Annotated in this window: 51 protein-coding genes (1 of these 51 only partly in view); 34 read left to right on the plus strand and 17 right to left on the minus strand. The window is 44.2% G+C overall.

All coding sequences use genetic code 11. The features are described from left to right. From CLV59_RS23555 to CLV59_RS23565, 3 genes are all read left to right on the plus strand, one after another. Nucleotides 1–2,902, plus strand: a 2,902-nt coding sequence (locus CLV59_RS23555) for an Ig-like domain-containing protein (RefSeq protein WP_146616289.1), incomplete at its 5' end; no start/stop codon positions are given. Nucleotides 2,903–2,993: 91 nt separating this feature from the next. Next, nucleotides 2,994–4,001, plus strand: a complete 1,008-nt coding sequence (locus CLV59_RS23560) for a PorP/SprF family type IX secretion system membrane protein (RefSeq protein WP_111594557.1) — start codon at nt 2,994–2,996, stop codon at nt 3,999–4,001. Nucleotides 4,002–4,058: 57 nt separating this feature from the next. After that, on the plus strand, nt 4,059–6,113 hold the full coding sequence (locus tag CLV59_RS23565; RefSeq protein WP_170137903.1) for an OmpA family protein: 2,055 nt from the start codon (nt 4,059–4,061) through the stop codon (nt 6,111–6,113). A 167-nt stretch (nt 6,114–6,280) separates the two neighbouring features. Here the strand turns inward: CLV59_RS23565 and CLV59_RS23570 are convergent, their stop codons facing one another. Then, on the minus strand, nt 6,281–6,793 hold the full coding sequence (locus CLV59_RS23570) for a hypothetical protein (protein ID WP_146616290.1): 513 nt from the start codon (nt 6,791–6,793) through the stop codon (nt 6,281–6,283). Between the two features lie 531 nt (nt 6,794–7,324). Here CLV59_RS23570 and CLV59_RS23575 point away from each other — a divergent pair. Continuing rightward, a complete protein-coding gene (locus CLV59_RS23575) occupies nt 7,325–8,248 on the plus strand; it encodes a PfkB family carbohydrate kinase (RefSeq protein WP_111594560.1) in 924 nt (307 codons plus the stop codon). A gap of 90 nt (nt 8,249–8,338) precedes the next feature. On the opposite strand, the gene CLV59_RS23580 is transcribed toward CLV59_RS23575, so the two are convergent. After that, nucleotides 8,339–9,130 (minus strand): S1/P1 nuclease, encoded by a 792-nt coding sequence (locus CLV59_RS23580; RefSeq protein ID WP_111594561.1) that lies wholly within the window; start codon nt 9,128–9,130, stop codon nt 8,339–8,341. 101 nt (nt 9,131–9,231) lie between these two features. On the opposite strand from CLV59_RS23580, the gene uvrB reads away from it, so the two are divergent. The 4 genes from uvrB (at nt 9,232) to CLV59_RS23600 (ending at nt 15,284) form a co-directional block, all read left to right on the plus strand. After that, nucleotides 9,232–11,286, plus strand: a complete 2,055-nt coding sequence (gene uvrB, locus CLV59_RS23585; protein ID WP_111594562.1) for an excinuclease ABC subunit UvrB — start codon at nt 9,232–9,234, stop codon at nt 11,284–11,286. A 438-nt stretch (nt 11,287–11,724) separates the two neighbouring features. Further along, a complete protein-coding gene (locus CLV59_RS23590; protein ID WP_111594563.1) occupies nt 11,725–13,113 on the plus strand; it encodes an ammonium transporter in 1,389 nt (462 codons plus the stop codon). 308 nt (nt 13,114–13,421) lie between these two features. Then, complete coding sequence (locus CLV59_RS23595; protein ID WP_111594564.1) at nt 13,422–14,501, plus strand: porin; 1,080 nt, start codon at nt 13,422–13,424, stop codon at nt 14,499–14,501. Between the two features lie 123 nt (nt 14,502–14,624). Next, a complete protein-coding gene (locus tag CLV59_RS23600) occupies nt 14,625–15,284 on the plus strand; it encodes a DUF2461 domain-containing protein (protein ID WP_111594565.1) in 660 nt (219 codons plus the stop codon). 74 nt (nt 15,285–15,358) lie between these two features. On the opposite strand, the gene CLV59_RS23605 is transcribed toward CLV59_RS23600, so the two are convergent. Then, nucleotides 15,359–15,610 (minus strand): hypothetical protein, encoded by a 252-nt coding sequence (locus CLV59_RS23605; RefSeq protein WP_111594566.1) that lies wholly within the window; start codon nt 15,608–15,610, stop codon nt 15,359–15,361. Nucleotides 15,611–15,921: 311 nt separating this feature from the next. After that, nucleotides 15,922–16,911 carry an aspartate-semialdehyde dehydrogenase gene (locus CLV59_RS23610; protein ID WP_111594567.1) on the minus strand — a complete coding sequence of 330 codons (990 nt, stop codon included), beginning with the start codon at nt 16,909–16,911 and terminating at the stop codon, nt 15,922–15,924. Between the two features lie 152 nt (nt 16,912–17,063). Here CLV59_RS23610 and CLV59_RS23615 point away from each other — a divergent pair, with 152 nt between their 5' ends. The 3 genes from CLV59_RS23615 (at nt 17,064) to CLV59_RS23625 (ending at nt 21,345) form a co-directional block, all read left to right on the plus strand. Then, nucleotides 17,064–18,785 (plus strand): lamin tail domain-containing protein, encoded by a 1,722-nt coding sequence (locus CLV59_RS23615; protein WP_111594568.1) that lies wholly within the window; start codon nt 17,064–17,066, stop codon nt 18,783–18,785. A gap of 95 nt (nt 18,786–18,880) precedes the next feature. Continuing rightward, nucleotides 18,881–19,549: a DUF5606 family protein gene (locus CLV59_RS23620; RefSeq protein WP_111594569.1), complete on the plus strand. Its 669-nt coding sequence runs from the start codon at nt 18,881–18,883 to the stop codon at nt 19,547–19,549. Nucleotides 19,550–19,620: 71 nt separating this feature from the next. Further along, nucleotides 19,621–21,345, plus strand: coding sequence for a M3 family oligoendopeptidase (locus CLV59_RS23625; protein WP_111594570.1), 1,725 nt, complete (start codon nt 19,621–19,623; stop codon nt 21,343–21,345). A gap of 119 nt (nt 21,346–21,464) precedes the next feature. On the opposite strand, the gene CLV59_RS23630 is transcribed toward CLV59_RS23625, so the two are convergent. Further along, on the minus strand, nt 21,465–21,899 hold the full coding sequence (locus CLV59_RS23630) for a Fur family transcriptional regulator (RefSeq protein ID WP_111594571.1): 435 nt from the start codon (nt 21,897–21,899) through the stop codon (nt 21,465–21,467). A 12-nt stretch (nt 21,900–21,911) separates the two neighbouring features. Continuing rightward, nucleotides 21,912–22,538, minus strand: coding sequence for an SCO family protein (locus CLV59_RS23635; protein ID WP_111594572.1), 627 nt, complete (start codon nt 22,536–22,538; stop codon nt 21,912–21,914). Between the two features lie 171 nt (nt 22,539–22,709). Between CLV59_RS23635 and CLV59_RS23640 the strand changes: the two genes are divergently transcribed. From CLV59_RS23640 to CLV59_RS23650, 3 genes are all read left to right on the plus strand, one after another. Then, nucleotides 22,710–23,123 (plus strand): MerC domain-containing protein, encoded by a 414-nt coding sequence (locus CLV59_RS23640; RefSeq protein WP_111594573.1) that lies wholly within the window; start codon nt 22,710–22,712, stop codon nt 23,121–23,123. Between the two features lie 12 nt (nt 23,124–23,135). Continuing rightward, nucleotides 23,136–24,317, plus strand: a complete 1,182-nt coding sequence (locus CLV59_RS23645) for a GTP-binding protein (RefSeq protein WP_111594574.1) — start codon at nt 23,136–23,138, stop codon at nt 24,315–24,317. A 133-nt stretch (nt 24,318–24,450) separates the two neighbouring features. Then, on the plus strand, nt 24,451–26,904 hold the full coding sequence (locus CLV59_RS23650; protein WP_111594575.1) for a TonB-dependent receptor: 2,454 nt from the start codon (nt 24,451–24,453) through the stop codon (nt 26,902–26,904). Here CLV59_RS23650 and CLV59_RS23655 read toward each other — a convergent pair whose 3' ends face one another. From CLV59_RS23655 to CLV59_RS23665, 3 genes are read right to left on the minus strand one after another with little or no spacing between them, the layout of a single operon-like run. Then, entirely contained in the window at nt 26,905–27,567 is a 663-nt protein-coding gene (locus CLV59_RS23655) for a hypothetical protein (RefSeq protein WP_111594576.1), read from the minus strand. A gap of 36 nt (nt 27,568–27,603) precedes the next feature. After that, nucleotides 27,604–28,170 carry a phosphoribosylglycinamide formyltransferase gene (gene purN, locus CLV59_RS23660; protein ID WP_111594577.1) on the minus strand — a complete coding sequence of 189 codons (567 nt, stop codon included), beginning with the start codon at nt 28,168–28,170 and terminating at the stop codon, nt 27,604–27,606. 40 nt (nt 28,171–28,210) lie between these two features. After that, nucleotides 28,211–28,957 carry a copper resistance protein NlpE N-terminal domain-containing protein gene (locus CLV59_RS23665; protein ID WP_170137904.1) on the minus strand — a complete coding sequence of 249 codons (747 nt, stop codon included), beginning with the start codon at nt 28,955–28,957 and terminating at the stop codon, nt 28,211–28,213. Between the two features lie 496 nt (nt 28,958–29,453). On the opposite strand from CLV59_RS23665, the gene CLV59_RS23670 reads away from it, so the two are divergent. The 15 genes from CLV59_RS23670 to CLV59_RS23740 all read left to right on the plus strand — a co-directional run bounded on the left by CLV59_RS23670 (nt 29,454) and on the right by CLV59_RS23740 (nt 45,477). Further along, nucleotides 29,454–30,668 (plus strand): c-type cytochrome, encoded by a 1,215-nt coding sequence (locus CLV59_RS23670; RefSeq protein WP_262511913.1) that lies wholly within the window; start codon nt 29,454–29,456, stop codon nt 30,666–30,668. A gap of 72 nt (nt 30,669–30,740) precedes the next feature. Beyond that, nucleotides 30,741–33,794, plus strand: coding sequence for a TAT-variant-translocated molybdopterin oxidoreductase (locus tag CLV59_RS23675; protein WP_111594579.1), 3,054 nt, complete (start codon nt 30,741–30,743; stop codon nt 33,792–33,794). Between the two features lie 111 nt (nt 33,795–33,905). Beyond that, nucleotides 33,906–35,342: an NrfD/PsrC family molybdoenzyme membrane anchor subunit gene (nrfD, locus tag CLV59_RS23680; protein WP_111594580.1), complete on the plus strand. Its 1,437-nt coding sequence runs from the start codon at nt 33,906–33,908 to the stop codon at nt 35,340–35,342. Between the two features lie 45 nt (nt 35,343–35,387). Continuing rightward, nucleotides 35,388–35,981, plus strand: coding sequence for a DUF3341 domain-containing protein (locus tag CLV59_RS23685; protein ID WP_111594581.1), 594 nt, complete (start codon nt 35,388–35,390; stop codon nt 35,979–35,981). A gap of 74 nt (nt 35,982–36,055) precedes the next feature. Then, the gene (locus tag CLV59_RS23690) at nt 36,056–36,664 is read left to right on the plus strand and encodes a c-type cytochrome (RefSeq protein WP_111594582.1); all 609 of its coding nucleotides are present in this window, start codon (nt 36,056–36,058) and stop codon (nt 36,662–36,664) included. 47 nt (nt 36,665–36,711) lie between these two features. Further along, entirely contained in the window at nt 36,712–37,917 is a 1,206-nt protein-coding gene (locus tag CLV59_RS23695) for a quinol:cytochrome C oxidoreductase (protein WP_111594583.1), read from the plus strand. 63 nt (nt 37,918–37,980) lie between these two features. Then, the gene (locus tag CLV59_RS23700) at nt 37,981–39,021 is read left to right on the plus strand and encodes a cytochrome c oxidase subunit II (RefSeq protein ID WP_111594584.1); all 1,041 of its coding nucleotides are present in this window, start codon (nt 37,981–37,983) and stop codon (nt 39,019–39,021) included. Nucleotides 39,022–39,136: 115 nt separating this feature from the next. Further along, nucleotides 39,137–40,951, plus strand: a complete 1,815-nt coding sequence (locus tag CLV59_RS23705) for a cytochrome c oxidase subunit I (RefSeq protein ID WP_111594585.1) — start codon at nt 39,137–39,139, stop codon at nt 40,949–40,951. Nucleotides 40,952–41,085: 134 nt separating this feature from the next. Next, entirely contained in the window at nt 41,086–41,961 is an 876-nt protein-coding gene (gene cyoE, locus CLV59_RS23710) for a heme o synthase (protein WP_245950942.1), read from the plus strand. A gap of 19 nt (nt 41,962–41,980) precedes the next feature. Continuing rightward, nucleotides 41,981–42,544, plus strand: coding sequence for a cytochrome c oxidase subunit 3 (locus CLV59_RS23715; RefSeq protein ID WP_111594587.1), 564 nt, complete (start codon nt 41,981–41,983; stop codon nt 42,542–42,544). A gap of 27 nt (nt 42,545–42,571) precedes the next feature. Then, a complete protein-coding gene (locus tag CLV59_RS23720) occupies nt 42,572–43,246 on the plus strand; it encodes a cytochrome c oxidase subunit 3 (protein ID WP_111594588.1) in 675 nt (224 codons plus the stop codon). A 71-nt stretch (nt 43,247–43,317) separates the two neighbouring features. Next, nucleotides 43,318–43,725: a cytochrome C oxidase subunit IV family protein gene (locus tag CLV59_RS23725; RefSeq protein ID WP_111594589.1), complete on the plus strand. Its 408-nt coding sequence runs from the start codon at nt 43,318–43,320 to the stop codon at nt 43,723–43,725. A 54-nt stretch (nt 43,726–43,779) separates the two neighbouring features. Continuing rightward, nucleotides 43,780–44,472: an SCO family protein gene (locus CLV59_RS23730; RefSeq protein ID WP_111594590.1), complete on the plus strand. Its 693-nt coding sequence runs from the start codon at nt 43,780–43,782 to the stop codon at nt 44,470–44,472. Between the two features lie 161 nt (nt 44,473–44,633). Further along, nucleotides 44,634–45,122 carry a DUF420 domain-containing protein gene (locus CLV59_RS23735; RefSeq protein ID WP_245950943.1) on the plus strand — a complete coding sequence of 163 codons (489 nt, stop codon included), beginning with the start codon at nt 44,634–44,636 and terminating at the stop codon, nt 45,120–45,122. A 139-nt stretch (nt 45,123–45,261) separates the two neighbouring features. Next, a complete protein-coding gene (locus CLV59_RS23740; protein WP_111594592.1) occupies nt 45,262–45,477 on the plus strand; it encodes a hypothetical protein in 216 nt (71 codons plus the stop codon). A gap of 63 nt (nt 45,478–45,540) precedes the next feature. Here CLV59_RS23740 and CLV59_RS23745 read toward each other — a convergent pair whose 3' ends face one another. Together CLV59_RS23745 and CLV59_RS23750 are read right to left on the minus strand one after the other, a co-directional pair. Continuing rightward, nucleotides 45,541–46,155 carry a MarR family winged helix-turn-helix transcriptional regulator gene (locus CLV59_RS23745; protein ID WP_111594593.1) on the minus strand — a complete coding sequence of 205 codons (615 nt, stop codon included), beginning with the start codon at nt 46,153–46,155 and terminating at the stop codon, nt 45,541–45,543. Nucleotides 46,156–46,275: 120 nt separating this feature from the next. Then, complete coding sequence (locus CLV59_RS23750) at nt 46,276–46,809, minus strand: protoglobin domain-containing protein (RefSeq protein WP_111594594.1); 534 nt, start codon at nt 46,807–46,809, stop codon at nt 46,276–46,278. A 166-nt stretch (nt 46,810–46,975) separates the two neighbouring features. On the opposite strand from CLV59_RS23750, the gene CLV59_RS23755 reads away from it, so the two are divergent. After that, the gene (locus tag CLV59_RS23755) at nt 46,976–48,259 is read left to right on the plus strand and encodes a chloride channel protein (RefSeq protein ID WP_111594595.1); all 1,284 of its coding nucleotides are present in this window, start codon (nt 46,976–46,978) and stop codon (nt 48,257–48,259) included. 5 nt (nt 48,260–48,264) lie between these two features. Here the strand turns inward: CLV59_RS23755 and CLV59_RS23760 are convergent, their stop codons facing one another. The 5 genes from CLV59_RS23760 to CLV59_RS29365 form a co-directional block, all read right to left on the minus strand. Further along, nucleotides 48,265–48,591: a DMT family transporter gene (locus CLV59_RS23760; protein WP_111594596.1), complete on the minus strand. Its 327-nt coding sequence runs from the start codon at nt 48,589–48,591 to the stop codon at nt 48,265–48,267. A gap of 177 nt (nt 48,592–48,768) precedes the next feature. After that, nucleotides 48,769–49,431, minus strand: a complete 663-nt coding sequence (locus CLV59_RS23765) for a DNA alkylation repair protein (RefSeq protein ID WP_111594597.1) — start codon at nt 49,429–49,431, stop codon at nt 48,769–48,771. A gap of 4 nt (nt 49,432–49,435) precedes the next feature. Continuing rightward, entirely contained in the window at nt 49,436–50,338 is a 903-nt protein-coding gene (meaB, locus tag CLV59_RS23770; protein ID WP_111594598.1) for a methylmalonyl Co-A mutase-associated GTPase MeaB, read from the minus strand. A gap of 45 nt (nt 50,339–50,383) precedes the next feature. Beyond that, nucleotides 50,384–51,433: a glycosyltransferase family 4 protein gene (locus CLV59_RS23775; RefSeq protein WP_111594599.1), complete on the minus strand. Its 1,050-nt coding sequence runs from the start codon at nt 51,431–51,433 to the stop codon at nt 50,384–50,386. A gap of 21 nt (nt 51,434–51,454) precedes the next feature. After that, nucleotides 51,455–51,589, minus strand: coding sequence for a hypothetical protein (locus CLV59_RS29365; RefSeq protein WP_262511914.1), 135 nt, complete (start codon nt 51,587–51,589; stop codon nt 51,455–51,457). Nucleotides 51,590–51,841: 252 nt separating this feature from the next. Here CLV59_RS29365 and CLV59_RS23780 point away from each other — a divergent pair, with 252 nt between their 5' ends. From CLV59_RS23780 to CLV59_RS23795, 4 genes are all read left to right on the plus strand, one after another. After that, nucleotides 51,842–52,477 (plus strand): LON peptidase substrate-binding domain-containing protein, encoded by a 636-nt coding sequence (locus tag CLV59_RS23780; RefSeq protein ID WP_111594600.1) that lies wholly within the window; start codon nt 51,842–51,844, stop codon nt 52,475–52,477. A 173-nt stretch (nt 52,478–52,650) separates the two neighbouring features. Further along, a complete protein-coding gene (locus tag CLV59_RS23785; protein WP_111594601.1) occupies nt 52,651–53,949 on the plus strand; it encodes a hypothetical protein in 1,299 nt (432 codons plus the stop codon). A 111-nt stretch (nt 53,950–54,060) separates the two neighbouring features. Then, nucleotides 54,061–54,810 (plus strand): LPS export ABC transporter periplasmic protein LptC, encoded by a 750-nt coding sequence (gene lptC / locus CLV59_RS23790; RefSeq protein ID WP_111594602.1) that lies wholly within the window; start codon nt 54,061–54,063, stop codon nt 54,808–54,810. Nucleotides 54,811–55,049: 239 nt separating this feature from the next. Further along, a complete protein-coding gene (locus CLV59_RS23795; protein WP_111594603.1) occupies nt 55,050–55,388 on the plus strand; it encodes a tRNA-binding protein in 339 nt (112 codons plus the stop codon). A 622-nt stretch (nt 55,389–56,010) separates the two neighbouring features. On the opposite strand, the gene CLV59_RS23800 is transcribed toward CLV59_RS23795, so the two are convergent. Next, on the minus strand, nt 56,011–57,671 hold the 3' portion of the coding sequence (locus CLV59_RS23800) for a S9 family peptidase (protein ID WP_111594604.1). The gene runs 469 nt beyond the window's last position; only the last 1,661 of its 2,130 coding nucleotides appear in the window; the start codon falls outside the window, past its right edge; it ends in the stop codon at nt 56,011–56,013.

The following is a 57,671-nucleotide window of genomic DNA, read 5'->3' on the forward strand; positions in this document are numbered from 1 at the left end:
AGCCGCCGATATCAATATCGATAGCGTACAGAATGTATGTCTGGGAGACACGGTTCGTCTGGTACCAACAAGTACCACCATCACTAACCCAGTGTTCCTCTGGTACGCAGACCAGCAGAAAACAACGCCAATCACTAATGGCGTGAACCCTGCAACCGGTGTGCTGACCCTTACAAACCTGAGCACAGGAACTTATACTTACTATGTAAGCGTAAGCAGCAATGGTAACTGCGCGAACCTTGCAGGAGATCTGAAACAGGTAACCGTAAATGTTGGCAGAAAAGCAACAGCAGCCGACATACAGGTAACTGGTAACACGACTACTTGTGCGAATACTACAGTAACACTCACTGCTAGCAGCACTACTGTTACTAATCCAGTGTTCAGATGGTATCGTGATGCTGCCCTGACTCAGTTCATCAGAAGCACCAGCACATTCGTTACAGATACGCTGACAACCACCACTACCTACTACGTAACAGTACAAGGTGTGAATGCATGTGAAAATGCACCGGGTGCAGCCCAGTCTGTAACAGTAACAGTGACTAGCGCACTCCCTGCTCCAACAGTATCAGGTGCTGCCATCTGTGCCGGTCAGACGGCCTTAGTGCAGGTGACTAATCCAGATGCAACGGTGACTTATACATGGTATAATAACCAGACAAGAAGCGTGCTCCTTGCAACAGCTGATTCCTTCAGAACAGGTCCGCTCACAGCAGATACTACCCTGTATGTACAAGCAAGCAAAGCGGGTTGCATATCACAACTGGTACCGGCAGTGATTACGGTGAATAGTGTGGCAAGTCCAGTTGTAGACGCTAATCAGCCAGTATGCGCAGGTAGCTCAGGAACGCTTGTAATCAAAGCTCCAGTAAATGGCGTGGTTTACAGATGGTATAATGTACCAACTGGTGGTACTGCGCTGAATACAGATGCAGGCACTAGCTTCATCACCGGACCACTGAATACATCTACTATCTTCTATGTAGAGGCAACAGGTACTTCCGGATGTACAGGCGCTTCAGGCCGTGTACCAGTAACAGCAGTGATCACTCCTGCTCCGGGTGCACCAACCCTGGTAACGAATAACCAGACGATCTGTGCAGGCGGCAGCGTGACCTTCACCATCGCTAATCCAGATCCATCCGTGACTTACCACTGGTTTACTGCAGCGGTGAATGGTACAGAGCTGACTCCAACCACACCGACTACATTGACAGTCAATAATGTGATAGCAACCACTACTTACTATGTAAGTGCAGTGAATGCGGCAGGTTGTAGCAACGCAGGTGGCAGAACAACTGCTACAGTGAATGTAAACCCTGCACCAACTGCACCAGTAGTGACTATACCAAATCAAGTGGTATGTCTGAACAACAGCGCTACATTCCAGGTAAGCAATCCGGATCCTGCACTGACCTACGTATGGTATGGTGCAACCAATAACGATAGCCTGACAACAGGTACATCGTTCACCACTCCGGTGCTGACAGCTAACATGAACTACTATGTGGTGGCTAAGAACAACACCGGTTGCTCTAGTCAGTCAAATACAGCAGTCACTGTTACTGTAACCAATAGTATCGCTACTCCGACAGTCGGCGCAAACCAAACGCTCTGTCTGGGTCAGACACTAACACTCAATGTGATAAATCCGGTAGCAGGTATTGTTTATCACTGGTACACAACAGCAACAGGCGGTACGCCAGTAGCAACCGGTGCAACAGTAACCTTCAATGGCGTCATCGCAAACACTGCTTACTATGTAGATGCAAGTGCTACTGCTGGTAACTGTACAAGTTCCACTAGAGCAATGATATCTGTAACAGTAAATAGTATTCCGGCAGCGCCTGCGGCAGCAAATCCAGGAGTGACCACATGTCTGAATACCACTGCAACGCTGGCAGTACTGAATGCTGATCCTACATTGACTTATAACTGGTACACCGTACAATCAGGCGGTACCCCAGTAGCAACAGGCGCAAGCGTGAACGTCGGACCAATCACTACTAATACGAACTACTATGTGGAAGATGTGAATGCAAGCGGTTGTCCAAGTGCTCAACGTACACTGGTAACAGTTACAGCCAGCACAGCGCCAGCAGCGCCACAAGTATCCGGAAATGGTCAGAGTCAATGTCCAGGATCGTCTTACATCCTGACCGCAACATCCACAACGCCAGGTGCATCCTTCGCATGGTACACTACGGCAACAGGTGGTACGCCGATCAGTCAGACATCCATATTCACAACTCCGGCCATCAGCCAGAATACTACCTACTATGTAGAAGCATCTATCAACGGCGGATGTGTAAGCGCAACCAGAACAGCAGTTCCAATTACAGTACTGGCGCCTCTGCCTGCACCAGTAGTAACTGTAACCAATAAAACTGCTACCAGCATTACGTTTACATGGACCGCTATACCAGGTGCAACAGGTTATGTAGTATCTGTGGGCGACTCTACCCACTTCGTAGCTCCAAGCACAGGTGCAACTGGTACCTCTCACACAGTTACCAACCTGCAACCAAATCAGAATGTAACCATCTATGTAAGAGCAATCGGAGTAGGTACCTGTCAGAACAGTCCGATCACGGCCGTGACAGACAAGACCACGAATCCAAATGGTAACAACTGTTATGTACCGAACCTCTTCAGTCCAAACGGTGATGGTATCAATGATATCGAGTATGTATACGGTACCGCTATCGCACAGCTCGAATTCAGAATCTACAATCATTGGGGACAACTGGTATTCGAATCCAAAGACCAACGTCAAGGATGGGATGGTACCATGAACGGAGTGAAACAACCAGTAGGTGTGTATGTGTACATACTGAAAGCTACCATGCAGGATGGCACAGTAGTTACGAAGAAAGGTAACGTAACGCTGATGAGATAACAGCAATTCGGATAACCCGGAATATATAACAATCGCCGGGATACTGACAAACACAGTATCCCGGCCATCTTGAACAATAAAAAATGTTCCTATGAAGAGGATTTTTATAGTTGCAATACTTTTATGGAGCAGTTTGTTGCCCCGTTTATCTGTTGCACAGGTAGACCCGCATTTCTCTCAATACTATGCTTACCCATTGTGGTTAAACCCTGCGCTGACAGGTATCCTTGACGGCGATTATCGCATCAATGCAGATTATCGTAATCAATGGGCGAACTATGGGAAACCGTTTTCTACAGCGGGCGTATCCATCGATGCTGCAACGGACAAAAATATTGGGATAGGCGCCAATGTGCTGAATATGTCTGCCGGCGATGCCGGATATAATTATCTCAATGCAATGGCCAGCGTATCCTATAGCGGCGTGAAATTCGGTAAAACGAAAACCAGTCAGCTGGTATTCGGTATCCAGGCCGGATTGCTGAACAGAAGAGTAGATCCCGCTAAGTTCCAGACAGGTAGCCAGTTTAATCCAACAATCGGATTCGATCCAAGCATCGCAAATGGTGAGAACGTTACCAAAACATCTGCTTCCGCTTTTGATGCCAACGCAGGTGTGGTTTTCTTCGATGGTAACCCTAATCACAAATTCAATCCTTTCGTTGGTTTTTCTGCCGCTCACCTGACTCAACCTAAAGATCCATTCTCCGCAGACGGTATGGAAAAAACATTACCTGTCAGATGGTTATTCCATGGCGGTACCAAAATTACCCTGAACGAACAAATCAGTCTAACCCCTACAGGGTTGTATATGCACCAGGGAAATGCAGAAGAAACAGTACTCGGTATATATGCCCAAATGGCGGTAAATCCAGAATTCGACTTTCTCATTGGAGGAAACTACCGGTTCGCAGATGCAGCTATACCCTTTGTAGGTTTTCACTTTAAAAACTTTGTGCTGGGCCTCAGCTATGATGCAAGTACCTCTAGTATGAGAAGACTCGTAAATGGTAGCCAGAGCTTTGAGGTGTCACTTTCTTTCATCAGCAGAAAGAGAAGACTGCTGAACCAGGATTACTTTATCTGTCCAAGATTATAATCTGTTGAAAGGATGAGAGAGCGGAAAAAATATACAGAACAAAGAAATGGAACCCTCATGAAAAAATTTACACTCTGCTGTTTGCTTGTATTGACAGGTCTGTTCTATTCTGCGCAGGCACAATATGTTTATGACTACAAACATACTGCCGATGTATACTATAATGCAAAAGACTACTACTCTGCTGCACAGTATTACAACAAAGCGCTCGGAACATTCAAGATTAAGTCAGAACAAGTATTACCCTATGCTGTTGCCGGCGCCGCTCCCCCAACGGGAAAACTGAAAGATTATCAACAAGTGGTCGCACGACTCGCAGAGTCGTACCGACTATACAATGATTACGGCAATGCTGAAACCTGGTATGCCCAATTAGTAGGGTTTAATAATCCCCAGTACCCACAGGCGAGATTCTGGTATGGCGTGTGTTTGCGCGCTAATGGTAAATACGCAGAAGCCCTGGAACAATTCAATAAATTCAAACAATCCTACACCGCTTCAGATGAGATTTCTACCCGCGTAAACCTCGAAATACAAACTTGCGAATTCGCTTTAGAAGAAGAAAAGAAACAACCTAAATACACGATCGTAAAACTCTCCGGAAATGTAAATGAAGGCGGCGCCAATTACGCCCCTGTTATGATGGACCCAGGTACATTGATGTTTACTTCTTCCCGTCCGGAAACGCCGCCATTACCGGCAAATGCCAGTACGCCAGAGAAAAAGAAACAAGAAAGAAAAGGAACGCCATATGTAAATACCCTGTATACAGCTACCGGCTCAGGGAATGATTTCGCTAACTCGCAGAAGTTGCCTATTACCAATCCTCCAAAAGGCTATGATCAAGGCGTGTCAACCGTCTCCCCAGATGGTAAAACAATGTTTCTCACCCGCTGGACGGTTAAGAACGGCCTTAAACAAGCATCTATTTGTATCAGTACCAAACAAAACAATAACTGGTCTGATCCCCAACCGTTAGGCTCCAATGTAAATGTGGATGGCTATAATTCAATGCAGCCTTATATTACAGCAGATGGGAAATACCTCCTCTTCACATCTAACCGCCCAGGCGGTATGGGTAAGAACGATATTTGGTATTGTCTGATGTCAAACGGAACTCCTGGAAGCGCCAGAAATATGGGCACCACCATCAATACCAAAGATGAAGAACAAGCTCCCTTCTATGATCAGGAGAAAAATGTACTGATCTTTAGTTCCGATGGACGTGTAGGATATGGAGGACTGGATTTCTTCCAAAGTGAAGGTGATTTCGGTAGCTGGTCGGCTCCGAAAAATATGGGGAAACCACTGAACTCAGCAAAGGATGATATCTACTATACAGCAGCTGATAATACGCATCCATTTGCATCCGGGTTTATCAGTTCAGACAGAGAATCTGTTTGCTGCCTGGAAATTTTTGCAGTAAAACGTATCCGCAAAATAGTAACCGGTTTAATCACAGATTGCGATACACATCAGCCATTAGCCGGCGCTACTGTTACATTATTAGATACCGTGCGTCAGAAACAGATCGATAAAGTAACGTTGGATGCAACTGGTAAATATACATTTGAAGTGGATCCAAACAGATCCTATAAGTTGATTGCAGAAAAAGATAATTACTTCACTAAATCATTACACTTCAAAGCGGATGGATTAGATAATGCAGATGAAATGCAGAATCCAACACTATGCCTGCAACATTATGAAGTAGAGAAACCAATTATTCTTAACAATATATATTACGACTTCAACAAAGCTACCTTAAGACCAGAATCAAAAGTGGTACTGGATACAGTGGTAGATATGTTGAACGAAAATCCGAAACTCACCATAGAAATGAGTGCGCATACGGACAGTATCGGATCTGATAAATACAATATGAAATTGTCTCAGGCGCGTGCGCAATCCTGTGTGGATTACCTGATCAGTAAAGGGATTTCTCCATCAAGACTGATCGCGAAAGGTTATGGCAAATCAAGACCAATTGCACCGAACTCACTGCCTAATCATAAGGATAATCCGGAAGGCCGTCAGATGAACAGACGAACAGAATTTAAAGTGTTGAAAAGACAAGTGAATGTGACTGCTACCTCTTATCAACAGGAGTGATAAAAAATGATTATACCCCATCCATATCCATGAACAACAACAGACCAGTGAATAGCCCACGCAATTGCGTGGGCTATTTTTTTGATTCATCACACTTTTAACGTTCTATCACCCTGTGAGGTAAATAGTTCATCACTGTTTAAATTAACCAGATATTAAAAAGCTAATTACTTTTTGCCTACAGTACCAATAGCCAGGGTATCTTTCTTATCGCCAGACAATACTTTCAGGTGAGCAGCATATTTCAGTACATCAGCATAACGGAAAGCAGTGTCTTTCTGACCAGCAGGAGTATTCACCTTAATGGTTTTTACGTTCTGGAAGATAGCAACACTCATTGCAGCGCCAGTACCTTTGATGTTGTCGCCGCTGATAGCTGCCAGGGTATCAGTACCTGGTTGAGCAGGAGTACCGCCAATCACGTAGATATACTGTTTTGCGTCTTTGGTAGACTTGTTCAGTTTGATGCTCAGGTTGATAGAGCTATCTTTGTTTTCAGTCAAAGTAACAGTTGCATTTGTTGCTGCAGCATCAGCGCCAACACCTTTCAATGCATATGATTCAGTACGTGGAGCAGGTCCGTCGTTTTTGTCGTCTTTTTTACAAGCAGTGAAAGTTACAGCCATAGCAGTAGCCATCATAACTCCCGCTGTGAGAGCATGTTTCTTTGAAATTGACATAATTTCAGGTTTAATTGAAGATTGTTAGAATGAATTTTCGGTTATGATATTATTGCAATAGGTTTTCAGCGCTTACTGATCTGTTAAACGGAGATGAAAATTAAAAGTTACACAGCTGTTGTAAAATTATTTTGAAAAAGAAATTTACGTAACGCTGTAATGCTTTACTGTACTGTGTTATATCGGATTTAATTTTTGTTAAAATTATCTTACTGACAAGATGGAAATAATAGGTTAGTTGTCCAGATAAAAAATATTTTAAACGTACTGTAACTTTTGAGGGGACTTGTACTTTTTATTATTTGCTGATTTTTGTGATGATTGATTATGTTTTCGTATAGTCGTTAACGATATACCGCTAATTTTATTCCAGATAATTTTTAGGGAGACGACATTTTTTCCGGGCCGGATACCCCCTCGGGGGTAAAAATCGGCCTGAAATAATAACTGGGGCCGTTTTATAGAGATATATTACCTTTGCCGGGTTTTGTATTTTACTTTTATCTAATTAAACCAGTAACTAAAAATAGTATGTCTCTCACAGTAGTAGGTACTATGGCGTTCGACGAGATCGAAACACCATTTGGGAAATCAGGAAAAATCATCGGTGGTTCCGCCACTTTTATCGCTTGGGCTGCTTCTAACTTCGTAAGTCCTATCAACCAGGTATCCGTTATCGGCGGGGACTTCCCTCAGTCCGAAATCGATGCCCTGAAAGCTAAAGGCGTTGCCATGGACGGTGTTCAGGTAAAGAAAGATGAAAAAACTTTCTACTGGTCCGGTAAGTACCATATGGATATGAATACCCGCGACAGCCTGGTTACTGATCTGAATGTACTGGCTGATTTTCAACCAGTTATTCCAGAAAACTACCAAGGTAGTGAGTTCCTGATTCTCGGTAACCTCACTCCGCAGGTACAGATGAGCGTACTGGATCAAATGAAGGAAAGACCTAAGTTGATCGTGATGGATACCATGAACTTCTGGATGGAAGTAGCCATGGATGATCTGCTGAAAGTACTGAAGAAAGTAGACGTTCTGATGGTGAACGACGGTGAAGCACGTCAGCTGAGTGGTGAATACTCTCTGGTGAAAGCTGCCCGTAAAATCCTGACCATGGGTCCTCGCTTCCTGATTATCAAGAAAGGTGAGCACGGCGCCCTCCTGTTCCACGAAAATCATGTATTCTTCGCTCCTGCTATGCCGCTGGACGACGTTTACGACCCAACCGGCGCTGGTGATACCTTCGCAGGCGGATTTATCGGCTATCTCGCTAAAACAAAAGATATCTCTTTTGAAAATATGAAAACAGCCATCATCGTAGGTTCTGCAATGGCTTCTTTCTGCGTAGAGAAATTTGGTACTGAACGTATCAGAGCCGTTTCCAAAGACGAAATTCACGCTCGTATCAACCAGTTCGTACAACTGGTGAACTTCGATATCGACCTGGTATAGTCCATAAGTCGAATCAGATACAGTTTCAATAAAAATAAAGCCCGTCTCTGTTATATAGAGACGGGCTTTGTTTTATAAGTAATATCTCAATTATTTGAAGATGCTGTTCAGGACAGATGCCAGACGCAGACCACCTTTCAGCAGCTGTGTATTCAGATCCTCGATGAACACATAATTATAACGATAGCTCAGTTTGGAATCCGGCTTAGTATAACCATATACCTTATCCGCCATCATATGTGACTCATACATCCAGTCTGCAATACTACCCGTCTGGTAAGATTTTACTTGTGCAGCAGTCGCAATATCCAGTGCTTTGGTGTATTCTGTGTAGCTAAGTTGTTGGAAATCAATTAGCTGCTCATCCCATACGCGGTGAAGGTTAGAAGGAGTGTTGAACCAGGTCAGGGTGATCTTGTTTCCACCCTGATCTTCGTCTCTACCTACGTGCAGCGGCTGGTGCATATCTCCCATCATGTGAATGAGGAAGGTTAATGCAAATACTTTTTGCTCTTTAGACAGGGAACGGTTCTTCAGATCCTTGATCATAGCATTGGTCTCTGTATAAAGATTTTCGCCGGTGGCTGCCTTTAAGAGACTGTCAAACTCAGGTCTTTCAATACCTCCAGGAAAATCCAGGTAATGCCATTTGTTGGTATGGTCATACTTGTGGGTGGTATCCGACTTGATGAAATCAGGCCAGTTAGCAACCATAGCCATGCTGGTGCGACCAAGAATGGCTTCTACGGCTTTGCGTGCCTGTGGTGTCAGATGATTATACGCGATCTCGGCAACGATACGGTGCCCATTAGGTCCCCAGGCAAAGCTGGCAACAGGTAAAAGGAAGCCCAGAATAAGGGCAAAAATTAATTTCTTTCTCATACAGTTTAGTCCTCATTAAAGGACAAAAGTAAAGACCTTTTTAACACTTTTGTCAGTACTTCTTTAGTATTTTTACATACTGCTCAATTATAAATTACATTATGCCTTTTAAGATACAAGCTCCCTATGCTCCCGCTGGTGATCAGCCGGAAGCAATCAGACAATTGACGGAAGGTCTTAATACAGGGGAACCATATCAAACCCTACTCGGAGTGACCGGCTCCGGTAAAACATTTACTGTAGCCAACGTTATCCAGCAAGTACAACGACCTACACTGGTGTTGACCCACAACAAAACATTGGTAGCCCAGCTCTATGGCGAATTACGCCAGTTTTTCCCGGATAATGCCGTGGAGTATTTCGTATCCTATTATGATTACTACCAGCCTGAAGCATATATGCCGGTGAGCGATACCTACATAGAAAAGGATCTGGCCATCAATGAAGAATTAGATAAGCTCCGTCTTAAAGCTACATCCAATCTGCTTTCCGGACGTCGGGATATTATTGTGGTGGCTTCCGTTTCCTGTATCTATGGTATGGGTAACCCTACGGACTATGAAAATGGGATTATCCGTATCCACCAGGGACAAACCATGAGTCGCAATGCACTCCTGCATGGCTTGGTGAACTCGCTCTATTCCCGCACTACCGGCGATTTTAACAGAGGTAATTTCCGGGTACAGGGAGACACGGTTGATATTAACCTGCCATACGTCGATTATGGTTACAGAATAACTTTCTTTGGAGATGAAATCGAAGAAATTGAAAGCTTCGATGTGCAGAATGGCAAGAGAATAATGAAGATGGATAATGCAGCCATCTTCCCCGCCAATCTCTATCTTGCTCCGAAAGATATGATGCAGCAGATCATCTATGAAATACAAGATGAACTGAAAGCCCAGGTAGAATATTTTAAAGCCAACGGTAAGCTCATTGAAGCACAACGTTTATCCGAAAGAGTAAACTATGATGTGGAAATGATCCGTGAACTGGGCTACTGTAGCGGTATTGAGAACTATTCCCGGTTCCTCGACAGGCGCTCGCCCGGAGCCAGACCATTCTGCCTCCTGGATTACTTCCCGGATGACTTCCTGCTGGTAATTGATGAAAGTCACGTAACCATTCCGCAAATCGGCGGTATGTATGGGGGCGACAGATCCCGTAAGCTCAACCTGGTAGAATATGGCTTCCGCCTGCCTTCTGCATTAGATAACCGTCCGCTGAACTTCTACGAGTTCGAGAACCTGGTGAATCAGGCCATTTTCGTGAGTGCGACACCCGGCGAATACGAACTGAAGAAAACAGAAGGAGTAGTGGTGGAACAAGTAGTACGCCCTACGGGGCTGCTGGAGCCACCTATTGAAGTAAGACCAAGCGCTAACCAGGTAGATGACCTCCTCGATGAAATCGATAAGCGCGTGCAAAAAGGCGATCGTGTACTGGTTACTACGTTGACTAAGCGTATGGCCGAGGAAATGGATAAGTACCTCCAACGTATTAATGTTAAATCGAGATACATTCACTCTGAAGTGGATACCCTGGAACGTATTGAGATCCTGCGTGATTTGCGTTTGGGTAATATAGATGTATTGGTGGGTGTGAACCTGCTGAGAGAGGGGCTCGACTTGCCGGAGGTTTCGCTGGTCGCGATTCTGGATGCCGATAAAGAAGGCTTCCTGCGTGATGAGCGCTCGCTGACACAGACTGCTGGCCGTGCGGCGAGAAACGTGGACGGTCTGGTTATCTTCTATGCAGATAAAATGACCGACAGTATGCAGAAAACGATTGACGAAACCGATCGTCGCCGGGAGAAGCAGATGGCATATAATATAGAACACGGTATAACGCCGAAGACAGTGCGGAAATCCAAGGAGCAAATCCTGGGTCAGACATCTGTATTGGAAATCAAGAACTTCGACGAGAATTCGCCGTACGCTGTTCATGATGAAGTAACGCTGGTGGCAGAAGCCGCTATGGAAGTGGCTAAAACCTCTGCTGCTGCGGTGAAAACCATCCCACAAATGGAAAAGGCGATCACAAAAGTGAAGAAAGATATGGAGAAAGCGGCCCGTGACCTGGATTTCATGGAGGCGGCGAGACTCAGAGACCAGATGTTTGCGATGGAAAGAGAATTACAAGAAATGAAGGCATAATTCACTTTTTTGAAGTGCCGATGAAATATTTTTATGATTTCAGTGCCTATATCATATATGTAATTAATTATTATATGATATAGGCATTTTCATTTCGCTTTATATTTTATGTGATATATAATACAGTTATTATTAATAATTTAATATGATGTTTTGATAATTGTAGTAGCAACCATTGATGGAATATTTAAAATTTGTCTACCTCTTTCTTGAGCTGTCATAACATATTGGTTTATAATTTAGTATGATACACATCTCTCTATATTTCTATTCTTAATCTATGCTAAATAATAATTAATATTATAAATAATTATTATTTAATTGAATCTGTCTCAAAATTTAATCTCCTTTTTCAAATTATTCTATATTTAGCGCCATCTATTTGACACTTTGAATTTGAAATCTACTTTTATTTAAGAAATTTAAAATTCAAGTGCTATGACGAAAAACAAATTCCAAGACTACCTGCCTTTTATTTTTCTGGCGGTAGTGGCCATCATCGGAATTTTTATTCCAGCCCTCCCTTCTTATTCAGATGCCGGTAAATATAATGTAGGCGATATTGCCTGGATACTGGTAGCTTCTTCCCTGGTTTTCCTCATGACGCCGGGACTGTCCTTTTTCTATGGTGGAATGGTGAACCGGAAGAATGTTATTTCTACCATGGTACAAAGTTTTATTGCCACCGGATTGATAAGTGTAGTTTGGGTAGTAGTGGGTTTCAGTCTTGCATTCGGAGAATCGCATCGGGGGCTGATTGGTGACCCATCCACTTATTTCATGTTTAATCATGTAGGTAGTGGCGCTCCCTGGAGCCTGGCCCCTACCATTCCATTACTGTTGTTTGCTCTCTTCCAGATGAAGTTTGCCATTATCACACCGGCACTGGTAGTAGGCGCAGTTGCAGGAAGAATCCGTTTTACTTCCTATGTGCTGTTTATGGTGCTGTTTAGTCTACTCGTATATGCGCCTATTGCACACTGGACATGGCATCCTAATGGTATCCTCTTTAACCTTGGGGTACTGGACTTCGCTGGTGGTACTGTTGTACACATCTCTGCGGGTTGTGCTGCTCTCGCAGGTGCTATTGTTCTTAAACGCAGAAAAGATCATATTGATAATAAAGAACTACAACCTGCTAATATCCCATTTGTACTGCTGGGTACCGGTCTTCTCTGGTTCGGATGGTTTGGCTTCAATGCGGGTTCTGCTCTCGGCGCTAACCAGCTGGCAGCAACCGCCTTTGCTACTACCAATACCGCTACTGCTGCAGCAGGACTCTCCTGGGTTTTCTTTGATGTAGTTCGTGGCCGCAAACCCTCTGCCCTCGGCTTCTGCATCGGTGCAGTAGTAGGACTCGTAGCCATTACGCCTGCTGCCGGTTACGTAGCCATTCCGCAAAGTATTTTCATCGGATTTTCCGCATCCATTGTTTCTAATATGATGGTACACTGGAAATCTAAAACCAGTATTGACGATACCCTGGATGTATTCCCTTGCCATGGCGTAGGTGGTATGGTAGGTATGTTACTGACAGGCATATTCGCTACCAAAAACATCAACAGTGGCGGTAATGATGGATGGCTGTATGGCAACTTCGAACTGTTTAAAAATCAAGTGCTGGGATTATTACTGGTAGTGGCTTACAGCTTCACCGTATCTTATGGCATCTTTAAACTGATCAACCTGATTCATCCACTCCGCGTAAGCGATGATGAAGAATCACTCGGTCTGGATACTACTCAGCACAATGAAAGCTATCATCCTGCTTTGATGACAGTAGATGATGCCGGCTCGTTGAAAGAAAACGAATTGGTTCATCATTGAAAAGTGACCAGCTTCATAGCAAACGATATTAAATTCCTGGAACCCGATCTTTATCAATTTTATTAGAACGTATTCGTATATGCGATAACGTTAGAAGAATCTGGAATGGATAGTTAACGCAGTAAGCCGCCAAGGTGGGACTGCCATGGACAAGCTTGGTTAACTATCCGTTCCTTCTATGCACGCTTACTTACCTGTATGACTACTTAGCAGATCGAACCCTTGCATTAAAGTACGCACGCATCCCCAAAACAACGCAGAAAAGGCAGCATTTCATCTTACCATTTTATCAACCAAATCATAAGTAAATGAAACGAATGCTATTCACCTTATTCGCGACAGGCAACTTATTGTCTGCTTTTGCTCAAACGGCCACTGATACTACTACTGCGCCGGCATTTAAGCTATCCGGTTCTGCAGATGTTTATTACAAATACAACCTGAATGGTAATAATACTGATAATAAAACCAGCTTTACCAATTCACATAATTCCTTTGAACTGGGAATGGTTTCACTGAAAGTGGAACATGGGTTTAAAAAAGGAAGTATCGTCGCTGATCTGGGATTCGGTAAACGCGCGGGAGAATTTTCTTACAATGATGTTCCCGGTTCCACGAATGGTTTGGCGATGGCCATCAAACAACTGTTCGTCTCCTATCAGCTAACCGATAAAATCAAACTGACGATGGGTAGTTATGCTACTCACGTAGGTTATGAGCTTGTAGATGCCTATCTGAATCGTAACTACAGTATGAGTTATATGTTTAGTTACGGCCCATTTTTCCATACTGGCGTAAAAGCAGATGTGGCATTGTCTTCTTCACTGAGCGCAATGGTGGGCGTTTTCAACCCTACAGATCTGAAATCTGTTTCGCTCAATGGACACAAATATATAGGTGCACAACTGGGCTTTGCACCTGAATCCGTTCCGTTGAAATTATATCTGAATTATCTGGAAGGAAAGGACACCAGTAGTATTCAGAATCATCAGATAGATGTAGTCGCTACTTATCAGTTCACGAAAAAATTTGGAGTAGGATATAATGGCACCTACAGCACTTACCTGAATGCTAAGCTGAAAGGGGAAACAGACGCAAATGCCAAATGGTGGGGATCTGCGCTATATGTTAATGCGGATTTTACAGATAAATTCGGACTCACATTACGCGGAGAATATTTCAGTGATAAAGATGGCGTAAAAGTATTTACCCGTCCTGGTGGTAATGTAGTGGCCGGAACATTATCATTCAATTATAAGTCAGGTAACCTAACTATTATTCCAGAATTCAGATTGGATAAATCTTCGGTGGATTTATTCAGTAAACAAGATGGTTCAGCTACGACTACTACTGCAAATGTTTTGTTGGCGGCTGTTTATCATTTTTAACACCTGCAATCTTTTTAGAATATACTCCCTACAGGCGTTTCGGCGCTTGTAGGGCTTTTGTTTATTTAACGCTGATACGCATCTTCTTAACAATTATTATCTTGCTAAAAATTAATACTAAACATGTTACAGTCCTCCACGTTGAAGTTCCTACGATCGCTCAAACAACAGAACAACAAGCCTTGGTTCGATGAGCACCGGGAGGAATATCTCGCAGCAAAGACCGATTTCGAAACGATGGTCCAGCAGATTATTGATGGATTACAGAAACAGGACCCATCTATGAACGGACTACAGGTTAAAGATTGCGTATTCAGGATTTATAAGGATGTACGTTTCTCAAAGGAAAAGACACCCTACAAAACGAATATGGCTGCCTCCTTTCAGGCAGGCGGAAAGAAGTCGCCCCTGGCCGGCTACTACTTTCACCTGGAACCTGGAGGACATAGTATGTCTGGCGGCGGCCTTTGGATGCCCGCTGCACCTGAATTAAAAAAAGTACGTCAGGAAATAGATTATAATTTCGAAGAATTCGAAAGTATAATCTCCAATAAGGAATTCATCAAGCATTTCGGGAAAATAGAAGGGGAATCCCTCAAGACAGCACCCCAGGGCTACCAACCAGATAATCCTGCCATAGCTTATCTGAAGCTTAAAAGTCTGGTGGTATCACATGCGGTGTCGGATGAGGCGGTTGTTCAACCTGCTATGGTTCGAGATATTTTAAAATCTTTCTCCCTGATGCAGCCATTGCTGCAATTTATTAATCGGGCAATGGATTAGTTCCTGGCCGGTATACCGACTTTTAGGCTTTTCACTGTTCATTGTTGCTTAAAAGTCGGTACACCGGTAAGATGTTAGTTTTTATGAATCAGAAATTCAAAAGGACGCGCCTTTCTGTTCTTCAAAAGGTTTTCCTTATCAGAACGCGTATGCGCAAATTTCTGATTATAAACATTTGCCACTTCGATAATTGGAATAATGCCATCCAATGTATCCTGCTGATCAACAATATTCATGATCCGGGATACTTGGGAGGAGAAATTGGTACTCCACTCTTCGGTAAACTTGTGCATCAACAAAAGCTCGCGATTGGTGTTGGTTTTCATAGGACTTAAGGGTGTTTTTCTGTTAGACAATAGCGAAAAAACATCACACTCTCTCTAAAATCGGACAACTCAAAATCAGTTTAGCTGGCATAGGATTATTAATACCAAAATTCAATTTTATCCAGCAGAAATCAATACTACTTCCGTGTAATTTTTAAGTGGTATGTGTTATGCTTCTGTAAAATGAATAAAAAAAGCAAGCGTTAAGACGCTTGCTTTTAATGATTTACAGATGATATTTCGTATATCCGTATACGGTGTTCTGATACATGACATTATAAATTAATGTCAGGGTATCGAACCTATTCATATTATAACCAGTTTTTTGCCATCAGGTATTCTGCGATCTGGACAGCGTTGGTGGCAGCGCCTTTGCGTAGGTTATCCGCTACTATCCACATGTTTACCGTTTTAGGCTGGGTTTCATCGCGGCGGATACGACCTACAAATACCTCGTCTTTATCGTGGGCATCTTTCGGCATTGGGTACTCTGCTTTCGCAGGATTATCCACTACAATTACGCCAGGCGTTTTTTCCAAGAGGGAACGAACGTCGCTCAATTCGTATTCCTTATCAAATTCGATGTTTACCGCTTCACTATGACCACCCATTACCGGAATTCGTACAGTGGTTGCCGTTACCAGGATATGGTCATCGCCCATAATCTTCTTGGTCTCGTTTATCATCTTCATTTCCTCTTTCGTATAGCCGTTATCGAGAAAAACGTCGATTTGAGGAATAACGTTGAGGTCAATTTGATGTGCGTAAGCCATTTCTCCCTGGATACCTTGTCTTTCGTTCATCAGCTGGTTAACCGCTTTCACGCCGGTACCGGTTACTGACTGGTAGGTAGAAACGACTACTCTTTTGATTTTGTATTGTTCATGCAGCGGTTTCAGTACCAGCACCATCTGAATAGTAGAGCAGTTAGGGTTGGCAATGATTTTATCTTCAGGAGTCAGTGCATCGCCGTTTACTTCAGGAACCACCAGCTTTTTGGTAGGGTCCATTCTCCATGCGCTGGAGTTGTCAATAACAGTGATACCTGCGGCTGCAAATTTAGGAGCCCATTCCAGGGAAGTGCTGCCACCAGCAGAGAAGATCGCTACGTTTGGCTTCATGGCAATTGCCGTTTCTGCATTAACCACCTTATAGCTCTTGCCCTTAAATGTTACTTCCTTACCTACTGACTTCTCAGAAGCCACTGGAATCAATTCTGTGACAGGAAAATTCCTCTCTGTCAACACCTGTAACATTTTTGAGCCTACCAGTCCGGTAGCTCCTACTACGGCAACTTTCATTTTGTTTTACATTTTAAAATTTAGGAAGTCAAAATTAATATATCATGCTCGCTTTTCATAATATCAGGCATCTTTTATTCTGACGTTAACAGTTACTAAAGGAATTCATGATAATAAGCAGGTAATTTCCTGTCCCGTTAAATATTTTTATCATGTTAACTACCATTGTTTGTTGTGCCATATCACTGGCCATTACCCAACCTGTATCAGACACCATTTTACCTGCCATTTATGACATAGTCATTCATGAGGTAATGGCTAAACCCTCTCCTGTAAAGGGATTACCTGCGGTGGAATACATTGAACTGTATAACCGAAATGCTGCTACCGTATTATTAAAAAATTGCATACTAGCAGTGAATAAGCGAGAAGTAATACTCCCCAATATCGCTCTTCCTCCTGCGGGAATATTACTGCTGTGCAATAGTGCTGCAACAGACAGCTTTGTTGCGCCTTTAATTGCAGGCATTGATAAGTGGCCTCCCATACCAGATGATACGGGTCTGATTGCATTATATAGCAGCAATAGAAAAGTGCTGCATGCGGTGAATTATAATAAATCCTGGTATGGCCGTGCAGACCGAGCTAATGGCGGATTTAGCCTGGAAATGATAAATGCCGCTATTCCCTGCGCAGGTAAATCCAACTGGTGCGCCAGTACGGCAGTTGCCGGCGGCACGCCGGGAATGGCCAATGCTGCCTCCAGCGACTGGGATGATAAACAGTTGCCAGATCTCTTATATGCTGGTATCGTGGATAAGAATAACCTCTCGCTCACGTTTGCTCAGTCCATCGATAGCAGCCTGGCAGCCGATGTGGGCAACTTCAAATTGATAGATAAGTCTACCGGGATACCCCTTCAGCCGGCAGCTGTGAGGGTAATGCCCCCATTATTGAATACCATTCAGTTGCAATTGGCTCAGCCCCTGGAAAATGGCCATGGTTATACCGTTTTAGTAGCGGGTATCCGCAATTGCCAGGGAAGGGAAAGTATCGTCTACCGTTCGCTGGAAACAGGATGGCCCGAACTACCGGGGATCGGAGGAGTAATGGTTAGTGAGATACTGTTCCATCCAGTCAGCACTTATCCCTCTTTTATAGAAATCGTTAACCGGACGGCCACAATGGTTGATTTAAAATCGCTGCGCCTTCAAAATGTACGGGCTGATGGCCGTCTGGACGCTGCTAAGGCTGTCAGCGCAGAGAGCCGGCTGCTGGCGCCAGGGCATTGTGTCGCCCTAACTACTGACCAACAACGCCTCTGTAGCCGCTACAACTGCCGCGATGCCTCCGCATTCCTGGAAACCACATTACCTACTACTTATGTCGGGGAAGGCAGATTACGGCTACTACGCGCAGATTCCCTCCTGCTGGATGAAGTCATGTATAATGAAAACTGGCATTTCCCCTTATTAACAGACAGCGAAGGGGCTTCACTGGAACGAATTACTTTTGAACACCCTGCTATAGGGCAGGGCGACTGGCAATCAACCGCCGGAACTTATGGATATGCTACGCCGGGATGGCTACCGGAGCAACAAATGGATAGTGACGCCCTGGTTTTTCAAAATTTGACCCCAGTTTTTACGCCGGAAAATATTGCCGGAAATAACCAGGCAAAATGCAGCTATAACCTTGGGAATCAGCAATGGGTAGGAAATGCATGGATATATGATGTAACAGGGAGGCCTATACGCACTTTGGCAAGAAATATGCTTGTGTCTGGTAATGGTTTTTTGACATGGGATGGATATGATGAAAAAAAAGTACTTTTGCCGGCAGGTGTTTATATATTTTTATTCGAAATATTTAACCTCAAAGGTCGTACCCGGCGCTGGAAGCAGGCTGTGGTAATGGCAAGAAACTTGAATTGAACCGGCCTCTGACAATTAGCGCTTTAAAGGGTAAATTTTGTCAGCGGGCATTCTATTAATAATTATTTATATTTGCGCTTCCTAAAAATTTGAACATGCAGTACAGAGAAATTGTTGCAGTAACCGGATTGGGCGGTTTGTTTCAGTTAGTAGCCAGCAAACAAGATGGCGCCATCGTTAGGTCACTGGAAGATAAAAGCACTAGGTTTGTGTCTTCCCGCGTGCATAATTTTACTCCACTGGAAAGTATTGAAGTTTTTACCACCGGCGAAAACGTAAACCTGGCAGAAGTTTTCAAAGCCATGGATGAAAAAGCTGCAGCCTTCCCTCCACTGGATGGAAAAGCTGATAACAATACTATTAAAGCCTATTTCAAGAGTGTATACCCTGAATTCGACGAAGAAAGAGTATACGTGAGCGATATGAAGAAAATGGTTAAATGGTTTGGCATTCTCAAATCAAATGACCTGTTGAAATTTGAGGAAATACTGGCTCAGGAAAATGGAGAAGATGAAGCTGCGGAAGAAGTAGCTGCTGCTCCTGCTCCGGAGAAAAAGAAAAAAGCTGCTGAAGCTCCAGCTGCTGAAACTGAAGCAGAAGAAAAACCTAAAAAGCCTCGCGCTAAAAAAGCGGCGAAAGCAGAAGGTGAAGAAGATGCTGAGGAAAAACCAAAGAAAGCTACCAAAGCTAAAAAAGAAGAAGCTGCTGAAGGTGAAGAGCCTAAAAAAGCCGCTAAACCTCGCAAAAAGAAAACCGAAGAGTAATCTCCGGGATTTTAACATAACAATTATTCCAGGCCGCCTTCGGGAAGCCTGGAATTTTTTATTTTAGTAAGATGAAGAACTTAAGCGCAGATATAAAGAAACTCCCCCGCCACTTTCTCCCGGAGGATTTCCAGGTAACTACCTGGGATACATTGCAGCCCTATTATGAAGCACTGCAACAAAGACCCATTAATAATGTAAAAGAACTGGAGAAATGGCTCCAGGATATCAGTGAGCTGGAAGCTGTGATCAGCGAAGATGCCTGCTGGCGCCAGATCCGCATGACCTGCGATACTACAGACAAATCCCTCGAAGAAGCATTTGCCTATTTTTGCATGGAAATTCAACCCAAACTGCAACCATACGCCGATGCGCTCAACAGGAAATTCCTGGAAAATCCATACGTAAAAGAACTGGACCAGGAGCTGTACAAAACGTATATCCGTAACGTTGATAAACAAATTAAACTCTTCCGTGAAGAGAATATCCCGCTCCAGGCAGAGCTGAGCGTGATGGCACAACAGTATGGCGCCATCTCCGGCAAACAAACCATCACTGTTAACGGTCAGGAATACACGCTGCAACAAGCCGCTAAATTCCTCCTTAGCAGCGATCGCGCCCTGAGAGAAGAAGTGTATACGCATACCGGTAAACGCCGACTGGAAGACCGCGAAGCCCTCGATAAACTCTACTCCGAACTCATCGCAAAACGTCACCAGGTTGCCACCAACGCCGGTTTCGAGAATTACCGCGATTATAAATTCGAAGAATTAGGCAGATTCGATTACACTAAAGAAGACTGCTTCCAGTTCCATGAAGCAGTGAAAACGCATATCGTTCCACTGGTAAAGAATATCCTGGAAAAACAACGTCAGAAACTGGAGTTGGATAATCTCCGCCCCTGGGATACTGACGCAGAACCTGCTGGTATAAAACCACTGGAACCCTTCCACACCGGAGAGGAACTGGTGGATAAAGCCATCAAGACTTTCGACGAGCTGGGCCCATTCTTCGGCAACTGTCTGCGCGTGATGAAACAAATGCAACGCCTGGATCTGGAAAGCCGCAAAGGGAAAGCGCCCGGAGGTTATAACTGTCCACTCGCAGAAACCGGTGTGCCTTTCATCTTTATGAACGCTGCCGGCCAAATGAGAGACCTGACGACGATGGTACATGAAGGCGGCCATGCAGTACATTCCTTCCTCAGCCATAACCTCACATTGAGCGCCTTTAAGGAGTATCCGATGGAGATTGCAGAAGTAGCCAGTATGAGTATGGAACTCTTCACCATGGATCATTGGCATATCTTCTTCGATAACGAAGATGAACTGCGTCGGGCAAAACAGCAACAACTGGAAAGATCTATCACTATCTTCCCTTGGATTGCTACTATTGATAAATTCCAACACTGGATCTACGAACATCCACAGCATACCGCAGAACAACGTACTGCCAAATGGAATGAAATCCAGGAAGAGTTCTCCCCTGCCGTGGTGAATTGGTCCGGCCTGGAGGAGTTCCGTGCAACGGCCTGGCAACGTCAATTGCACCTCTTTGAAGTACCATTCTATTACATCGAGTATGGTATCGCTCAATTAGGCGCTATTGGTATGTGGAAACAATACAAAGAGAACCCACAGCAGGCACTCGATAATTACGTACAGGCGTTGAGTTTAGGAAATACCAAAACCTTACCAGAGCTGTATAAAGCGGCGGGATTAAAATTCGATTTCTCCCCTGCATATGTGAAAGAGTTGGCCGACTTTGTGAAAGTAGAAATGGATAAGATCGGATAATAGGATTAATAAATATAGTCTTTGCTGCGCTGCAGCTCATGCTGCTTTGCGGGCAAAAAAATAAGAAATGCGCCATGGGCGCATTTCTTATTAAATATCATTGCTAAAGGTAACGCAGTTTATTTACAGGATTTACAAACCCCACTCACCACCACTTCTACATTATTGGCTGCAAATCCTTTAGGCAGCTGTATCTCAGGAATGTTGGTCTCATCCAGGCAGATGGTATGACCACAGGCTTCACATTTGAAATGTACGTGATGATCATGATGGTGATGTTCCGTACATTCTGATTTACATACGGCATATCTTACCGAAGTATCTGTGGTTGGAATTTTATGGATGATGCCTTTATCCAGGAATGTTTGCAGGGTACGATAAACGGTAACCCTATCAAACGATTTGCCTGCCAGCTTTTCAAAATCACTATGCTCAAGGGCGCCATTACTCTTCATGAACAGTTCCAGGATTTTAGTTCTTGTCTCTGTCACGCTCAGTTTGCTGTCTTTCAGTAAGGCTGCGATCCGTTCTGTTATTTGTTGCTTGTTGCCCATGATATAAAATCTTTATTCTTGCATTAATCGGTCAATGTCTGCAATGAGCTTGTAAACATCTTTCTCTTTGGTGCCTTCATACAGACCTCTGATTTGCCCTTGTTTGTCTACCAGTGCAAACCATTGGGTGTGTACAAAGTCCTCGTCGCCACCAGGAGTACCATCGTCTACCAGATATCCCTGACGTGCCAAACGATACAGGTCCTTCTTATTTCCTGTCAAAAACCACCAGTTCTTTTCATCTGCACCGTGTTTGGCAGCATATGCTTTCAATACGGGAACGCTGTCATGCTCCGGATCTACGGTATGCGACAGGATCAGGAAATTCGGATTGTCCTTGTATTTCGCATACACCTTTTCCATATTGGCATTCATTTTAGGGCATATACCTGTACAAGTAGTAAAAAAATACTCCGATACATATATTTTTCCTTTAACATCATCTTGGGTTCTCGTCTTCCCGGTTTGGTCCGTGAAAGAAAATCCCGGAACAGTATGCCCAGGGGCGCCCAAAATCGGCAGTTTTTCCACTCCTAAAAATGTTCCTCTCTCTCCTTTGATCACATATCCGGCATATCCTAGAAATGCCGCACTCAATACCACAAAGAATATTATAAGTCCTTTTGTTTTACCTGACATAGCCGTTACTTCTAAAGTTTAGTTCAATATACAAAGGTAGCACATAGTTGAGAGATGCCCAGCAACTCTTACCCCAGACCCCCCTTTTTAACAAAATCTGAAAAAAATCTTTTTAAATTTTGCAACATTGTTGCAAAATTACATAGTTTTGTCGAGCTGAAAAATTAAGATATGCTGGAACGATTGATATCCAGGCTCAACCTGGATGCGCTGGGCATAGGAGCTTCGCTGCTGTGTGCGGTACATTGTGCCCTCCTGCCGCTGCTGATTACCGTTATTCCTCTTTTTGGAACCAGTTTCACGGGCCATGGCCTGGGAGAATATATACTGTTGGGAACTTCGTTTGTGATTGGATGTATAGCCCTGGGCAGAGGGTACTATTATCGTCACCGGCGATTAATACCATTGCTATTGTTCTCACTGGGCTTTGTGATCCTGGTGGCAGGACATTTTATTCCCGCTATGCACGATTGGGAGCTGCTGATCATCGCCATAGGCGCGGTGGCGATTATTATTGCGCACTGGTTGAATATCCGCCATTGCAGGAATTGTGCTGTCCATAAACCTGCCGATACCGCCAACTAAAAAATCTTACATATGAAAAAGTTACCAGTAACGGTGCTGAGTGGATTTCTCGGCGCAGGGAAAACTACTGTCCTAAATCACGTGCTGCATAACCGCGAAAACATGCGCGTAGCGGTCATCGTCAATGATATGAGCGAAGTAAATATTGATGCGCAGCTGGTGAAGAATGAACAGGTACTCCATAAGACAGAAGAGAAATTAGTGGAGCTCTCCAACGGCTGCATTTGTTGTACTCTCCGCGAAGACCTGCTCAAAGAAGTAGAAAAGCTCGCTGCGGAAAACAAATTCGATTATTTACTCATCGAATCCACCGGAATCTCTGAACCCATTCCGGTAGCGCAAACATTCTGTTACCAGGATGAGGCCAATGGTATTGATCTGAGTGCGGTAAGCCAATTGGATACCATGGTAACAGTAGTAGATGCCCTGCATTTCCTGAAAGATTATAATAGCGCTGAATTATTGCTGGACAAAGATTTGACAACGGAAGACGACAGACGCACTATCGTCAATTTGCTCACTGATCAGGTGGAATTTGCAGATGTCATCCTGGTGAATAAATGCGATCTCGTGGATGAAATACAGTTAGGACTCCTGAAATCTATTCTCCGGAAACTAAACAGTAACGCAAAAATTGTAGAGATATCATTCGGAAAAGTACCATTACATGAAATACTGCATACCGGCCGTTTTGATTTCGAAACAACTTCCCAAAGTGCAGGCTGGCAGGCGGAACTGGAAACTGACCATGTGCCTGAGACAGCAGAATACGGCATCTCTTCCTTTGTGTTTCGCAGCCGTCTCCCCTTTCACCCGGAACGCTTCTGGACATATATCAATGAAGAATGGCCCGGCAACATCATTCGGAGCAAAGGACTCTTCTGGCTCGCCTCCCGTCCAGAAGTAGCAGTAAACTGGAGCCAGGCCGGGGGCTCAGTTCGAGCGGAAAAAGCAGGCTACTGGTGGTGCGCTATTCCCAGACAACGCTGGCAATTAGATCCCGAAACAATGGATATGATCCAAACACGTTGGGATGAACGCTTCGCTGATCGATATAATGAATTGGTCATTATTGGACAATTTTTAGACGAGGAGAAAATTGCTATGGCGCTGAATGACTGTCTCTGTAATGAGCGGGAAGTCAAGCTGTACCTGCAAGGAGCAGCTTTTAAAGACCCTTTTTTGTTCGATTGATTTAGGCTAGTCTAAAAAATAATTAAAGCAAATTTAAATTGTGTGATATAGTTTTGTGAAAAATTAGCTTCGGAAGTCTAAACATTTGTTACTATCCAAAACCCTGTTCTAAACAAGATAATATGATCTGAAGATGAAAAGATTTTTTACTGTTCTGTACTTACAATGCATGGCTTTAATCGCCTTTGGTCAATCTACGTTAAAAGGAAGAGTGACCGCAGATGGCAAGCCTTTACAATTCGCTACAGTGGCTATTCCTGCACTACATGCCGGTACGCTGACGGATGCCTCCGGAAGTTTTTCCCTGGTAGTAAAACCAGGTACGCATGATATAGTCATTTCTATGATGGGCTACCAGAGCCGCTCTATAAGGCATACCATCAAAGAGAATGTACATACATTGGGAGAAATTACCCTGGAAGAAGACCTCTCTAAGTTGAATGAAGTAGTGGTGACTGGAGTTTCCAGGAACACGGTTGTGCGTCGAAATCCAGTGCCCATCGCTGTTTTAGGCCGAAAGGAAATGAATATGCAGGTAAGTAGTAACCTGGTGGATGCTATCGTGAAAGGCGTTCCGGGGATCAGTGCCGTTACTACCGGCCCTAATATCTCCAAGCCTTTTATTCGTGGCCTTGGCTATAACCGTGTACTCACCTTATTCGACGGCCTTCGCCAGGAGGGCCAGCAATGGGGCGATGAACACGGAATCGAAATAGACCAGTACGGCGTTTCCCGTGCGGAAGTGGTAAAAGGTCCTGCAAGTCTCACCTATGGCTCCGATGCGCTCGCTGGCGTAATCAATATCATCCCTGAAATACCTAACGGTCCTCAAGGTAAGCTGAAAGGAAACTTCCTCACAGATTATCAAACCAACAACGGATTAATTGGCAGCTCTCTCGGCCTAAGTCTCGTTCAAAACGACTGGAAATACACGCTGCGCGGCTCTATACGTACTGCGCATAATTATCGCAATCCGGTAGACGGTTATGTATATGGCACTGCATTCCGGGAATACAATCTATCCGGACTGGCACATGTAGATAAAAAATGGGGATACTCCCAGTTCGGGGCTACCTTATATGATAACACCCAGGAAATTCCTGATGGTAGCCGCGATTCCCTCACACGGAAATTTACCCGCCAGGTGAAAGAAGGCGATGAAGATGATATACGTGACCGGCCTATCGTACCCGAGTCTGCCCTAAAAACGTATACGATTAATCCGCTGCATCAGCATATCCAGCATTACAGGTTGTATAACAGAAGTATGCTGCATCTGGGAGGCGGCGAACTGACCGGTACTATTGGCTTTCAGCAAAGTATAAGAAGAGAATATAACCATCCTGTTTATCCCTCACAGCCAGGCCTATACGTAGTTTTGAATACGTTAAACTATGACCTGCGCTATAATCTGCCTACCCTAGGAGGTGTAGAAACGGCGGTTGGGGTGAATGGAATGTACCAGCAGAATAAAAGCCAGGATGCTACTGCTTTCCCTATTCCTGATTACCAACTGTTTGATATCGGCGGATTCTTTTTCGCCAGGAAGTCATTCGGAAAACTGGATGTATCTGGGGGACTGCGCTATGATCACCGGCACATTCGCTGGAATGATTTCTATGTGGCCACAGATCCTCATACCGGGATGGATTATCATGCACAAGATACAACTGGCGCAAGTCTCCAGTTTCCGGCTTTCCGTCATAATTATACAGGCGTTTCCGGTAGCTTGGGCCTGACCTATAATATTAGTGAACGGGTGCTGTTGAAAGGGAATATCGCCAGGGGATATCGTGCCCCGAATATTACGGAAATCGGCTCCAATGGCCTGGACCCTGGCGCGCACATCGTTTACCTGGGGAACAGAAATTTCAAACCTGAATTCAGTTTGCAGGAAGACATCGGTTTCCTGGCTTACCTGCCTGATATGGATATCAGTGTGGAATTATTCAACAATAACATACAGAACTATATCTATCAGGCAAGGCTATACGATGAGAACGGAAATCCTGTGGTAATTGTCCCGGGGAATGTTACATATAGTTATCAACAGTCCAGGGCGCGACTGTACGGCGCGGAGGTGTCGCTGAATCTTCATCCCCGCAGATGGTCCTGGTTTAACTGGAATAACAGTATCGCCTATACGGAGGGATTGAATAAGAATAAAGCGTTGACAGATCTCCATGGGGAGACAGCCCGTTATCTGCCTTTCATACCGCCCATGCATATACGATCTGATATCAAACTGAGCGCAGCCAAAACCTGGAAATGTTTCAGTAAGGCCTTTGTACGCGGTGGCGTAGATGTATTTGCGGCGCAGTCGCACTTCTATGGAGTGGATGATACCGAAACATATACAGCAGGTTACACATTAGTGAATGTGGGGGCTGGTACTACCATTGTAAATCGCAAGGCCAAACCGCTGTTTGAGCTGTTGGTGCAGGCGGATAATCTGTTCGACAAGGCATATCAGGCCAGTATGAACCGATTAAAATACTTTGAATATTACAGTGCCTCCCCTAATGGACGATTGGGAATATATAATATGGGAAGGAATGTGAGTATGAAAGTGATCGTCCCTTTTTAATCAGAGTTTGAGCCCTATTTTAATACCCAGCTGTATGCTTGGGAGTACGCTAACTAGTCGGCCATCATTTTCTAGGACGGTGTTATTATCTCCTTGATGATAGGTAGTATATTGGTAAACTTTTCCGCGTATTCCCAGGCCTACGAAGGGGTCCAGGATAACTTTATCCTTACGGAACTGTCGGCCTAAAAGTATTTGAAACCCATAGACATCTTTTGTGCCGGAGTTGGTGTAGTTAACGTTATTGAAGGTGACTTCTTCATTAGGGTAGAATACTTTTTTAAAGAAGAGCACTGGTTCGAAATAAGTTCCGGCAGCTCTGGTGTCCATATCTCTTCCAAATAAATAGAGGCGGAGTCCTGCTCTGAATCCGAGGCCTCTTCCATCTACAAACTGTTCAGTGCTGATATCTGGTTTTTTCTGGCCGAAGTCTATTTTCTTGGCCAGTACATAATCGGGGTAGTCTGTATAGATGCCGCTGATACCTAGTTCAATGCTGATTTTATCAGAGAGTTCCTGCTCCAGATACACATCCAGCTCATTGATGAGCGTAGCTGGGTTTACCTTAATATAGGTATTCTTATGAAAAGGTTTCTGATCCTGGGCATAGGTAACAGCCATGCATGCCAAAAGCAGCCAGGAAATGAGCAGGGTTTTTTTCATACAGTTGAAGGGTTAGAAGGAAGTGTTTCGCTTCCTTTATTTTTTCAATAATCGTTCCACAATTACCGGGAACCATTGGTGTTCCAGCACCTGTACTTTCTTTGCCAACGTCTCAGGGGTATCGTCCGGAGTGATCTGGCAGCGTTCCTGGAGGATTGGTGCGCCGTCATCATATTTCTCGTTCACGAAGTGGATGGTGATACCGCTTTCCGTTTCTTTGGCTGCGATTACCGCCTCATGTACAAAGTGACCGTACATACCTTTCCCGCCATATTTAGGCAGCAGGGCCGGATGGATGTTGATAATTTTATCCGGGAATGCCTGTACGAGATTGGCGGGTATTTTCCAGAGGAAGCCTGCCAGCACGATCAGGTCAATATTTTTCTCTTTGAGCAGCTTTACGTAGGCATCGCCACGAAAGAACTCTTCTTTATCGATCAAAACAGAGGGGATTCCTTCATTCTCCGCGATCTGGAGCACACCGGCGCCAGGTTTATTACAAACGATCAGGGTTACTTTCCCATCTGTAGAGTTACGCAGGTGGTCTATAATTTTCTGAGCGTTACTTCCTGCGCCTGAAGCGAATATGGCGATATTTTTCAATGTCTGCTGTATTTGAAATCAGGTGCAAAAGTACTGCATGCTATTTAATAAACTCGCCGCAACCGGAATATGTTTTATCGCCTACCTGTAGTTGTACGGTATTGGGGCGCATATATCCGCTCATATCATCGGCGCAGGTGGTGCTGCGAATGGTGACGGTGATATCTTTTGTTTTATAGACTTTAAGCGTATCCAGGTTAGTAGAGGGGCTAGGGAGACTCGTGCTAATGCTGTCGCCGGCTGCCAGTTTAAACAGGATTTTCTTTTTATCGATGTCGAGTGTCCAGGAAGGTTCATTGCCTGAAGCAAAGAAATTGATACCGGAGGTTTTTTTGCTGGCGAGGAGTATTCGTCTGTCGCCTCCTTCTACTGGTTTCAGTTCATAGTTAGATGCGAGGACGCCTTCAATGCGTTTACCTGCTCTGTCGAGTAACACGAGTTTCCCTTCTGCTGCGAGGAAGGAGGAACTGTCATTTTTTCTTTCGAGCATGACAATTGAGTCGTTTACCGCCCTCCAGGTGCCTGTTTCAACGGAGGCGATGTTATTTCCTCTTCCTTGATAAGAGACGAGGTCCTGGTAAGTGTGATCATCATATAGAGAGATCTGGTAATCTTTCCCTGGGCAGTCGGCGCATGGCAAGGTACCTTGGTAGGTGCCGGTGATATGCGTAACAGACCCGGAAGGGGTATTATGCGTCTGTATAGAATCTAGTGTCTGATGGGCGGAATGGTTATTACAGGCTGCCAGGCCAGTCAGGAGGGCGAAGAACAGTACGTTTCTGAGCATGGGTAGAATTTTAAGGATGTTACTGAACATTATGAACAGATGGCAGGTTATTAAAAGTAAATTTACGGTACCTGACCGAAAAATCGACTGCGTAGCATATATATAATATAAGGTAGTCGGTTAGGATATAGGACCTTGCTATACGAATCCAATCTACATATAATATAGTTATAACAGCCTGAAACCTCACACCATATTATATATGAGAGAGAGACGGTTTAGAAAGATGAATCCCCTTAATATTTGATATCATTCGGCACGTTCGGGAGAATGAGGGGAGTAAAACAGCCAGCAGTAAGACTTTAATAAATTGGATAGCTCGGAAAATAGGAAAAAAATGGGATTATTTACGGTAATAAATTTTTTTAATTGTTGGTAAATTGTCAACATTCTGTCTTATTTTTGCTGGCACTTTTAAGAAACTTTAGGTCAAATCTAAACTATATAGGCTGTGTATCGTCGTGTTTCCATTCTTTTGCGCAAGCATTTTGTGAGTGTGCTTATTCTATGCGCTAGTATAGTAATTCCGTTTTCTTCCGTAAAAGCTGCGGATCCAAACGCTGGTAAAGCACTGTTCCAACAGAATTGCGCCTCATGTCACAACGTGTTCAAACGCGTGACTGGCCCTGCACTTCAAGGTGTTGAAGGCAGATGGGCAGATAAGAAATTACTGCACCAATGGATTCGCAACTCGGCGTCAGTACTTGCTTCTGGCGACAAGTATGCGAATCAGCTGTTTGTTGAATACAACAAGACTGCGATGACTGCATTTCCAACTTTAACGGATGCGGATATCGAGAACATCTTGGCGTATATCAATACAGCGAAACCTCCAGTAGTAGAAAAAACACCAAATGGTGAAGGTGGAGGTGGCACAGGAAGCGATAACAGTCTCCTGTTCGGAATTATCACCCTGATCCTGGCAGTTGTAGCCCTGATCCTGATGCAAATCAACTCTAACCTGAACAAGTTAGCAGGTGATAAGCAGGGAGTAGCTACTCCAGAACCAGTTCCTTTCTACAAAAACAAAGCTTACATCGCGCTGGGTATTCTGGTGTTGTTCATGGTAGGTGGTTACTTCACCATTAACGGTGCGGTTAACCTGGGTCGTCAAAAAGACTACATGCCTGAGCAGCCAATCTTCTACAGTCACAAGGTGCATGCTGGTATCAACCAGATCAACTGTTTGTACTGCCACGCTGGTGCTGAGAAATCCAAACATGCGATGATTCCTTCTGAGAACATCTGTATGAACTGCCACAAAGCGATCAAAGAATACGGTGGTCCAGATCTGTTTACCGCAGAAGGTAAAAAAGTTGACGGAACCGCAGAAATCCACAAATTATACGATTACGTAGGCTGGGATCCTGAAGCTGGTAAATATACTAAGCCAGGTCGTCCAATCGAATGGACTAAAATCCACAATCTGCCTGACCACGTTTACTTCAACCACTCCCAACACATAGTGGCTGGTAAACAACAGTGCCAGACCTGCCACGGCGCTATCACTGAAATGGACGAAGTACATCAGTTTGCTGACCTGTCAATGGGTTGGTGTATTAACTGTCACCGTACTACTAAAGTTCAGTTCGCTGAAAACAACTACTACAGCATCTTCGAAAAACTCCACCAGGATATTAAAGATAAGAAGATCGATAGCGTAACCGTTGAAATGGTTGGTGGTACTGAATGTCAAAAATGTCACTACTAGGAAGGATTTAGAGATTTCTTATCTCAAATCAGAAGATTATCAAATTTTATAAACGTAACTCGTTAATATAACATGGAGCAAAAAAAGTATTGGAAAGGCTTGGAGGAGTTGCACAATACCGATGCGCATCAGGAAATTGTGAAGAACGAATTCAGTGAAGAACTGCCGTTTGAGAGTGAAGGCCTGTTGAATGCTAGAACCCCACGCAGGGATTTCCTGAAATACCTGGGGTTCACCACCGCAGCCGCTACTATTGCTGCTAGCTGTGAAACACCGATCAAAAAAGCTATACCTTATGTGAACAAACCAGAAGAAATCACTCCTGGTGTAGCTAACTATTATGCTTCTTCTTACACGATTGATGGTGAATACCTGCCACTGCTGGTGAAAACCCGCGAAGGTCGTCCTATCAAAATCGAAGGAAATACATCTTCTGCTATAACCCAAGGTGCTACTACCGCAAAAGCACAGGGTGCTGTTCTGAGCCTGTATGATACTGCTCGTCTGCGTTTCCCTACTATTGCTGGTAACGAAACTACCTGGGCAGAACTGGATAAACAAGTAACTGCTGCCCTGAGCGGCGCTCCTGTAGTAGTTCTCAGCTCTACCCTGCTGAGCCCTACCACTAAGAAAGTAATCGGTGAGTTCCTGGCGAAATACCCTGGTTCCCGTCACGTAGTTTACGATGCAGTTTCTTACTCCGGTATCCTCGGCGCTAACGAAGCTTCTTACGGTAAAAGAGTAATCCCTAGCTACCACTTCGAAAATGCGAAAACTGTGGTGAGCCTGGGTGCTGATTTCCTGGGAACTTGGTTAAACCCTGCTGAATACGCAAAACAATTCGCAGCTACCCGTAAAATCAATGCTAAGAATCCAGAAATGTCCAAACATTTCGTATTCGAAAGCACTATGAGTCTGACCGGCGCTAACGCGGATGAAAGATATACACACAAACCATCAGAAGCTGGTGCTGTTGCCCTGGCGCTGTTGGCTGCTGTAGGTGGTAGCGTAACCGCTCCTACCCTGGACCCTAAAGTTGCTGAAGGCGTTAAGAAAGCCGCAGCTTCTCTGAAAGCCAATGCTGGTAAAGCACTGGTTGTTTCTGGTTCCAACGACGTAAACGTACAGATCATCGTTAACGCGATCAACAACGCGATCGGCGCTAACGGTTCTACTATCGATCTCGCTAACCCTAGCAACTATCGTCAAGGTAACGATGCTGAAATGGCGAAACTGGTAGCAGACATGAACGCAGGCGCTATCGGCTCCCTGATCGTTTATGGCACTAACCCTGCTTACGACTACGTTGATGCAGCTAAATTCACCGAAGGTCTGAAGAAAGTGAAAACTACCATTTCCTTCAACGACCGCGTAGATGAAACTACTGAACTCTGCAAATTTGCAGCTCCTGATCATCACTTCCTCGAAAGCTGGAATGATGCAGAAGGTAGAACTGGCTACTTCAGCTTCGTTCAGCCTACTATCAGCCCGCTGTTCAAAACCCGTGCTGCACAGGATTCCTTCCTGACCTGGACTGGCAACACCACACCTTGGGTAGATTACCTGAAAGGTGCTTGGGTAGCTAAACTGGGCGGTGCAGAAGCTTGGGATAAAGCCCTGCAAGACGGTATCGTAGAACCAGCTACTGCTCCAGCAATGGGCGGCGCTTCTTTCTCCGGTGATGTAGCAGGTGCTGCCGCTAAAATCAACAGCGCGAAGAAAGGTGGTAAACTGGAACTCGTACTGTACGAAAAAGTGGCTATCGGTAACGGTAGACTGGCGAACAACCCATGGTTACAGGAAATGCCGGACCCAATCACCCGCGCAACCTGGGATAACTACGCTTGTATCTCCAATACACTCGCTAAAACCTTTGCTACTCAGCTGGGCGATGATTACGAAATCAACACTGAGAAGAAAGTTCTGAAAATAAAAGCGAAAGGTAAAGAAGTGGTATTACCACTGCTGATCGTTCCAGGTATCCACCCAGATGTAGTTGCCATCGCTGTAGGTTACGGCCGTAGCGAGAAAACTGGTAAAGCAGCTGGCGGTATCGGTAAAAACGCTTACATCTTCTCCAGCTTCAACGGTACTACTGTTGACTACTTCGCTCCTGAAGTAACAGTAGAAGCTACAGGTGATAAATACCCTGTTGCACTGACCCAGACGCATAACAGCTACGAAGGTCGTCCTATCATCAAGGAAACCACGCTGGAAGAATTCAAACACAATCCACACGAAGTAAACGAAGACAGGAAAGAGCTGGATAAATTCGGAAAAGATTTCCGTAAAGACGCTACCCTGTACGGTAACTATAGCTACCCTGGTATCAAATGGGGTATGTCCATCGACCTGAACACTTGCTTCGGTTGCGGTGCATGTACTATCGCTTGTCAGGCAGAAAACAACGTTTCTGTTGTAGGTAAGGAAGAAGTGGCGAAAGCGCACGAAATGCACTGGATCCGCATCGACCGTTACTTCAGCGGTGATGAAAACAATCCTGAAGTAGTGTTCCAACCAATGCTGTGTCAGCATTGCGACAACGCTCCTTGCGAAAACGTTTGTCCAGTAGGCGCTACCAACCATAGCTCTGAAGGTATTAACCAGATGGCTTACAACCGTTGTATCGGTACCCGTTATTGCGCTAACAACTGTCCTTACAAAGTTCGTCGCCTCAACTGGAGAGACTGGAACGGTGCGGACAGCTTCGAAAATAACCTGTACGATGTTGCAGACATGAACGATAACCTGACCCGCATGGTACTGAACCCAGATGTAGTGGTTCGTAGCCGTGGTGTGATGGAGAAATGTTCTTTCTGCGTACAGAAACTGCAGGATGCTAAACTGACTGCGAAGAAAGCTGGTCGTCCAATGAAAGATGGCGAAGCAAAAACTGCATGTCAGATGGCTTGCGCTGCCGATGCAATCGTATTCGGTAACGTGAACGACAAAGAAAGCGCTATCTACAAGATCCGTAACGAGGAACAGACAGAAAGAATGTACTATGTGCTGGAAGAAACCCACACATTGCCTTCTATCAACTACCTGGCTAAGATCAGAAACAAAGATGCAGCTCCTAAAGCGGAAAAAGAATCTGCTCACAAGGAAGAAGCGCATCACGCGTAAGATCTTAACAGGAAATCGTTAAGAGAAATAGAAAGAAAGTTACAGAATCTGAGATCATAACAAAAGACAAAGGCTAGTAGCTAGAAGCTAGCAGCTAAAAGCTTATAGAATATGCATTTAAAATACGAATCCACACTGAGAGAACCTTTAGTAGACGGGGTTAAGGATTATCACCAGGTAACGGAAGATATCATTAGTCCTATCGAGGCTAAGCCTGGAAAATTGTGGTATGTAGGCTTTTTTATATCACTTGCACTGTTGGGCTTCGGCGCATTTTCAGTGTTTTGGCAGATCTACTTCGGGGTCGGTGTATGGAATCTGAATAAAACCATCGGTTGGGGTTGGGATATCACCAACTTCGTATGGTGGGTAGGTATCGGTCACGCCGGTACCCTGATTTCTGCGATCCTCCTGCTGTTCCGTCAGGGATGGCGTACAGGGGTAAACCGTGCGGCAGAAGCGATGACCATCTTCGCGGTAATGTGCGCCGGCCAGTTCCCAATTATTCACATGGGTCGCGTATGGATGGCATTCTTCATTTTGCCTTACCCTAACACCCGCGGTCCGGTATGGGTTAACTTTAACTCTCCGCTCCTCTGGGACGTATTCGCGATCTCCACTTACTTCACCGTTTCCCTGTTGTTCTGGTACTCTGGTCTTCTGCCAGATTTTGCTACCATCCGCGACAGAGCAAAAACTAAACTGCGTAAGTTATTATATGGTGTAGCTTCTTTCGGTTGGACCGGTTCTACCAAGCACTGGCAACGTCATGAATCACTGTCACTCGTACTGGCTGGTTTATCTACTCCACTGGTACTCTCCGTACACACCATCGTATCTTTTGACTTCGCGACATCTGTAATCCCTGGTTGGCATACTACCATCTTCCCTCCATACTTCGTGGCAGGTGCGATCTTCTCCGGATTCGCGATGGTAAACACCCTGCTGATCATCACCCGTAAAATCCTCAACCTGGAAGAATATATTACCGTTGGTCACATGGAAGCCATGAACAAGGTAATCGTACTGACAGGTTCTGTGGTAGGTTGTGCTTACCTGACTGAGCTCTTCATGGCTTGGTACGGCGCTAACCCATATGAGTTCGATACATTCTTCAAATACCGTGCAGCAGGTCCTCTGGGCTGGTCTTACTGGATCATGATGACATGTAACGTAATCTCTCCGCAGGTATTCTGGTTCCGCAAAATGAGAAGAAGCGTTGCTGTGACATTCTTCATGTCCATCATCGTTAACATCGGTATGTGGTTCGAGCGTTTCGTAATTATCTGTACTTCTCTGTATCGTGACTACCTGCCATCCAGCTGGTCTTACTATCGTCCATCCTGGCCAGAAGTTGGTTTCTACATGGGTACTTTCGGTCTGTTCTTCACTTGCTATTTCCTGTTCGCTAAATACTTCCCGGTAATCGCGGTAGCTGAGATCAAGTCTATCCTGAAAACTTCCGGTGAGAACTTTAAAGAGAAAATGGAAGTGTACGAAGAACAACCAGATGAGAAATTTGCTCACGATGTTGCTCACGCACACTAATTGACGAAACAGAATTAATTAATTGGACTTTGAATTTTTAAATATATGGCTGTTAAAAATTTTGTTGTAGGGTTGTTTGACGATGAGGCAGTGTTGTTCCCAGCGGTAAAGAAAGTACGTACAGCTGGTTACAAGTTACACGATGTGTACACTCCTTTCCCAATTCACGGCCTCGATCATGCGATGGGCCTGAGAGAATCCAGCCTGCACACAGCCGGTTTTATTTACGGTATTACCGGTACTACTACGGCATTATCTTTTATGAGCTGGGTATTCAATGTGGATTGGCCGCTGAATATCGGTGGTAAACCACACTTCCCTTTACCAGCTTTCATTCCTATCACTTTTGAGTTGACAGTTCTCTTCGCAGCGGTAGGTATGGTGATGACTTTCTGCTACCTGTGTCAGTTAATGCCAGGTGTGAAAAAGCACATCTTCCACCCAAGACAAACCGATGATAAGTTTGTTATGGTAATCGAACTGACTGAAAAAACCAATGCAGAAGAAGTGAAAAACTTCCTGAAAGCAAGTGGCGCTCACGATATCGAAGAGCAACAAGCAGAAGCAGGATGGTGGTTCGGTAGATTCGATAAGGATGATGAACCTTATCTCCGTAAGGTTAAACCGGTAAACGCGTAATTAAAAACAGCAAAAATCGACAGTGGCAGATGCGACTGTGCCAACAGGAACATCTGCCAGTTAAATAAATTCTGATGAAAAGGACTTCCAACATATTGATTGTAGCCGCATTGGCAACTGGAGCTTTCCTGACAGCTTGTAACAGAGGGGAAAACAACAGAAAGCCAGGCAGGATTTATATGCCAGACATGTATGAATCCCGTGCGTATGAATTTTACAGTGCTCGTTTGTCAGGTTTGAAACCAGTGGAAGGAACAGTAAAAAGAGGTGAAGTATTACCATACCACCTGAAAGAATCAGATACTGCTCTGGCTAATCTGGTAAAAAATCCGTTGACTATCACAGCAGCAGATCTGCAGGAAGGTGAACGCTTATTCAACATTTACTGCGGTATTTGCCACGGTACTGCTATGGACGGTAACGGCCCACTGTATAAAGGTGGTGACGGTCCTTATCCAGCTGCACCAGCTAATCTGGCAACCGGTCCTAAAGCAGCTTACACTGAAGGTCGTCTCTTCCATGTGATGACTTACGGTTACAACGCAATGGGTAGCTACGCCAGCCAGCTGGACAGAGAACAGCGCTGGAAGATAGCAGCTTATATCAAAAGCAAGAACGCTCCATCCGCTGCACCTGCAGCCGCTGCAGCCGCTCCTGCTAAAGATAGCGCAGCCGCTAAATAAGAATGAGAGTTAAACTGAATTTCAAACAAGTATTTTAAAATACGATAATGAAAGACCAATTTGTAGTTCCAGCAAGATTAAAAAAGACCAGCTTCGTTTTGATGGGCGTGGGCTTGCTGACTTTATTGATCGGATTAATCGCGTTCAAGGATGAGAACGCTACACGTTTCTGGGCAGGCCTGTTGCAAAATAGCAGCTTCTTTTTGCTGATTACATTAGCCAGCACCTTCTTTATTGCTGCTACAACCCTGGCACATGGTGGTTGGCAGATTGCATTCCGTCGTGTTCCTGAAGCGATCTCCATGGCAGTTCCTGCTCTGGCGATTATCCTCTTCGTTGTAGTGATGGCCCTGGTTTTTGGTGGTAAAGAACATATCTACCACTGGGTTAACCTGCACCACGTACACGAAGATCCAATTCTGACCTGGAAAGCGCCTTTCCTGAACAAATCTTTCTTCACCATCGCTACCATCCTGACACTGGGTCTGTGGATATTCTTTACCATCAAAATCCGTAACATGTCTAAGGAAGAAGATGGTTGGGATCTGAAACCTGAAACCGGTAAAAAAATCCTCTGGAGAAATACCGTAGTAGCAGGTGGATTCCTGGTAGTATTTACCCTCAGCGTTGGTTCTACCACTCCATGGCTCTGGCTGATGAGCATCGATGCTCACTGGTTCTCTACCATGTATTCCTGGTATACCTTCGCCAGCACCTGGGTTTCTGGCCTGGCGCTGATCTCTCTGTTCGTGGTTTACCTGAAAAAAAATGGGTACCTCACTTACGTTACTGAAGAACACCTGCATGACCTCGGTAAATTCATGTTTGCATTCAGCATCTTCTGGGCTTACCTCTGGTTCTCTCAATATATGCTGATCTGGTACGCAAACATGCCAGAAGAAACCGCTTACTTCCAACCACGCGTGTGGGGCGAATGGCGTCCAATCTTCTTCCTGAACCTGCTGATCAACTTTATCACTCCGTTGCTGTTCCTGATGAAAAGGGATACAAAACGTAACTATTCCGCTATCGTATTCATTGCCATCGTTATCATCGCAGGTCACTGGCTCGATTTCTGGCAAATGGTTTACCCAGGTACTGTAAAACAATTGCAGTTCCCTTGGTACGAGATGGGCTTAGGCTTAGGTTTTGTTGGGCTGATCATATTCCTGGTTTCCAACCAGCTGACTAAAGCTGCACTGGTTCCAAAAAATCACCCTTACCTGAAAGAGAGTATTATTCACCACACCTAGTCAGGTGCTAATGGAGAACAGATAAAACAAAAGCATTAGATAACTTAATTATTTCATATAGCAATGTCAGGATTTTTAGCAGTCTTAGTTGTTGTTCTCATATTCATAGTCATCTTCCAGATTGCGAAGGCGAGCGAATATGTGTCCATATTGAAGGGAGAAAAGAAAGCGCGCCAGCAAAGTAACCGTATCAATGGTTTTCTGCTGATAGCATTCCTGGTGCTGGGGCTTATAGGAGTTTACTACTGTAACGATTTGCTGAAAGGGAAAATCCTGGGCGAATCTGCCTCTGATCAGGGTGAAGGCGTAGATAAATTAATCTACGTTACCCTCCTCATCACCGGTGTCGTGTTTGTAATTACACAGATTCTTCTCTTCGTATTTGCATTCAAATATCAGGAAAAAGAAGGCCGTGAAGCATTCTACTTCCCACATAGTAATAAACTCGAAGTTATTTGGACAGTTATCCCGGCTATCGCCCTGACTATCCTCGTAGCTTTCGGTCTGAAACACTGGTTCCAGCTGACTTCCGACGCTCCTGCTAATGCAGCGATCGTTGAAATCACCGGTAAACAGTTTAACTGGCTGATCCGTTACCCAGGTAAAGATGGTCAGCTCGGCCGTCGCAGCGTTCATCTGATTGATCCTGCCGCGTCCAATGAGCTGGGTGTTGACTGGAACGATCCGCTGAGTAAAGATGACTTCCAGGCAACTGAAGTTCACCTGGTAGTTGGTAAACCAGTAAAATTTGTAATCGGTTCCCGCGATGTTATTCACGACGTTGGTCTGCCTCAGTTCCGCCTGAAAATGGATGCGGTTCCTGGTATCCCAACCACACTGTGGTTCACTCCTAAATTCACTACTAAACAAATGAAGGAGAAAACCAGCAACCCTGATTTCACTTACGAAATCTCTTGCGATCAGATGTGCGGTTCCGGTCACTACTCCATGAGAGGCGTAATCGTGGTAGAAACACAAGCAGAATATGATGCATGGGTAGCAAAACAACCTACTCAATACAGCCTGGCTCACCCGGCGGATGCGCCTGCTGCAGCTCCTAAGGCTGATAGTGCACAAAAAACTGTGGCTGCCAATATCAAGTAAGCCTTAATTTTGTGAAGAAGAAATTTTTGACGGAGTACAATTAATAACATTCAAAATAAAACTCACTCACGAAGAAACTTCCCGGGTGTGAGTTTATAAATAAACCGAACCGATTATGAGTAACGAAGCAACATTGCACAGTCAACAGGAGGTTATGCACGGCGCGGGAGCACATGATCACCATGATCATGGGCACCATCATGAAAGTTTCATATCTAAGTATGTGTTCAGCATGGACCATAAAATGATTGCCAAACAATTCCTGATCACAGGTATTATTTGGGCTATCATTGGCGCCTTCTTCTCTGTACTGTTCCGTTTGCAACTCGGATATCCCGATGCTACTTTCCCTTGGCTGGAAAGCATCCTCGGCCACTGGGCGAAAGGTGGTCGTATTTCCCCTGAAGCATATTACGCTCTGGTTACCATGCACGGTACCATCCTCGTATTCTTCGTATTAACTGCCGGCTTGTCTGGTACCTTCTCCAACCTGCTTATTCCTCTGCAGGTAGGTGCCCGCGACATGGCGTCCCCTTTCATGAACTGCCTCTCCTACTGGTTCTTCTTCCTGGCGAGCCTGGTAATGATGGCCTCCCTGTTTGTTCAAACAGGTCCTGCTTCTGGTGGTTGGACAATGTACCCTCCACTGAGTGCACTGGGTGATGCTTCTATCGGTTCTAAAATAGGTGTGGACTTGTGGCTCACCTCCATGGCGCTGTTCGTTGTGTCTCAGCTGCTGGGTGGTCTGAACTACATCTCTACTATCCTCAACATGCGTGCTAAAGGTATGAGCATGACCAAAATGCCACTGACAATCTGGTCATTCTTCTTTACCGCTGTACTGGGCGTTCTGTCTTTCCCTGTTCTGCTGTCAGGCTTCATCCTGCTGCTCATGGATCGTCATGCTGGTACCAGCTTCTACCTGTCCGACATCTTCATCGCTGGTAAAGCACTGGCTAACGAAGGCGGTAGCGCAATCCTCTATCAACACTTATTCTGGTTCCTCGGTCACCCTGAGGTATATATCATTATCCTTCCTGCAATGGGTATGGTATCTGAAGTTCTCGCGGTTTCTTCCCGCAAACCAATCTTCGGTTACCTCGCGATGGTGGGCTCCCTGTTCGCTATCTGTATCCTGGCCTTCCTCGTATGGGCACACCATATGTTCGTGACTGGTCTGAACCCATTCCTTGGTGCGTTCTTCGTACTGTTAACACTCCTGATCGCGGTTCCTTCCGCCATCAAAGTGTTCAACTGGCTGACCACCATCTGGAAAGGTAATATCAACTTTACCCCTGCTTCCCTGTTCTCCATCGGTTTCGTGAGCACTTTCATCTCCGGTGGTCTGACTGGTATCTGGCTGGGTAACTCTTCTATCGATATTCACCTGCACGATACTTACTTCGTAATCGCTCACTTCCACATTGTAATGGGTGTGTCTGCATTCTTTGGTATGTTCGCCGGTATTTACCACTGGTTCCCTAAAATGTATGGCCGCTTCATGAACAATACCCTGGGTTATATCCACTTCTGGGTAACCCTGGTAGGTGCTTATTGCATCTTCTGGCCTATGCACTACGAAGGTATGGCGGGTATGCCTAGAAGATATTTCGACTACTCTACCTGGACTTCTTTCAACCAGTTCAGTGGTCTGAACCAATTCATCAGCTTCGTAGTAATCCTCGTATTCGCGGTGCAGCTGCTGTTTGTGTTCAACTTCTTCTACAGCATCTTCAAAGGTAGAAAAATGACTACCCAGAATCCATTTAAAGCCACTACCCTGGAATGGACCACTCCAATTCACGGTATTCACGGTAACTGGCCTGGCGAAATTCCAGAAGTTCACCGTTGGGCTTATGATTACAGTAAAGATGGTAGAGACTTTATTCCTCAGACTGAGCCTCTCGGTCCTAACGAATCAGGTCACTAACAATAATATTTCAGGTGCCGGCAGGTATTTGTTTGCCTGCCGGAACTTGTTTAACTGTGATGTTTGTAAATTTGTCCTGAGCTAATTTTCAGGATGTGGTTAGAAAAAAAATGTTGCAAGAAAACTCCATAAAGTTGTCGACATCGTATGCAGTAGCAAGCAAAGTGAAGGATTACTCTCAGTTAATGAAGTTTAATCTCACTTTCATGGTGGTATTCTCCTCTGTGGTGGCTTATCTGCTGGTGCCGGAGGTGGCGTTTAACATTGTAAAAGTTCTTTTATTATTTGCTGGTGGGTTACTGGTTTCCGGATCAGCTAATACCATCAACCAGATATGGGAAAAGGAAACGGACAAGCTAATGGCACGCACTGCCGTACGTCCGCTGCCAGCTGGTCGGATGACCAATGGCGAAGCGATCGCACTGGCTGTCATCACCGGAGTAAGCGGTATCCTCATTATGGGATTCTGCTTTAACTGGTTAAGTGCCGCATTAAGCCTCTTGTCGCTGGTGTTATACGGTTTCGTATACACTCCCTGGAAGAAATGGAATTCACTCGCCGTTTTAGTGGGTGCTGTTCCGGGCGCTATGCCCCTGCTGATTGGCTGGGCTGCAGGCGCCAATAATCTTGCAGAAGGCGGCTGGTCTCTGTTCGCGATCCAATTCCTTTGGCAATTTCCGCACTTCTGGGCTATCGCCTGGATTGCTTATAAAGACTATGCCAGGGCCGGTTTCAAATTATTACCTGCCAACGGTGAACCTAATAAATTCACCGCATTGCAGGCAGTGTTATATACGCTGTTAATTATTCCAGCAGGCGTAGCTCCTTATCTGCTGCACATTACAGGACGGATTTCGGCCATCGTTGCCATTTTAGCCGGATTATTCTTCTTATACAGGGCAGTTAATCTGTACCGTAAGAACGATATTCCAGCTGCAAGGAAACTGATGTTCGGCTCCTATATTTACCTGACAATCGTTCAGCTGTCACAGCTGCTGGATAAATATTAATCTGAAATAGGAGGAAGTGATGCAAACAATGAGCATACAACGTAAGAAAATACATCCGCACAAATATTCCCTTTGGATCGCCATGGGTAGCATTACCATGATGTTCATCGGTTTTACCAGTGCATACGTTGTGAAGAGGTCGCAGGCTAACTGGCTTGCTTTTGAATTACCACATATTTTCTGGCTCTCTACTGCCGTAATCTTACTCAGTAGTCTGACCATACACCTGGCTTTAAAGCAGTTTAAAGAAAGGAATATGCAACGCTACAAACAGCTGATAACCCTAACGGCTATCCTGGGTGTAGTATTTGCAGCTTGTCAATGGATCGGATTCACCCAAATGAAATCCGAAGGATTACCGCTCTCCGGACCGGTTTCCGCATCCTTTATTTATGTAATCGTAGGTGTGCATATCCTGCACGTGCTCGGTGGAGTTGTTGCCTTACTGGTAATGTTCTTCAGAGCTTACAGAACACGTGTTCGTACCTACAGCGCAGTGCCTATTGAAGTGGCCGCAACTTACTGGCATTTCGTAGACATCCTGTGGATTTACCTGTTAGTATTTTTAAGTATCGCGAGATAAACTTTGTAAAATTTTATAAAATAAACAATGGATACAGCAGTTACAGCGAAGAAAAAATGGTGGGCCGGAGGTTATTCTCCTTTTAATGTGAACTATGGCAAGTTGATGATGTGGTACTTCCTGATATCAGATGCGTTCACTTTCGGCGCATTGTTGATTTCATATGGTACCATCCGGTTTTCCAGCACATCCTGGCCTGATCCGAATGAAGTGTTCAAGTCTTTCCCTGGTGCGGGACATGCAAACCTCCCATTGATGTTTGTGAGCTTGATGACCTTCATCCTCATCATGAGTTCTGTAACAATGGTACTGGCCGTACACGCCGGTCACCACAGAGATAAAAAAGCAGTGGCTAAATGGATGATCTTCACCATTATTGGTGGTATCGCCTTCCTTAGCTGCCAGGCTTGGGAATGGACACACCTGTATCATGAAGGTGCATGGTGGGGTCGTAACCCTTTCACTAACGTTGATGGTACTGTTGCTACTACCAACTTTACTAACTTCTTCTTCACCATTACCGGTTTCCACGGTCTGCACGTAACATCCGGTGTGATCATCAATATCATCATCCTGATCAACGTACTGAAAGGTACCTACGAACAGAGAGGTCACTATGAAATGGTTGAAAAAGTAGGTCTGTACTGGCACTTTGTAGATCTGGTTTGGGTATTTGTATTCACCTGCTTCTACCTGCTTTAATAGCAGCGCCTTTACAAGGTTTATTGATTAACTGGAATCTGATTATAGAATTATTTTAATAGAAAATAGAAATGGAACATACACAGTCTGCTGAAGTGCTTGAACCTGTTCACCACGAGTCGTCTACCAAGGTTATCTGGCAAACGTTCTGGATTCTGCTGGCTATTACTGTTTTTGAAGTAGGTCTGGCATTTTTACACCTGGAATATGGCTTCATGCCAAGAATGTTCTTGAATGGTGTATTCATCATCCTGACTCTCTTCAAAGCGTTTTATATCGTTGCACGTTTCATGCACCTGGGTTCTGAAATCAGAAACCTGATAATGACCATCCTCATGCCACTGTTGCTGTTTGTTTGGTTCATTATCGCGTTCCTCTACGAAGGTCACTCCTGGAAAAATATGAGAAAAGATCTCGCTCCAGGTACTAAAGTAGAAGCACCTAAAGTGCCAAACGCAGAACACGAGCCTCATCACTAATTACTTTGACTTTAAAATTATAGGATCATCTCACGCAGGGCTTTATTAGGAGTAATGTTGGCGATTTTGGTGCCATTGGCAGGTTATCTGATTGTAGATCACTATGGTAAAGATGCCGTGCCCATCCCACGCTATTACAGTCCCGAAAGAGTCGACACTGTCGTGAATAACGGGAATGTCTCTTATGATACGGTTTACCATACCATAAGAGACTTCCAGATGACCAACCAACTTGGTGAAAAGGTCAGCCTGAAAAACATGGAAGGAAAGATCCTGGTTGTTGACTTCTTCTTCACTTCCTGCCCAAGCATCTGCCCTACCCTCACCAAGAACCTTAGAATGCTGCAAAGCGCATACACCAAAAATGATACGCTCCTGCAAATTCTTTCCTTCTCAGTTGATCCTGTAAGGGATTCCGTAGACAGACTGCGTAAATACGCATACGACTACAAAGTAAATCCCGATAACTGGTGGCTGCTGACCGGTGATAAAAAAGAAATTTACGACCTCGCCAGACACGAATTCTTCGTCTCTGTTACTGAAGGAGACGGCGGTCCGGATGATTTCGTACACACCGAGAAGATTGTGCTCATCGATAAAAACAGGCATATACGCGGATACTACAACGGCCTCGATTCCAATGATATCAAAAGATTGGCGACCGATGTATCTATCCTGAATCTGGCCAAAGAAAAGAAAAGACCTTCTTTCGCCAAATTCCTGAAAGGACTGTTCTCCGGAAAATAATATAACTCTTATATGTAAGGTGAATAGAGAAAGGTTGTTCACCTTTCTTTATTCACCTTTCACTTTGCGGAAATATCATGGATCTGAAAAATAAGAATTTGAATGTCCCGATAACAATTGTTTCTATTGTTATCCCCGTATTGGTAGCAATTCTGTTTTATATGCCTAAACCAGACCTTCACCCTGGTTTCGATATCAGAATTCTACCGCTGTTTCATGCGATTCTGAATTCAGCTACTGCAGTACTGCTGGTAGCGAGTCTCTACTTCATTAAAAACGGTCATCCAAAGGCCCATAAAACGGCTAATTTGATCGCTGTGGTACTGTCAGTGATCTTCTTGCTGTCTTATGTAACTTATCATGCCCTTGCGCCTGAAACGCGTTTTGGAGATATAAACCACGATGGTATCGTTGACGCAGCCGAGAAAGCTACCGTAGGTAGTATCCGATATGTGTACTATTTCCTGTTGCTGACACATATCGTGCTGGCAGCTATCATTGTACCATTCGTATTATTCACCTTATTACGTGCTTTCCAGCATAACTATGAAAAGCACAAGAAGATCGCCAGAATTACCTGGCCTATCTGGTTCTATGTGGCGGTGACCGGTGTGATCGTGTATATGATGATCTCTCCGTATTATCACTAACTTATCTACGGGTAAAATATTAATGAAGCAGGCCGCTATGGTCTGCTTTTTTTATAGGGAGACAGCCAGTACTCACCCCTAATTCTTTACTCAAATTTCCGCTGGATGTGTTAATTTTACAGGACCAAAAGAATGACAGATGAAGAAACTGTGTTATATAACTTTGATGGGATGGATGCTCACGTTTAGCAATCAACTGATGGCACAGTGTTCCCTGTGTACCAAAACGGCACAGCAACTCGGTGAAGGCCCCGCAAAAGGCCTCAACAACGGTATCCTGATGCTGGCACTTACTCCGCTTGTGATAATTGGATTTCTTGCCTTCCGCTGGTGGAAAAGCAACCAGGAAGCTTAAAATAAAAATTATACGGCAGGAGATTCTCCTGCCGTAACTGTTTTCTGATTGGTTTTGCCTGTATTAGGCTTCTTCCACTCTCAATTCAAAAGCAGGACAATCTACCCGCAGATCCGCAGGCTTCAATGTTGCTTTCATAATACTGCAATAATGACCTTTCTTTAAGGTATAGGCCTGGCAATTAAAACACATGTGCTGTGTGGTAGTCACCTCCTGCTGATTCAGCTGATAAATCAACTGCATCAGTTGCTCCAGTAATGCTCCCTGCTCTTTTACCGGTGTCAGCTCAACGCTGTCCTGTAACGGCTGTGCAAAGCGCTCTACTTTCTTCGCAATTGCTTTCCCTTCTTTCACCAGTTGTAAACTGTGACTACGCGTGTCAGTCAGGCTGGCCTTTCTAACAAGGTACTTCTTCTGCTCCAGTGATTTCACTGCATCACTGATAGTAGCTTTCGTCATGTTAAAATAAGAAGCCAGCGAAGTTACTGTTCGCTTTTCTTCAGGATAATGCAGCAAATAGGTAAGAACCTGAATCTGAATCGGACTCAAACCATACTGTGTGGCCTCTTGCCAGAGAAGCACTCTAAACGCTTCTGATAAACGCTCCAAAGCGGCTACGACTTTGCTCGATGTATTGTCGGCCTGTTGCTCGGGGCTGAATGTGGATACTTTCCCCATGATAAATTCGTGCTGTCCTTAATAGTTGACGGGGCAAGGTACAATATTAAAGCATGGGTGTAAATAGCATATTAGTGACATACCAATATTTGCAACAGCTTGATAAGTATTTTGTCTGCGCTATTTCGAAGGAGAAGATGGATATGCCCAAAGGGCCAGACTCAAAGTAACTGCCTTATACCAGGCTGCCCCAATACGCCCTACCAGCGCAGGTTCCAGCCTACTGATTGCAATGGCCTCTGTTCCAAATCGAATAACAGGATAACCCATAACTACCAGATAACGCAATAATTCCGGTTGTAAGGAATGCAATGCAACCACATTTTCATCTGCCTTCCGCTCCACTTCCTGCCAGTTTTGGCTCTCCGGACGACTACATAACTGTTGCAGCCAGGTACTAAAGTGTGAGTTGCGGAAAGCCGCTTCACTGCTAATATCAAAGTAAGAAGATAGATAACTGTCTGTCCGAATATAGTTATACCAACGCTGTAAAATCACCCCAAGGGATGATTTTAAGATGGGCGCCGCTATATGCAAGAGTTTTTCATCTTCCTGCGTAAACAGTAACATCCTCTTCAATAATACCAATTCCTGTAAACTAATCGCCGGAACAGCGGGTCTGCTCTGGTCCGAATGCAGGTCAGAATGGTCCATAATGGTCAAAATTTTGGGCTCTCGATTGCTTAGAAATTACAATATATGATAAGGCTTCCTAACGGGAAAAATTTTTACAACAGATTAACAAGAAAGTGAAGACATATTAAAATCATTTGAGATTCTGAGAAGAACATTATAGCTTTGATTCATACCTGATCAATCCATGAAGAACGGCTTCTACTCTCTGAATACATATCGTATGCCTGTTGTTCCGCCGGAATGGCTGCGTCCAACCACAGTCGCAAATAACACGCAATCGCCTAAATTATTCAAGCTTAGCCTGGTGGCTATTTTAGCAGCTACATTAGGAATGGCGCTCGCATGGGGATTAAATACATTGATTCCTATATTAGCCAATCTTCTATTCCTTGGACGTATTGCCACTAGCTTCCCAGACCTGGATAACAGCGGATTGGGCATATTCCTGATCGTGATCCCCATAGCAGGCGCTGCGATCTGGCTACTTACCCGTAAAAAAATCAATGCCTTCTCTCCCATTGGATTGTCTGCCACCGCCGCTACAGGGGCTCCGGTAGGAATGGATAACATCATATCTCTCGGAAATATCACTATTGTAAAATATCTGACAGACTTCTTCAAACTAACGGCTACTGAAGGCGAAATACTGGCAGTATCAGGACTGGCAGGCGCTTTCACCTGGTGCTTTGGCGCCCCTGTTGCTGCATTGGTACTCGCAATTGAATTGTTCCTGTCCGAACTCACTGCGGTGACGCTCATTCCTGTGATACTCGCTATTGGTGTGTCTACTGTTGCGCAGCTATTGCTGAAACCAATCAGTTATGGTTTTACCGTGTCTAACAGTAATGAATATACGTTAATATGGTTATGCGCTATTACTGGCGTTATCACTGGTTTGCTGGCTGCTTTATACCGCCGCGTATATCTTTGGCTGAATAACCGTTTCCGTCAAACGAACGATATGCGTATGTGGTGGTTTTTGATATGTGCAGCTATAGTAGGGATTGCTATTTATGTTTATCCGGAGACCGCCGGCCCAGGTAACAATTTCATTCTTCCCTTATTGCAAGGAACGGTTACCTTTCGGGTGATACTTGTGATGTGCTTTATCAGGTTACTGACAAGCATGGTATATAATGGCGGTTTAAATACAGGGGCTTCTATTACCAATACATTACTCATAGGCGCCGGATGGGGAATGTTGATAGGCTTCATCTTCCAGCTATGTTTTCCAAAGCTGCATGTGAGTCCTTCCCTGGCAGCATTGGCAGGTATGCTGGCTATGCTCACCGCCAATACCAGAGCCATTATTACGGCACTTGTATTAGCGCTTGAAATTAGCAGAGATATACGCGTAATACCTTTTATGATAGCCGCATGTTTTACAGCATACGCCATCACTTATTTATTATCAGCTAAAAAGGTAAAGCAGCTGGAAACTGCTACCAGAGAAGATTTCCAGCTGTAAAATATTTATTCTCCTCCAGCCACAAATTTCAGCCCTGCAATAGAAGCAATCAGTGTTACCAGGAAAAATATTCTCCAGAATACTGCTGGTTCTTTAAAGAAAATCATACCGGCAATGGCAGTTCCGGCAGCGCCGATGCCCGTCCATACGGCGTAAGAAGTGCCTATTGGCAGTCCGCCATTAATAGCTTTATTCAGAAAAAAGAAGCTGAGTGAAATACAGACAAAGAAACTCACAGAAGGCCAGAGCTTTGTAAAGTTTTCTGAGAACTTCAGGGATACAGTAAAACCGACCTCAAACAGTCCTCCAATGAACAGGAATAACCATGCCATAATAAACCAGATTTAATGAATTATCAATACAGAAATAATAAGAGAAGGGAATGGGCATGAAACGCCCGTCAGCCTGAGATTAGAGGCCGTAGTTGAATACCGCGTAAGCGATTAATATGCCGAATCGAATAGTTCGCATGGCGCAAAGGTAATCATTTTTTTGTACCTGGAGTATACCTATATCCTGCGTAATGCTTCTCTCCTGCTGAGTGCTGCCAGGGGATGGGCATCAGCAAATTTTATAACTGCTTGCGGATTTACTTTTGAATACTCCCGCAAAGCCCAGCCTATGGCCTTCTGAATGAAAAATTCCTTGGAGTCTATATGTGCCAGTATATACCGGAATAATAATTTCTCATCTGTATCTTTCTTCCATCCACTCTGATGGATAATAGCGCTTCGCTGCAACCACATATTCGAATCTTTTACCCATCCGTCAGTAATCGCTTTACGTTGTTCCGGAAATTTACGGAACCATGGACCTGCTAGCCCACTGACAATATTATCTACCGTATCCCACCATGATTTGTTCAGAATCATAAATTCAAAGAGTGCAATATGTTCTTCCTCGAATTGTCTGTGCATGGACTGCATTATATCCATGGCTACATATTGATATTCTCTTTCCGGTAATTCCCATATTGCATAAATGAATGCGGGCATTTCTGAGATATGCGGAACACCATGCTGTGCCTTAATTGCGCGCTGAATGTTTCTTCTGAGTGGGGCTTTAAGACCAAAATACTCAAACTGATCCCGCATGTATTTCTTCATACCGGCGGCTTCCTCTTTATTAGCGAAGTTCTTGAATGACTTCGTGATCAGTTTGATATATTCCATGACCTTAACTTTTAGTGCGTATATAACGGTAAAGGTTAAACGAAGATGTTTTTAATAACGATGATATCTCTTGATGCAATTCTCTTTTGCTGATATCTTTCATGCGTCTGTACTGAATCAACTGCCAGGCTTTCTCCGCCAGCAACAAGGCATGCCGTTGCTGATGTTGTTGCACTTGCTGGTGATGCGCGCTAATAGCAGTTGTCAGCTCTTCTACACCGGTAGATTGCGTAGCGACGGTTTTAATAACAGGTATTTCCCAATCATCATGCTGACGTATATGGGCGAGTATACGCAAATTGCGTACGAATTCATCTGCATTAGCACGATCAGATTTATTGACTACAAAGATGTCGGCAATTTCCATCAGACCTGCTTTCATTGTCTGAATTTCATCTCCGGCTTCCGGCACTACAACTACGATTGTCGTATCTGCGATTCCTGCGACTTCTACTTCACTCTGTCCTACGCCTACTGTTTCTACAAAAACATAATCGAAACCTGCGGCCTTGATAAGGTCTGTGACTTCAATGATTTTAGGACTGAGGCCTCCCAATGCGCCGCGACTAGCCATCGAACGAATGAATACATCCGGATTATTGAAATGCTGACTCATTCGGATTCTATCGCCCAGTAAGGCGCCGAAGTTAAATGGAGAAGACGGGTCCACTGCAATGATGGCTACCTTCTTCTGTAGTTGTAAGAGGTGTTGTATCAGGGCATTGACCAAGGTACTTTTACCTGCTCCCGGAGGGCCGGTAATTCCAATAACTTTGGTTTGGTTGCCGGCAGGTAAATTTTCCAGCAGTGATTCATAACCGGCGGCCTCATTTTCAACGAGTGAAATACATCTTGCCAGCGATTTTATATCGCCCTGTAATAGTCCGGATAAATACTGCTGATACATTTGAATAGTAACTGATTTGGCTACAAAAATAGCGACAATACTGATCTAATCAATCAGTAAACGATAAATGCTCAGATACTCCTTTGCCGCCTTTTCCCAGCAAAAGCTGTCGGCATGTTTGATGATTGCTTCCGGATTACCGTTGTTTCGGAAATTGTTTAATCCATTTTCGAAAACTGTCTGCATAGCTTTGGGATCGAAGGAGTCGAAGTAATAAGCAAACTTCCCTCCAATTTCCGGTAAGCTGGTATGTGTAGAAAGAAACACTGGTTTGCCGAAATGCATCGCTTCAATGACCGGTATGCCAAATCCTTCTGCAATAGAAGGAAAAGCAAAGGCAGTACAGTTCTTCAGGTACCAGTATTTATCTTCATCTTTAACGGGACCGAGAATTTTTACGCGGTCTGTTACGCCATATTGTTGCGCCTCCTGCCTGATTTTTTCTGCATATGCTTCATTAATATTGCCTGCAATAAGCAGTTCCATATCGTTGTTGGCTAACAGGCACGGGAGTACGTGAAAGTTCTTTTTAGGTAATACCGTTCCGATGGTGAAAATGAAAGGTCGGGCGGGTTTATAATTCGGCTGATCAAAGCCTGGAAATTCCGCCACATTACAGCCGTTATAGATCACCCGGATTGGTTTGCCATCTACATTCAGGTGTTTTTCCACATCCTGTTTTACATATTCAGAGATGGTAGTGATAAAGGCGCTGGAATCAATGGCCGCCTGTACACATTTCAACATCTTCTGACGTTTGGCGGGCGTTTTATTCTCGTAAAGAAAATTCAGGTCGTGAATAGTCAGGATACGAGTGGTCTTTTTATTGGCCGGCGCATATGCGGAGCTTTGGTAGGCGGTATGCCAGACATCATATGGTGCCCGATGTGGCATTATGACTTTATGCCACGACTTTTGCTCCAGGAATTTAGCGCCTGGACCGAAATCCGGCTTTTGTCCGGCAGGAACATAAAAAGTTAATTCTTCTGAAGGTGTAAGTTGTGCGAGCATGGCTTTCCCGAGCTGTAAACAGTAGGTGTACAGACCGGTGTTAGGATATTTCATTCTTTCGCAGTCAAAGACGTAGCGTGTCATTGTGTAATAGTTGTAGCGCTATTATGTTTTCTGATAATAAGTTTTACTCGCATTGGCAGTGGATTCCTCCTGACCTGGAGTACCTTGATGCCCGGTTTTTCCCTGCAAAGGTTCATTATTTCTCTGACCTTTAGCCAGGTTTTGCAGTTTCATCATGCTAATCATGAGGTGTACAGCCTTTTCATATAACTGGTTATGCGGTCCGCGTGTGTCCCTGAATCAATGGACGACATCCAATGAATATTGCCGATAGAATGGTTGGCATCTCCCAGTTTTACAATGATTAGTATATGAAAAGTTTTACAATATAATCAGTTATTAGGAGACAATTACATTTATTCCCTATTGTTATGTGAAATATGCCGGACCTGCGGCCAATATATTCTCTATATTTTATAACTTGTTGCTATGACGAACTTTATTCCAATATTTCCTTTAGGAGCTGTAGCTTATCCGGGTGAACAACTGAACCTTCATATTTTTGAACCCAGATTTAAACAGTTGGTGGCTGAATGTGTGGCCGAGGGGAAACTCTTTGGAATTCCTGCCGTGGTAGACAAGAATATCATGGAATATGGTACCCTGGTGAAAGTGGAAAAGGTGGAAAAGCTCTATGATAATGGGGAGATGGACGTAATTACGAGGGGAGACAGCGTGTTCCGGGTGCTGGAGTTAATCCATCAGATCCCCGAGAAATTATATTCCGGCGCTATTGTGAGCTACCCGGCGAATAATATGACCGCTAATAATAAGCTTTTGGACGAAGTAATTCATGGAATTAGGGAATTGCATTCTATTCTTCAGGTACATAAAGCTTTCAAAAAACCAGATAGTGAACTCACCTCTTACGACCTGGCACATCATGCAGGTCTTTCATTATCAGAGGAATACGAAATGTTACATTTATTCTATGAAGTCCAGCGACTGGAGTATCTGAAGCGGCATTTACATAAAGTAATTCCTATGATGGCCGAGATGGAACGCCTGAAAGAAAGGGTTAAACTTAATGGTCATTTCCGAAATTTATCTGCTGGCGACTTGTGATATTTTTTTTCAAGATGATGATCTGGCAAGGATTTGAGAAGATAAAATTGCCAACTTTAACGAGGTTTTAACAGGCAGTATTTTGGTTTTTTTTGCTTCACGCCTTAAAAATTAGATATTTGCAGACCCATAATTTTTCTGATAAACGGGTTTAAAAACAATTCTGTAACTCAATGCATCGGACAAAAGTCAGCATTCTTTGTTTCTTTGGAGCTCTCCTACTTGTAGCAAATAATGCATTAGCACAGGACAATTCACCATACTCCCGTTACGGACTGGGTGATCTGAATAACAACCAGAACATTGTCAACCGTGGCATGGGGGGCGTTTCACAAGCGTATAATGATCCGCAGTCTGTGAATTTCATCAACCCGGCCAGTTATTCCAATTTACTATTAACATCCTTTGATATCGGTATTGAAGGTGGCGCCCGTAGTATTCGCGACGGTAACAGCAGCTTCAGTTCTGGCTTTGGTACCCTCTCTTATCTGCAGTTGGGCGTTCCTATCAAAAAGAAGTGGGGTCTGAATATAGGTCTTCGTCCAGTGACGAGGGTTTCCTATAATATTCAGCAACCCTTTAACCAGAACTTCTTTGATACTTTGAATCTGCCATTGCAGAACAGATATGAAGGAAGTGGTGGTCTTTATCAGGTGTATGGCGGTACAGGTGTAGGTATCGGTGCATTTAGCATTGGGGTGAACATTGGTTACCTGTTTGGTAATCTCCAGAACACCACTACTATTGTTTATCCTAGTTCTACCATCTTCGCTTCCCGTCACATGAACAGAATCAGCTACAGCAGCTTTTTCTATAAGTTAGGTATTCAGTACAAAGCGAAGCTCAATAAAGATATGGACCTGACCTTTGGCGCTACCGGAAGTGCAAGCCAGAATATGAACGCCAAACAGGTAGCATTATCTGAAACAGCCATGTATGATGCTGCCAACAACGATTTCACCAATGTGGATACTGTAAAATATGTACAAGGTGAAAGAGGTAAGGTGGTTTATCCTGCTGAGTTTGGTGGAGGTCTTCTCCTTCGTAAACTGGATAAATGGCAGATTGGTGCGGATTTCACTACTACCAAATGGGGATCGGATTTTAAATCTTACGGCGTAAAGGACACTGCTGTTCAGAATTCCTGGAAAGCGTCTATTGGTGGCCAGTTTGTTCCAAATCTGACGGCGCTTAGCGGTTATTGGAATCGCGTGGCTTACCGTTTAGGTGCTTACTACGGTCGTGATTATATTTATTTAAATAATAATAGCATGCCAATTATGGGTTTCACCCTTGGCGCTGGTTTACCTGTTCGTCGTTTGGCTTACAGCAATCAGTATAGCATGCTGAACCTGGCCTTTGAAGTTGCCCACCGCGGTAATTCTCAGAGCATTATCCAGGAAAATGTATACCGTGTGTCTATTGGCTTTACGCTGAGCGACAGATGGTTTATCAAGCGTAAATACGATTAACAGTTTCCAAACTGTTATCCACATCATTAAATAGAAATGCAGTGTATGATTAGGGAGATAAAATCTTTTTATCTTCGCCTGGCATTCACTGCATTTCTTTTTTAGTATACCATGATAAGAAGGATTATTATTTTTTTCCTGATAGCCATTTATGCCAGCAGTTGTGAAAACGATATGCAGGCGGTTATGGCATTTGATTCCAAGAAGGCTGCCGTTGAAAATGGTTCCGATATCGTTGTCATCTTCAGCCAGAAAGGAAAGGTAAGTTCTAAGTTAACCGCTCCGGAAATGGAACGAAGCCTGGATAAACCCACCTATGTTGAGTTTAAAAAAGGCCTGAAAGTGCTTATGTACGATTCCACGCTTGCAGTAACCACTACCCTCACTGCCAAACACGGTAAATACCTGGAGGAAGAAGGGTTTGTGTATCTGTCTGACTCTGTGGTACTTATCACCAGTAAGGGGGAGCGATTGGATGGAAATGAATTGAATTATGACCCACATCGTCATCTCTTCTATTCTACCAAAGAAGTATTCATTAATACGCCTACATCTCAGCTTCACGGTTGGGGACTGGAAGCCAATGAAGATTTCTCTGTGAAAAAGATCCTGAAGGTGAGCGGTCCTATTACAATGGAAGACAGCACCGCTATGGCAGAAGATACCACGGTTCACGCTGTTCCTTCCGCTACGGTTACTCCGCAGCCATTGCCGCCTATCACGCCGGCTACGCCAGCAGTAACTCCTCCTGCACCAGGGCCCAACGGAGTGCAGAGCGCGCCGCCAGCTTCAGCACCTACGCTGCCATCTAATATGGAGCGACAAAAAATAAAACCGCTGAAAGATAGCTCCAACAAATAATTCGCCTACGGCATAAACGAAAGAATCCCACCTCTGCAGGTGGGATTCTTTCGCTTTAACCTATTTTTTAACCTAAAATTTGATTCAATAAACTTCAATAACTATGCCAGCATATCAAATTTTTAATATTTATTTGATATTTCTCATTTTAAAAAATTAATACTTATTCCTTCGTAATTTTTCAAATCTGACTGGATTTTATTATATTCGGTTTATTGCAGTCAATAATTAACGGAACTATGGATTTGATCAACTGGCAGGATTTTGAGAAAGTAGAAATGAGAGTAGGTACTATACTGGAAGCAAACGATTTTCCAGGAGCACGTAACCCAGCTTACCAATTAGTAATTGATTTCGGGCCCGAAATAGGTATCCGTAAATCTAGCGCCCAGATTACCGTTCTTTATGCTAAAGAAGAACTAATCGGTAAGCAGATCATCGCCGTTGTGAACTTCCCCCGTAAACAGATTGCCACCTTCATGTCTGAGTGCCTGGTATTAGGCGCTGTAGGCCCAAATAAATCTGTTACCCTCTTACAACCTGGCCTCCCCGTAGAAAACGGTCTTAGAGTTGGATAAAAATTTTAATACCAACTAATCAAGTAGTTAGAGTAAATTGATTCTGATGTTTATATAGATATAAACATTCGTAAATTCTTTTTTCCTATAATATTATATTTTTTATAATACGAATAGATATTTACCATATCCTGATGTTTACGAACTAAATTTTATCGTTCACGGATTTGGAAACTATTAGCAAATTCCTCGATATATCTTTGTTCTAGGTTTTTCATAGGATATGGTTAAAATTATTACAAGGGCGGTATTCTTACCACCCTTTTTTTATTCCCTCTCCCACCAAATCGGCTGTCGTCTGCACATAAATAATTGATTATTAATTAATTGTGTCAATATTTATCATATATAAATAATAATAAAGTGTTTTTCTGGGACATACGTTAACTGTCGTTTTTTTAACGTTCCCCGGTTAAAATGCATCGTTCACAAAAATCACTTGTACCCATATGGGAAAAACGGCCATCTTTGGTGTAGGTTTTTCAATAAAGATATGGTTAAAATTTTTCGGGGCTGTAGTCTTGCAGCCCCGTTTCTATTTTAGGAACTCTTGATTTTATTATATAAAAAGCCCGTCTCTACTCAGTAGAGACGGGCTTTTGCTTTTTAGCTATCGCTATAATTACTTATTGAACCCTGCCGGAAAAGGCTTATTCAACAGGTTGTTGTAAATGAAACGGTAGGACTCGCTATTGGAATGCACATTCTTAGGCGCTCCCCATCCATGACGCTCACCAGGATACAGCATGAATTCGAAATGCTTGTTCTGATTCTCCATTTCGTCAATCAACTGAATACAGTTCTGCATGTGTACGTTATCATCCATGGTACCATGGGTAATGCGGATTAACCCATGATATTTATTCACATAAGGCATTACCGCAGTTACTTTATAACCTTCCGGATTCTCCGCTGGAGTATCCATATATCGCTCAGTATAATGGCTGTCGTACAGATGCCAGTCGGTCACCGCGAAATTAGCCATACCATAGTTGAAGACATCCGCACCGTAGGTCATTGCCATGCAAGTCATGTAACCGCCGAAGCTACCGCCAGTCATACATACTTTCGCAGTATCTGCCCATTCCTGGGAACGCAGCCATTTGGTCGCATCCATGTAATCCTCGATTTCATAGATACCAAGTTTACGATGGATATAATTCATCCCGGTTTTACCCAGATGTCCGCTGCTGCGGTTATCAATAGCTACCTGAATAACGCCTTCCTGTGCCCACCACTGTTGAACCGGGGTATATTTCCAGGTATCGTACACCGTTCCGGCATTAGGACCGCCATATATACTGATGAGGATAGGATATTTTTTACCTGGCTGCATATGCAGCGGCATGGTGATGGTCATTGGTAATTCCAGACCGTCACGGGTTTTGTAATACTTCAGTGCTGTTCTGGCAACGTTGAATTTATCGAAATCTGGTCCTTTGCTATCGCCCAGCTCCCGGATAACCTTACCGTTATTGTCTACCAATGCCATTTTAGATGGGGTAGATAAGTTGCTGTAAGTGGTGATAAAATATTTACCACCTGGGGCCATGCTGATAGTATTATTATAGTTGCCGGAAGTAAGACGGGTTAATGCGCCTGTTTTCAGACTAACTTTATAGAGGTCAAATCGGGTAGAAGCTTCCTTACGGGCAGTGAAATAGATTACCTGGTTTTTCTCATCGATCTGGAGAACTTCCTTCACGGTCCAGTTGCCATTGGTCAGTTGTTTTTTCAATGAGCCATCCATGTTATGGAGATACAACTGTGACCAGCCAGTTTTGTCACTCTGTAACAGGAAGCCCTGGGCTCCGATAAATGGAACGTCGGTGAACCAGTTGATCCATGTCTTCTGTTTCTCATCATATACTTCTTTCTTCGCGCCAGATTCCGGATTGATGCTGTAAATTTTCAGGTTATCCTGACTACGGGGCATCCACTGAATCCAGAGATTTTTACTGTCGGCAGTCCAGAATGGCGTTCCAAAGTACTGATCATCATTTTCGTTGAAGTCGGCCCATACTGTCTTTCCACCTTCCACAGCCACCATGCCCAGTTTTACCGCCGGATTTGGATCTCCTGCTTTCGGATAACGGGTGTTTTCCAGATAGCCATGCTGTCCTTTTTCGCTGTAGATAGGGAATACAGGCACTTTGGTATCGTCGAAGTGCATGTAGGCAATATGCTTACTGTCTGGGCTCCACCAGAATGCGCGGTAGCGGGTAGGGCGACCAAGGATTTCCTCGTAATACACCCAGGATGCCCAGCCATTATAAATTACGT

It is taken from the genome of Chitinophaga dinghuensis (assembly GCF_003259435.1).
Classification (GTDB): Bacteria; Bacteroidota; Bacteroidia; order Chitinophagales; family Chitinophagaceae; genus Chitinophaga; species Chitinophaga dinghuensis.

Excerpts from the sequence above, each read along its gene's own strand:
- CLV59_RS23720 (WP_111594588.1), top strand. The coding sequence starts at position 42,572 with ATGGATACAGCAGTTACAGCGAAGAAAAAATGGTGGGCCGGAGGTTAT.
- CLV59_RS23690 (WP_111594582.1), top strand. The coding sequence starts at position 36,056 with ATGAAAAGGACTTCCAACATATTGATTGTAGCCGCATTGGCAACTGGA.
- CLV59_RS23655 (WP_111594576.1), bottom strand. The coding sequence starts at position 27,567 with ATGAAAAAAACCCTGCTCATTTCCTGGCTGCTTTTGGCATGCATGGCT.
- nrfD (WP_111594580.1), top strand. The coding sequence starts at position 33,906 with ATGCATTTAAAATACGAATCCACACTGAGAGAACCTTTAGTAGACGGG.
- CLV59_RS23615 (WP_111594568.1), top strand. The coding sequence starts at position 17,064 with ATGTTAACTACCATTGTTTGTTGTGCCATATCACTGGCCATTACCCAA.
- CLV59_RS29365 (WP_262511914.1), bottom strand. The coding sequence starts at position 51,589 with ATGATGAAACTGCAAAACCTGGCTAAAGGTCAGAGAAATAATGAACCT.
- CLV59_RS23685 (WP_111594581.1), top strand. The coding sequence starts at position 35,388 with ATGGCTGTTAAAAATTTTGTTGTAGGGTTGTTTGACGATGAGGCAGTG.
- CLV59_RS23730 (WP_111594590.1), top strand. The coding sequence starts at position 43,780 with ATGTTGGCGATTTTGGTGCCATTGGCAGGTTATCTGATTGTAGATCAC.
- CLV59_RS23595 (WP_111594564.1), top strand. The coding sequence starts at position 13,422 with ATGAAACGAATGCTATTCACCTTATTCGCGACAGGCAACTTATTGTCT.
- CLV59_RS23780 (WP_111594600.1), top strand. The coding sequence starts at position 51,842 with ATGACGAACTTTATTCCAATATTTCCTTTAGGAGCTGTAGCTTATCCG.
- uvrB (WP_111594562.1), top strand. The coding sequence starts at position 9,232 with ATGCCTTTTAAGATACAAGCTCCCTATGCTCCCGCTGGTGATCAGCCG.
- CLV59_RS23610 (WP_111594567.1), bottom strand. The coding sequence starts at position 16,911 with ATGAAAGTTGCCGTAGTAGGAGCTACCGGACTGGTAGGCTCAAAAATG.
- CLV59_RS23640 (WP_111594573.1), top strand. The coding sequence starts at position 22,710 with ATGCTGGAACGATTGATATCCAGGCTCAACCTGGATGCGCTGGGCATA.
- CLV59_RS23700 (WP_111594584.1), top strand. The coding sequence starts at position 37,981 with ATGTCAGGATTTTTAGCAGTCTTAGTTGTTGTTCTCATATTCATAGTC.
- CLV59_RS23765 (WP_111594597.1), bottom strand. The coding sequence starts at position 49,431 with ATGGAATATATCAAACTGATCACGAAGTCATTCAAGAACTTCGCTAAT.
- CLV59_RS23590 (WP_111594563.1), top strand. The coding sequence starts at position 11,725 with ATGACGAAAAACAAATTCCAAGACTACCTGCCTTTTATTTTTCTGGCG.
- CLV59_RS23605 (WP_111594566.1), bottom strand. The coding sequence starts at position 15,610 with ATGAAAACCAACACCAATCGCGAGCTTTTGTTGATGCACAAGTTTACC.
- CLV59_RS23755 (WP_111594595.1), top strand. The coding sequence starts at position 46,976 with ATGAAGAACGGCTTCTACTCTCTGAATACATATCGTATGCCTGTTGTT.
- CLV59_RS23695 (WP_111594583.1), top strand. The coding sequence starts at position 36,712 with ATGAAAGACCAATTTGTAGTTCCAGCAAGATTAAAAAAGACCAGCTTC.
- CLV59_RS23570 (WP_146616290.1), bottom strand. The coding sequence starts at position 6,793 with ATGTCAATTTCAAAGAAACATGCTCTCACAGCGGGAGTTATGATGGCT.
- CLV59_RS23740 (WP_111594592.1), top strand. The coding sequence starts at position 45,262 with ATGAAGAAACTGTGTTATATAACTTTGATGGGATGGATGCTCACGTTT.
- CLV59_RS23600 (WP_111594565.1), top strand. The coding sequence starts at position 14,625 with ATGTTACAGTCCTCCACGTTGAAGTTCCTACGATCGCTCAAACAACAG.
- CLV59_RS23725 (WP_111594589.1), top strand. The coding sequence starts at position 43,318 with ATGGAACATACACAGTCTGCTGAAGTGCTTGAACCTGTTCACCACGAG.
- CLV59_RS23565 (WP_170137903.1), top strand. The coding sequence starts at position 4,059 with ATGAAAAAATTTACACTCTGCTGTTTGCTTGTATTGACAGGTCTGTTC.
- lptC (WP_111594602.1), top strand. The coding sequence starts at position 54,061 with ATGATAAGAAGGATTATTATTTTTTTCCTGATAGCCATTTATGCCAGC.
- CLV59_RS23650 (WP_111594575.1), top strand. The coding sequence starts at position 24,451 with ATGAAAAGATTTTTTACTGTTCTGTACTTACAATGCATGGCTTTAATC.
- CLV59_RS23785 (WP_111594601.1), top strand. The coding sequence starts at position 52,651 with ATGCATCGGACAAAAGTCAGCATTCTTTGTTTCTTTGGAGCTCTCCTA.
- CLV59_RS23745 (WP_111594593.1), bottom strand. The coding sequence starts at position 46,155 with ATGGGGAAAGTATCCACATTCAGCCCCGAGCAACAGGCCGACAATACA.
- CLV59_RS23735 (WP_245950943.1), top strand. The coding sequence starts at position 44,634 with ATGCCTAAACCAGACCTTCACCCTGGTTTCGATATCAGAATTCTACCG.
- CLV59_RS23560 (WP_111594557.1), top strand. The coding sequence starts at position 2,994 with ATGAAGAGGATTTTTATAGTTGCAATACTTTTATGGAGCAGTTTGTTG.
- CLV59_RS23645 (WP_111594574.1), top strand. The coding sequence starts at position 23,136 with ATGAAAAAGTTACCAGTAACGGTGCTGAGTGGATTTCTCGGCGCAGGG.
- CLV59_RS23620 (WP_111594569.1), top strand. The coding sequence starts at position 18,881 with ATGCAGTACAGAGAAATTGTTGCAGTAACCGGATTGGGCGGTTTGTTT.
- CLV59_RS23705 (WP_111594585.1), top strand. The coding sequence starts at position 39,137 with ATGAGTAACGAAGCAACATTGCACAGTCAACAGGAGGTTATGCACGGC.
- CLV59_RS23715 (WP_111594587.1), top strand. The coding sequence starts at position 41,981 with ATGCAAACAATGAGCATACAACGTAAGAAAATACATCCGCACAAATAT.
- CLV59_RS23675 (WP_111594579.1), top strand. The coding sequence starts at position 30,741 with ATGGAGCAAAAAAAGTATTGGAAAGGCTTGGAGGAGTTGCACAATACC.
- CLV59_RS23625 (WP_111594570.1), top strand. The coding sequence starts at position 19,621 with ATGAAGAACTTAAGCGCAGATATAAAGAAACTCCCCCGCCACTTTCTC.
- CLV59_RS23580 (WP_111594561.1), bottom strand. The coding sequence starts at position 9,130 with ATGAGAAAGAAATTAATTTTTGCCCTTATTCTGGGCTTCCTTTTACCT.
- meaB (WP_111594598.1), bottom strand. The coding sequence starts at position 50,338 with ATGTATCAGCAGTATTTATCCGGACTATTACAGGGCGATATAAAATCG.
- CLV59_RS23795 (WP_111594603.1), top strand. The coding sequence starts at position 55,050 with ATGGATTTGATCAACTGGCAGGATTTTGAGAAAGTAGAAATGAGAGTA.
- CLV59_RS23630 (WP_111594571.1), bottom strand. The coding sequence starts at position 21,899 with ATGGGCAACAAGCAACAAATAACAGAACGGATCGCAGCCTTACTGAAA.
- CLV59_RS23635 (WP_111594572.1), bottom strand. The coding sequence starts at position 22,538 with ATGTCAGGTAAAACAAAAGGACTTATAATATTCTTTGTGGTATTGAGT.
- CLV59_RS23760 (WP_111594596.1), bottom strand. The coding sequence starts at position 48,591 with ATGGCATGGTTATTCCTGTTCATTGGAGGACTGTTTGAGGTCGGTTTT.
- CLV59_RS23775 (WP_111594599.1), bottom strand. The coding sequence starts at position 51,433 with ATGACACGCTACGTCTTTGACTGCGAAAGAATGAAATATCCTAACACC.
- CLV59_RS23575 (WP_111594560.1), top strand. The coding sequence starts at position 7,325 with ATGTCTCTCACAGTAGTAGGTACTATGGCGTTCGACGAGATCGAAACA.
- CLV59_RS23750 (WP_111594594.1), bottom strand. The coding sequence starts at position 46,809 with ATGGACCATTCTGACCTGCATTCGGACCAGAGCAGACCCGCTGTTCCG.
- CLV59_RS23665 (WP_170137904.1), bottom strand. The coding sequence starts at position 28,957 with ATGCTCAGAAACGTACTGTTCTTCGCCCTCCTGACTGGCCTGGCAGCC.